Genomic DNA, 40,415 nt, shown 5'->3' with positions numbered 1-40,415 from the left:
TGTTCAACCTAGGGGCGATTAAATCGCGGCGCGAGGTTTGTAACCTAGTGGGCTCGATAACTGCTCCTGCGTTATTCTAATGACTTACACCCATGTAAGAATAAGTAAAAACCGAGCAAAGCTTCCGCGTCCTGCTCACGCCCCTTACCAACATCCATGTAGGCAACAAAGAGTTGATCGCCCTAGGCTGAACCCGAAGGGCAGCGCATGTTTGGTATTTATGCTGCGTTATCGCCTATTTATGGGGAATAACAACACTTCATAGGCCCTGCCTTGCCTAAAAACCAAACATACTGCTGCAAATTCAACCATCAAAGAACAACACGCCCTAGCTCCCAGTAAATCAGATACTAAACTTTAACAGTTTTGCGATTAATACCATAATCACGCAGTTTATTTGCCACTGCAGTGTGACTCAGCCCTAAACGTTTAGCCAATTGCCTTGAACTTGGGTAAGCTGGATACAACTTACGTAATAAAGTTGCTTCAAAACGTTTTACAGCTTGATCTAACGTCCCCTCAAAATCTGACTCTAAATAACCTAGATCGTGCGTAAATGTGGGCAATTGTAAATGCTCCACACGCAGCTCACTGTCATCGAGTAGCGACACAGCTCGGTAAATCGCATTTTCTAACTGGCGTACATTACCTGGCCACGGGTATTCTTGTAAAAAGCGTAAGCATTCTTGTGATAATAACGGAATAGCATGGCCGTTTTGCTGTGCGTATTTTTGGATAAAGTGCTCGGCTAATGGACCCACATCAGCTTTACGGTCTCTTAGTGGTGCAATCTCTAACGTGAGCACATTAATTCGGTAATATAAATCCTCTCTAAATACGCCCTCTTGTACCATGGCTGGTAAATCTTTTTGTGTGGCTGCAATAATACGTACATTTACTTTTACTTCGTTTTCATCGCCCACTTTTCTAAATGTACCGTCTTGCAAAAAGCGCAGTAGCTTTGTTTGTAACTGTGTAGACATTTCGCCTACTTCATCTAAAAATACAGTACCGCCATCTGCTTGTTCTAATACCCCACGCTTAGGCGCGGTATTTTCTTCATAGCCGGCGTAGCCAAATAATTCAGATTCGGCTACATCATCAGGCAACGATGCACACGATAGAGCGATAAATGGTTTAACCGAACGGTTAGAGGCATAGTGGCAAGCACGCGCAAGAAGTTCTTTACCCGTGCCAGTTTCACCAGTTATTAAAATGGGCGCTTCTAACTGCGACATTTTTCGTGCTTCACGTACAACACGGCGCATAGCAGTACTAAAATTGTGAATAGTTGCAAAGCTTTCTTGCCCATAACGCCTAAAGGCACTGACTTGCTGACCTAATCGGCTTTGCGATTTAATATTTATAACCGCACCAGCTAACACATCACCTTCACCACCTTGCGGGACGGCAATCGGTAAAATATCGGCAATAAAGTCTTCACCGGCCACATCTACACGAGTTGTTTGACCAAGTACTTCTTTGCCTTCTAACCAGCGTGTAAAATTAAAACCTTTTAGTAGGTTATTAATATTGGCTCCTACCACTTCTTTTTCACTTAGTTGCAAGTCTTTACAGGCAGCATCGTTACACAAACGAACCCACCCTTTTGCGTCAATCGAGATAACTCCATCTGGTAATGCGCGCAGCAGTGTATTGAGCTCGTTATGCTCTCGTTCAGAGGGTAAAAAGGCAGTGGTGCGAACATCATGTACGCCATCAATCAAACGAATAGAAGGCATAATTTTTTGAAATTGCTCAAATTCAATTTCAGGAAAGCTTACATACATACGGCAATTTACCGAATCAACCTCAATCCCTTTTAAGTCAACATCGTAGTTAACTAAAATATTTAGGATTTCTTGAGCAATACCCACACGGTCGGCACAATGAATATCTAGACGCATACATCCTCGAATAAGGAAAAACTATATTAGCCGAATAATACGCTAACTGCGTTATTCAATACAGTAAATTGTAAACAAATTTGGACAAGCCCAGATCTTTTTTACTGTAACCTCACGCCTGTAAACATCAAACTGTAATAACGTCCAGCTTAAAAGTAAAAAACGCAGCGTGTAAGCTGCGTTTTAAAAAGGGGTAATACCTATATACTATTAGTTTTGCGGGTATGGGGTCCAGTCTCCGCCATCTAATTGGATATAAGGGCGCTTATTAACATACATCATTATTGTATCGGCGTTTTCAGCGACTTTAGGTGCACGAGGCAGCGTATCAACTAAGTCAGCAATATTGCCATTACCTGCAAAAAAGTTTGTGCTAAGCACGCCACTGATTAGCTCCGATAAACCAAAGTAACTTGTTGATTCGCTTACAAGCGTTTGTGAATAGCTTTGTACATTTTTACCAATAAACTTAATCGCCACCGGAACAGATACAATACTTGGGCTTGGTATTTCGCGAAGACCTGCAAATTGTACTTTATCGCCTTTTAAAGCTGCACCGTGTTCAGGTACTATCATTAGCATCACATTACGGCCACGCTTTTCTAAGTTTTTAATAAACCCGTTAATATCGTTAAATAAGTTTTTATGCCTGGTCGGGTAGCTTTCAAGGCTACTCATGCGAGGCTGATTAGCTAATTGGTTGCCATCGTGCAAACTGGTTGTATTATAATACATAGCGCATGGCGCACAGTCTTCACCTTTTTCATTTAGCCATGAATTAAGTACCGCACCGTCTGAATAAATAGGCTTGTTATCAAACCCATATTGAGCAACGGGTAAGTTAGTAATATCGTAAGGCTGCTCATCTATTTTTCCGAACCTTTTAACTAAGCCCTTAAACTCATCAAAGTGGCCGTCATGGTTCATTACCACACTACTCTTATACCCTAAGCTTTCTAAATTTTTAAATAAGTGGCACTGTTCAGGCGCATTTTCAAATAAAGCCGTTTGACTTGTTTGACCACAGCTTGCTCTTAGCAGACGAATTGCAGCCGGTCCAGAGTAAGAAGTAGCCGAGTTAAAATCAGAAAACACCACATCAAAGTCGCTGTATAAATCGTCAAGACTTACACCAATAGTTTCTAAGTCAGCCACTGCCATAGAGCAGATATTTAACACAATAACATCAAATAACTCACCGTTATATTGCTGTGGGAATTGGCTAATTAGTCTACTTTGTTGTTCATAAAACGCTTTTAACTGCTCATCTGGTGATTTTGCTTCTTGTGTTACTACTTGTGCTTGTGCACGAGGCGCAGCTGTTGTTACGTTATTAGCTGCTACTGGCTGGGTCATTAAATCATCTTCACTGTGATTGCTTTGCCAAGCTACAAACATTAACCCAACAACGGTTACTGTGGTGAAGCGAATCCACTGCGAGCAATACCAAAAACACACCGTAATAACAAATAAAGCCAATAACATGTCAACATTGATAACACGCGCCATGAGCTCCAAAAAATAGCCAAAACTGAAGTCCTGTACATTGCCGGCCTGACGGGTTAAACGCTCTATTGGTGGCAACCACGAGTCTTTATACAATAAAACGATGGCCATTACCGCGCCTAACCAATGCTTAACTTTATTGAGTAAAGGGTGTGCGTAAGAAATAGCAAAAAAAGCAGCTAACGCCGCATTTGCCAATAAGCTAAAGTCGATCGCACCATAATAAAAAAGTGCAAACTTAACTAAAAAATAAAGGTTCCATACCCCTAAGCCTGATAATTTCACTATTTACCCTTCTTTATTCTATTTGGTTTGTAAGGTTCAAGTACTTCATGCTTAAACGTAAGCCGAGCATAGTATTTTTTTAATTTATTCAGTAATAGCGACCCCGACATACACAAAAATACGCCAACTAGCATCGCTAAAATTGCTGTAATCAATAATTGATTAATACTCATAAGTTACTCTTTAAAGCCATTTTAAACGGCACGGCATCTGCGCGCTCATTTTTAGTAAACTCAGGGGTTTCTATATCTGCTGCAACACTTGCATCAATTGCTTGAGTAAATTTATAGCTTTCATTTTCCGTTAATTGGGCAGAGTAATCCGTTATATCCTGCCCTGCATAGTAACGCCTGAGTTGTTTACATTCTTGCTGAATATAAAAATGATCAGAGATTATATTTTGCTGTGCAAAAAAGTCGTTTGTTTCTAATTTAAATAAGTGTTTTATCGCGTTATTAACATCATTTTCGCGACACGCATGCAAGTACAAGTACACGGTATTTTCTACCAAACTGAAAACGTCACCTTCACGTTTAATATGAAACAAATGCAATGGATGGATGGGGTCAATTCGGGGTAAAAGCTCAAGTTTAACCAACACCCCGCTAACCCCTAGATTTACAGCTGAATCGCTGTGCACTTCAACCTGTTTGGTAAACTCTATAAAAGGTAAGTAGCCTTTCGAAAAGGTATTTTCGGTAAATTGAAGTACATGTTCAATAGAGGGCGGTAAGGGCCTTGAAAACTGAAACCCTTGAATTGACTGAACCTGTGAAAGCAATCTTGAAGGCTCTGAAAAACTATACAAAATAAGGTTAACACCTAAAGTCAAAAATAAGCATTCATCTTGATGGCGGATCACACCATCAACGTTTTGAATCACTAATTTAAGCCAACGGCCGCAGTTTTTTCTAAGCTCAAAACATTGCTTAGCAAGCAGAGCTAAATCGGTATAACGCGACACTGCAAACACCAATGTCGCCGCTTCAAGTTTAGGACCTTTTGAAAAAAGCGCGTTGTTGTCTTTTATTATTTTATATTTTGCAGGAAGCTTGGTACCTTCAGGAATCGCCCCTTGCACAATCCACACTTCATCTTCATCTGCAAACACACCCGCAGTTAAGGGTTGTTTTTCAATAATAGTATCTTGTTGGACTTTAAAGTGACCATCTTCAATCATTAAAGGGTACTGCACCGAGGCCAAAATACCCGTACTGTGGTGCCAATAATCGTATTCAAGCACACGCACCGTTGAATCATTCTCAACATAAACTAACCCATCTAAAACATCATTTAACCGCCTAAATAGAAAACGATAGTTAGTTACTTCAGGGCCAGAAACTAAAAATAAAGTAGTCGCCCCCGAATCTCTACTAAAACCCTTAAAGGCATGAATACTATTTGTCAGTTGCCGCTGATCCAACGAGGCTAAATCCGTCGTGCTAAAGTGCACAATAACGAGCGCTTCGTTTAAATGTTTATAAGCATTTAGCTCTTTTAAAGTATTGTTAATTATTTGTTGTTTGGGCCAGTCGCGGGTGTCAGCAGAAAACCTGAATGGGTGCACTTTGTGCTGGTCAAATGCGTGATTTAAAGCATCGCTGTAAGCACCCTCAAAAAATGTCTCTATTTGCGAAGAAACAATATAAATATCAGAGGTTGAGGGCTTATTAATTGCATGTAGGGCCAGTTCAGTAGAAAAATGATCTAAAGGGGCTAAAATTGCATATAACGATGCAGGTTTTAGCTCTGTAGCAGCGGGCTGTAAGCCTGAAATGTTAAAGTTTTGCACTGAATTTAGCCTATAAAAAATACTTTTTTACTAGTTTTACCCGCTATTCTATATATAATAGACAAATATTGTCCACTTTAAATAAAAATAATAAACTTTAGCACAAAGGCATCAATGCACAAATTAACAACAAAAAGCTCTGAAACCTTAACATCCAACGACATTGAGAACCTCGCACGACGCTTTGGTGGCAAAAGCGAAGATTACGTTGAAATTGTTAATAAACAGAAAAATAAACAAACAATAAAAAAATACGCATTACTAAACGAAATACACCGTGCGGTAAATGCGTAATGTGTAATTAAAACGACAGGTAAACAACCCTTTGCAAAGAGTTTTTCTAAAAGGCATTAAAGGCGGTACTGGCGCTACTTCGATGGTTGCCAACTTAGCCTGCGTATTAAAAAAATCAGGCTCAGATGTGATTGCTATAGATTTAGATTCTAAAAGCGATTTGGGACTGCACTTTGGCCTGCCTTGGCAATACAACCAGGGTTGGAGCAATGAGGAACGTTTTGAGGACGCTTTAGCGCACTTTCATCAAGATAGTGATGGCATTGTATTTTTGCCATTCGGCAACAATTGCGTAAGTCGTGAAGCGTTATTTGAGCTTGTTAACAATTGCAATAAACTGGATTATAACAAAGATACCTGGCTTCTATTCGATTGCCCTGCACATGTCGATATTACCCATTACCCCCTAGATAAAAACGACATAGTAATTGAAATAGTTAATTGTGATGCTATTTGTCACAGCTTAATTTACAAAAATCTACAAACGTTAAAACAGACTGACAACCAGTGGAAACACTTTTTTTTAGTCAATCGTTATAACTCTGCATCAACACTTGAATTTGATCTGTTTTCATTGTGGCAATCCACTTTACCATTTATGGCGCCTTTTTTTATAAACAGTGATGAAGTCATTAAAGAGTCTACAGCCTATCGAAATGTAGCGCTTAACTGTGCGCCATACAGTGTTGCTAACGATGACTTTGAAACGCTTGCCGGTTGGCTTGTAAGTAAGTCGGCTTTGTAATTATGAGCTTTTCTCTATTTTATAAGCGCCCAATACACAGTACTTTATATATACTGTTAAGCATTATATTTACTGAAAAACTTGTCCGTTATATTTTATTTAAGTTTCATAGCTATTTTAATCAGCACAAAGTAAACGTAATAGAAGCCTTTTTAATGCCTTTTATTACGCTAATCAGTTCATTGTTTATCAATATAAAAGACCACAAAATTAACTTTGAACTTATTTTATATGATTACTACCCGCATCTGCGCTTACCGTACCGTACGTTTATTTATTCAAATATTTTACGCTTTATCATCCAAAGTGTTTATTTATTATTTTTTAAAAACAGACCCAAAAAAAATTCAGTAAGGGAGCGGCTCTCTAACCAGTTTTATAATGGGGTAAGCTACTCACTTAAACAGTTGCGTTGGTTTGATTTAAAGCTAGGGCGAATGCTAAAACGCTTATTGTCAAAAAATGCTAAGGGACCTAAAAAAAGCGCTTTTAAAACCATGGCTGACGCTAAGATTTGGCAAAACAAACTAATCAAATATGTGGTTGTAGCCTTTATATTATTTTTACTGGCTATTTTTATCACCATTCCGTTTAGCTTAGAAGCACAAGCTGTGTTTATTAGTTTTATATTAATAGTGGCTTATGGGCTTAAGCGCGTAAAAGGGCAAATGGCCACGATTGTAATGATCACCCTATCGGTAACCACTTCATCGCGTTATTTATGGTGGCGCTACACAGAAACCCTTAATTGGGATGACCCTGTAGCACTTACCTTGGGCGCAGGCTTGCTGCTGGCAGAAACCTATGCGTGGCTAGTGCTTATTTTAGGCTTTTTCCAAACTATAAACCCGCTTGAGCGCAAACCTGTTCCGTTGCCTGAAAACACCGACTTATGGCCAACAGTTGATGTATACATACCTACTTATAATGAGCCACTGAGTGTTGTGCAGCCAACCACACTTGCAGCCATGAGTATTGATTGGCCCGCAGATAAACTAAACGTGTATATTCTTGATGATGGAAAACGCCCTGAATTTAAAGAGTTTGCTCAGAAAGTGGGAGTCGGTTATTTAACTCGCCCTGATAATAACCACGCTAAAGCCGGTAACATGAACAGCGCCATGCGCTATACCAACGGTGATTACATCGCTATTTTTGATTGCGACCACGTCCCTGCCCGCTCATTTTTACAAATGACCATGGGACAATTTTTAAAAGATAGTAAAGTATGTTTAGTGCAAACACCGCATCACTTTTTTTCTGCGGACCCGTTTGAGCGTAACTTGAATAACCACAGCCAAATACCTAATGAAAACATGCTTTTTTACGGGTTAATTCAAGACGGTAATGACATGTGGGATGCGACCTTTTTTTGTGGCTCATGTGCTGTACTAAAAAGACAAGCTCTGGATGATATTGGTGGCTTTGCTTTTGAAACAGTAACCGAAGATGCCCACACTGCTCTGCGTATGCAACGTGCCGGTTATAAAACCGCATATATTAATATCCCTCAAGCTGCAGGGCTTGCTACAGATAGCCTTTCAGCTCATATTGGTCAGCGTATTCGGTGGGCGCGAGGTATGGCGCAAATATTTAGACTCGATAATCCAATTTTAGGTAAAGGGCTCGATATACCTCAGCGCTTATGCTACCTAAACGCCATGTTGCATTTCTTATCAGGCATTCCGCGGATTGTATTTTTAACCGCCCCCTTAGCGCTTATATACTTTAATGCGTACATTATTTATGCACCATTTTTAGCCATTTTTATTTACGTAGTGCCTACGTTAATACAAATAAAAGCGACCAACTCGCGCATACAGGGTAAATATCGCTACTCTTTTTGGGGTGAAGTGTATGAGTCTGTGCTTGCGTGGTACATATTAAAGCCAACAACCGTTGCGTTAATAAACCCTAATAAGGGTAAATTTAATGTGACCGAGAAAGGTGGCTTAAACGATAAAGAACATTACGATTGGGGAATATCTAAACCTTACTTGGTGCTTTTGCTGATAAACCTAGTGGGCATGCTGGTAGGTATTTTACGCTTAGGCTTTGGCGACCCAAGCCAAGTGGGCGTTTTACTGATAAGCATGGGGTGGGCAATCTACAATATTATTATTCTAGGCGCTGCGGTAGCCGTTGCAGCCGAAGCAAGACAAGTAAGGCAATCACATCGTATTAAGGCGCACTTTCCAGCGGGTGTGCGTTTAGCAAATGGCCATACGTTAAAAGTTAAAATAACTGATTACTCTGATAACGGGGTGGGCATTGAAACAGAACATGCTCACTTATGCCGTGTAAACGATAAAATAGAGCTATTAATGAGCCGCGGTAATAAGCAATTTTCGTTTACAACGTATGTTTGTAACACTCGAAACAAACAAATAGGCTTAACCTTAAAAGATCTTTCGCTCGAAAAGCAAAAAGCATTTATACAATGCACCTTTTCAAGAGCGGATGCATGGCTTGATTGGCAAAACAACTTTCGCCATGACCGCCCTTCTTATAGTTTTAAAGAAGTACAAAAAACAAGTTTAAGAGGATTTAGCAATTTATTGTTTCATGCTCCTAAGCCGTTACAACCGTTTGTAAAATTAATGACAAAAATTGTTGTATATATAAACTCTTTCACCCCTAAAAAACCAATAGTGCATAATAATTATGATTAAAAATTTGCTTAATACATTTCTAATACTGTTTATAACATGCAGCGCCCATAAGGCATGTGCTATTGAGCCAATGCACGATAAATCTGTGTTTATAAATGGCTACCCTGAGAGCGCCAACGTATCTAGTTTACGATTAGACTTTGCTGCTTTAGGTTTTAATGGTTACAAGCTAGATGGCATAAACAATAACTCAAGAGTGGATTTTACAAACCGCATTGATAAATTAAGCACCGATTTACAGCTTAATTTTTCTTACACAAACTCGCCATCATTAATTGCTAACGTATCGCATTTAAAAGTGTATTTTAATGAAAACTTAGTCACTGTACTGCCCATCAATGAGCAACTAAGTGTAGTTAAAAATACGGTTAATCATAGCCTTAAACTCAATGCTAAATATGTACAAGACTACAACCAAGTACGCTTTGAGCTTGTGGGCTATTATGATTTACGTTGCCAAGACTACTTTAGCCGCTCTATTTGGACCGAAATTAATAAATCGAGCAATATCACACTTAATCAAAAGCAATTAGCAATAGATAGTCGTTTGGAATATTTACCAGCGCCTTTTTTTGATGCCAAAGATTATAATAAGTTAAGCTTACCGTTTGTGTTTGCAAAAACACCTAACACCAAAACGATTGAAGCGGCAGCCACTTTATCTAGTTGGTTTGGCGCACAAGCTGACTGGCGCGGTGCTGATTTCCCGGTAGTCATTAATAAATCATTAGATACGCACAGCGTAGTTTTTATTACCAACGATTCAAAGCCTGACTTTTTAAAAGATTACCCAGATGTTGAAAAGCCAACCGTTGAGATTATTTCAAACCCACTGCATAGATACAGCAAAATGTTGCTTATTTTGGGTCGTGATGAAGATGATTTAAAAACAGCCGTTACTGGGTTAGCTTTCGGGCACAAAGTAATGACAGGTAGGACTGCAAGCATAGAAGCAATTAATCAACTCCCGCTTCGTAAGCCTTACGACGCCCCACGTTGGTTACGCGGTGATAGAGCGGTACATTTTGACGAACTAATCGATTTTGATACCCAACTACAAGCACAGGGGTTAAATAACGGGCCCGTGAAATTAAACGTGCGCTTTGCACCCGATTTATTTACCTGGCGCGAAAAAGGCATCCCCATCACATTACAGTATCGCAGCACGCCCGAGAGCGAGTCTTTAGACTCTCGATTGAATATGTTGATTAATCAAAAGTTTATTAGTGGATACTTGCTAGATAATGACGACTCTACACTTAATACTACAAAAACCTTATTGCCACTTATAGCCAATACTGATACCACACAAAACGCAGAAAACTTTTCACTGAATGGCATCAACTTAGCCACTCGGAACGAGCTAAACTTTGATTTTAGATTTGCGGTATTGAAAAAAGGTGAATGTGCGATAGCGCCGCCAGGTGGTGAGTTTGGTGTTATTGATGGTAATTCACACATTGATGTAAGTGGTTTTGATCATTACATTGCCCTACCGGATTTAAACGTATTTGCTAATAGTGGTTTCCCTTACACTAAATATGCCGACTTACAACAAACACTTGTACTTGTTGATCAGCAACCTTCTGCAAAAGCATTAACGTTACTGTTTAATCTTACTGGACATTTTGGTGCTATAACAGGTTACCCAACCCATAGAATGGCCGTTGCCCATTTAAATGAGAACGTTGACTTAGACGATAAAGATATTCTAGTTATTGCAAAGCCTAATAACACAGCACAACAACTAGATGAAGATGTGCAAACAAATGTACTTTTAAATAATAATCAGCGCGAAATAAAGCAGGCAATCTATAACGGTGCATACGATGAGCAAACGCCCGACAAAATCCAAGTAAGTGTAAAAAGCAGTGGTGATATGGCGGTCATTACAGCGTATCAATCTCCTTTTGATTCTGAGCGCTCTGTCGTGTCACTCAATGCAACTACCGAAAAAGCTTTTGGCTTAATTGATAAAACCCTTATGGACTCACAAACATTAAGTCAATTAAAAGGCAGTGCCGCAGTTATAAACTCACAAGGTGTTAAAACCATAAAAACTGATGAGCAATACTTTGTAGGCCATATTCCTGTACATACACTGGTGTGGTTCCATTTGTCTGACCACCCGTTTATTTTAGCTCTACTTTCGATATTAACGCTGTTATTGATCTCATTTATTTTATGGCGATTACTGCAAGCACTTACCCATAAACGTTTAGCTGAAGGAGATGAATAATGACATTACTTAACCGTGCATTATTAATAGTCACATTTTTTAGTTTTTCTGTATCAGCGCAAACACAGCAGTGCGAGCCCTGGCAAGGATGGCAAGTATTTAAAAACCACTTTGTTAGTGATGAAGGGCGCGTTATCGACTTAGGCTCAAAGCAAAATATTACCACCTCAGAAGGTCAATCATACGCGCTATTTTTTGCGCTAGTGGCAAATGATAAAGCTGCGTTTGATACTATTTTAGACTGGACGCAAGAGCACCTCTCTGAAGGTGATTTAAGTACACGTTTACCTGCTTGGCAATGGGGCAAAACAGGTAATGACACCACTGGAATTTTAGACTCAAACCCAGCATCAGATTCTGATTTATGGATAGCATATAGTTTATCGCAAGCAGCCATCTTATGGGATGAACGCCGTTATAGTATTTTAGCTGCCGTATTAGCGCAGCGTATTATGCGAGAGGAAACCGCTTATATCTCTGGTTTAGGGCTGACTTTATTACCCGCACCGGCTGGGTTTGAGTTTGAAAATAACACCTACAAACTTAACCCTAGCTATTCTCCGTTGTTTATTTATCAGCAGTTTAGCAAACTATACCCCAATTCCCCGTGGCAGCAACTCCATGAAGCGTCTGCCAAGCTTATTTTAGACACCGCTAAAAACGGCGTTAGTCCTGATTGGGTAATGTATAGCCCTGCAAAAGGCTTTTATCATAATAATAAAGCAACTGACTTAGGCAGCTACAATGCCATTCGGGTTTACTTATGGGCCAGTATGATGGCAGAGGATGCCCCTTACAAAACGCAGCTAAGCGAACAATTTAGTCCTTTTTTAGAGGCTATAAACAGCCGCGGCTATGTGCCTTTAAACACTTATGCAAGCTCTGGCAAAACCCAAAAGCGTGGCCCAGTTGGTTTTAATGCTGCCCTATTGCCAATGCTAAAAGAAAAAGGGGATGATTCGCAGGTTATGGCTATTCAACAAAAGTTGATGGTCGATAAATCATTTACACGAACTCGCTACTACGACAGTGTATTAAATCTATTTGGTAGTAGCGCACTTAATAAACGCTTTTCAATATCAGCAGACGGGACGCTCAAGCCAATGTGGAGCACTGAATGTCGCTAAAATGGGCTGTTGTTTGTACGTTAGCAGTCAGCGCAAGTGTACATGCTAAAACAAATAATGACATTGATACACGCTCTGTTGAGTGGCTTTTAAGCCAAATCAACATTGGTGAAGTACAAGAAAATAAAGACTTAGTTGCCGATAGCTTACAAAAGCTATTGGCAATAGCGCCTAATCGCATAGAAAGTCAGTGTGCGCTTGCTCGCTATGAATTTGCCAATGGCAAAGCGGGGGAAGCAAATCAAATATTAAGAAGAATAGATAATAGCAATACACAAGTTCACCCTTGTATAGAGCAATTACGATTAGTTGCTAGATTAGAAAATGAAGATAAAGCGGACATACAGCAAGCTAAATTACTTGCCCGTGCGGGTCGCTTTGAACAAGCACGCTTAATTTACAATTCTCTTTTTAAAAATGCCTATCCAAGCCTAGCGTTTGAGTTAGAGCATTTAAGTTGGTATGCACAAGATCAAAGCCAATGGCAAAATGTAAAAAAAGGTTACGAAAGGCTGCTACGCACCTATGAAAGCATTGGTGCTATAGATATCCCATACGCTCGCCACTTACTCAGAAGTAACCCGACTGATGACACTGCGTTATCTCTTTTAAGCAAATATGGCGCTACCTCTCGTTATAGTAATGAAGTAGAAGCGATTTGGTTAGGTGCTCTATCTAACATGCAATTAAACAGCGCTACTGATAAGCAATTTCAGCGCTACTTCACTGTGTACCCTTTCAGTAGTAAAGGTGAGCTACAGTATCAAGATTTCAAAAAAGATCTTAAAGCGCGACAAAAGCTATTAGCTAATCCGCACTATCAGTTATGGGTGAAAGGAGAAGCATTACTTGAAAAAAACAAGTTAGCTGCCGCAGAGCCCATTTTATTGGAAGCACTCAAAGGGCGCCCAAAAGATGGCGCGATTATGCGCAGCCTTGGCATCTTATACCTGCGAATGGGTGAAAACCAAAAATCATATAATTATTTTACGCGGGCGCAAAGTAACACTGCCGATTTTGCTGAGCGCGAAACATTAAAAGCGTTAGCTACTACAGCTAAATTTTGGCTTTATATCCGTCAAGCAAAAGAAGCTATAAACGAGCGTGAATTTAAAACAGCCAAGCTAAAGCTAGATTTAGCCAAGACCTTAGAACAAGACCCTGCTACTGTTTTGTATAACCGAGGGCTATTACAATTCGCACAAGGTAACTACTCTCAGGCGGCAACCATATACCAAACGGTGCTCAAAGGTGATCCTTTAAATAATGGTGCCTTGACCGGGTTATTAGAAATCGCTGAACTGGATAACTCTGAGCAGTCGTTAATCAACTTTTACAATGCTTTATCCGATACGCAAAAAGCACAGCTAAAGCCCGTTTATGTAGCTTCATTGAGTAGCCTGCTTCGCGAAAAAGCACGTCAGTACACCGATTCGGGTGAGGTAGAACTTGCAGAGCAGACTTTAAGAGAGGCCATAGAATTAGCCCCTGAGCAGCCTTGGCTTTATTATGACTTAGCGTTTATTTATCAACAAAATGGGTTAACGCAAAAGGCAAAAACGTTATTTAACAATGTGCTTTGGCAGTTTCCTCTTAATCCACAGTTACGCTACAGCCATGCCCTATTTTTGCGCTCAATAGATGATTACCAAGGTGCTTTAAACACCTTAGAGTATGTACCAGTTAATGAGCGAAATGACGACATAATTACGCTTGAGCAACAGCTTAGGCTGAACGAATCTCTCAGACAAAGTGAGCGCCACTTAAATAGCAAAAATAGAACCACGGCTATTTTTCATTTAAGTAATTTAGAAGCGCAAAATTTAACACCCGTAATGAAAGCCGAGCTATCGCGTAGCTGGTATCAAATAGATGAGAAAAAACACGCTATAAAGTTAATTAATGATGCATTAAATACTGAGCCTTCTTTATCACCTTATTGGCATATGCTGTATGGAGAATGGCTACTCGAGCAAAATGAGCGCCCATCTGTAGAGCAATGGTTTACCAATTACAGTTTACCTAGTAATGCCAGTACTGGCGAAATAGAGCAGTACGTCAATTTATACACTACATATATTAATGAGTATTACGAAGGTGGCGAACTATTAGCTAAGCTAAACCAGCTTGATCAAAAGTACCCAAGTACCCCCGCAACGACCACGGCATTAATAAATGCTAATTTAGCCCTTGAGCAGCGTGAGTCGGCAATTATTGTTTATCAACAAAAACTAAAAAACAATCAGCCAATTGACCCTCAAGCTATGTTAGCAATAGCAAAAGCTCATAGAGAATTAGGTAACGACTTTCAAGCAAAAGAAGTGACTGAGCGTGCAATAGTGCAAACAGATGATCAGCAGGCCTATTTACAGCGCCAAATTATGGCATCGTTAAATGACTTTAATTACGCAGGTGATGCGTTAGCTTTAGCCAATCAATTAATAGCTAAATCACCCAATGATAAAGAGCTTAGTTATTTGGGCGCTGAAGTTGCCCGAAACTTTAATGAGCAAGACCAAGCTAAGCAATGGTATTTAAAAACACTATCGAGCGAGCAAGGCCTAAACGATGAATCGTTTTACAAACAAATTGCGCGTATAGATGAAAATGATGCGTGGTATATCAATGGTGCTAAACGCGAGCTTATAAATGAGCAAAGCAAAAACCAAGCATACATTGCCATTGGGGTTAACTTTAGTGGCCAAACAAGTACAGAAAGCGAAGCGACGCTTGGCGCTGGCTTAGTCCCTATTGAGGCCTACTTTCCACTTTGGCAAGGTCAAGGGTTTATTAAAATAGATCCAACTAGCATCAGTGCACAAACAACGCGCTTTGATGAGCAATTTGCTGGAAGCCGCTACGGCCAAGGTGCACTGTGTATATTTACCTGCGGCATTGATGAGGTTAGCCCTGAGCAAGATGGGGTCGATATAGGTATTGGCTGGCAAAATGAAAATTGGCGTGTTGATGTGGGTACTACCCCACTTGGCTTTTTGATTGAAGACATAGTATGGGGTGTAAACTACGCAAACAGCATTGGCGATTTTGGCTATAGCCTAGAGCTCGAAAAACGCCCTGTAACTAGCTCTGTGCTCTCTTATGCTGGCCTTGAGGATGTAAATACCGGTGAAATTTGGGGCGGCGTGCGCTCAACTGGCCTAACGGCCAATCTATCTCATGATTTAGGTGGCGATTGGGGCTTTTGGTCAAGCGCCGACTTTACACTTTATAAAGGTCAAAATGTTAAAGATAATCAACGCTATAGAGTTATGGGTGGGTCGTATTATCGCGTTATTAGCAATCAAGAACGCGAATTCACTGTCGGCGCAAGCCTATTACATTGGGCGTATCAGTATAATTTAAGTGAAGAAACATGGGGTCACGGCGGTTACTATAGCCCACAAAACTACGTTGGGTTGTCACTGCCTTTAAGCTACGATGCGCGCTGGGGTGATGATTTTGTTTATCGCTTAAAAACGGGCATATCGTATTCGCAAACAAAAACCCAAGCGATTGACTTTTATCCCAACGATACAGACTTGCAACTACAAGCCTACGATAGAGAGTCGATAACCGGAGTAGACCCTGTATTTGAGAGTGATGACAGCGTAGGCGTGTCATACAATCTTGAAGGGAGCTTTGAGTACCGTATAACGCCGCATTGGTTTTTTGGTGGTTACTTAGCAATTGACCGCTCTGATTTTTATGAGCCGAACTTTGGCCAGCTGTATATTCGTTACTATTTCAATCCTGTGTACGGGACGTTAGAGTTTCCTGGCACCCCAATTATTCCTTATGCAGACTTTTAACGCAGTGCAAGGTGATACATCGCGAATGCTTCCCCTCGCACTAAGGTATATGTATACTTGAGCGCAATTGTAACTAGGATAAGGGTGTGTCTCTTACCTTGTGGTGTTACTACCATTTAGCAAATCATTATCTTAGCTACAAATAATATACAGATGGTCGAGCGTTTTATACCAATCCGCATAATTAAGTGATCTATTTTGAGGATGGATAAACGTGTTGATAGCAAGGCAAAAAATTCGCTAATTAGTTGTTCTAAATAAGAATTTTTTAACGCAGATAACGACACGTTTAACCCCTGAAAATGATTAAGTATTAATACGGATTGGTATTAGTGCCCCAGGGCACAAAACAGCTAAAGCAAAAAATTATAAGGCCATTACAACAATTCTTAAAGTTAGGAAGTAAATATGAGTTCAGCTCCAGATAGTGGTTGGTTTGGCCACCCTAAAGGACTTTCAACATTGTTCTTCACTGAGATGTGGGAACGTATGAGTTACTACGGCATGCGAGCAATGCTCGTATTGTTTATGACAGCAAGCTTACAACAAGAAGGCTTAGGCTTTACTGTTGCATCAGCAGCTGCAATATACGGTTTATACACAGGTGCAGTATACTTTTTAGGCCTGCCAGGAGGTTGGCTTGCCGATAGATTATTCGGTGGCCAAAAAGCCGTGTGGTATGGCGGTATCATCATCATGTGTGGCCATATTATTTTGGCCGTGCCTCATGAGTATTCATTTTTTATTGGTTTAATATTTGTAGCTACTGGTACTGGTTTACTTAAACCAAATATCAGCGCAATGGTAGGTCAGCTATACAGCGATGCTGATGAGCGCCGTGATGGCGGTTACGCTATATACTACATGGGTATTAACTTGGGCTCGCTAATAGGTTACTACGTATGTGGTTACTTTATGGAAAATGTAGGCTGGCACTGGGCATTTGGTGCAGCTGCTGTGGGTATGGCTATTGGTTTAATCCAATATAAGCGCACACTTAGCAACCTTCCTGAGCATAGCGCATTACCGGCCAACCCATTAAGCGCTAAAGGCGCATCTCGTACATGGGGCGCTATAGCATTGTTTGTTGCTGTTGTTACTGGCGTTACAGTAGCCGCTATGACGGGTGTTATTACCATAAACCCGTCGGTTGTAGCTGGTTACACAGCCGTTATATTTACTGTTATATTTTTTGTATATTTTGGCCTTATTTACTTTAAAGGCAATTTAACTGGTGAAGAAAAACAAAGAATGTGGGCACTATTTTTAGTGTGTGTTGCCTCTGCGTGTTTTTGGTCTGGTTTTGAGCAAGCGGGTTCATCACTTAACCTATTTGCTCGTGATTACACAGACCGCCTTATCGGTACGTTTGAAATTCCAACTACATGGTTTCAATCTTTAAACTCACTGTTTATTATTGTACTGTCACCATTTTTTGCAGCGCTTTGGATTAATTTATCTAAAAAAATGATATCACCTACTTACAGCGTTAAATGTGCACTTGGCTTGATTATTATGGCTTCTGGCTTTTTAGTCATGTTTATGGCTGCTCAGTACGCTGCTGAAGGCTTAAAAGTGGCGCCTTATTGGCTTGTTACTACTTACTTTTTACATACAGTGGGTGAGCTTTGTTTAAGCCCTGTAGCATTAAGTGCAGTAAGCAAATTATCACCTCGCCGTTATACAGGTCAGTTAATGGGTGTATTTGTATTAACCTACTCTATTGGTAATGTTATCTCGGGTATACTTGCGGGTAACTTTGATCCGAATAACGTTCAAGAAATCCCTAACTTATATTTACAAATTGCCTTATTTAGCATTGGTGTTGGTATTGTTCTAGTACTAATGAGCTTTAAAGCGAAAGTATGGGAAAAACAAGGTCTGGAAGAAAAAACCGCATAATATTGCACGTTTAATTACGCGTAATACTACTTATAATTTCCCCCATAGCCGCTATGGGGGAAATTTTCTCAAACTTCTATATCACCTCGCTGTAAACTGCTATTATCTGCTGATTAATTTTTAACTTGTCTCAGGGACGCAGTACATGCGCTTGTTAACTTTATATCGCACCCCATTTTTAATTTTTTGTATTTTTTTATTATCTGCCTGTGGTGGTTCAGACGATCAAGTGACAACTAACCCTAACGATCTAGTCGAGCCAGAGCCAAGCGAGTTAACCGTATCTACAACTACCGGTTTAGATGTCAGCCTTGATGAAGGAAGCTTTTTGCTGACTGTACCCGCCAATGCTGTTTCTCAAAGTACTGAGCTTACCTACGAAAAAACAGTATTAGATGATGCCAATGCACTGTTAAATATTATCTCAGATATACACCTACTGACCCCAAGTACGCTTTCCTTTAGCAACCCAATTACGATCGCCATAAAAATACCTGATGATTACCAATTAGGTGGCCAGCTCTTTATTGCTAGACAATCTGGCGATGGCTGGGCGGTTATTGATAACTCTTTTGTTGAAGATGGCTTTGTCAGTGCACAAGTAACAGCTCTGGGTACCTTCGCTATAATGATGCAGCGTAAAGAGGCCTTTGCTGCTATTGGCCCAACGTGTGACAGCACGGCAGCAGAGCAATCAGTAAGGTTTATTCACGTTGCCGACTTACATGCTCGATTCGGTTATGAAGAGCAATACTTTAGCCGCATAAAAGCCTACTACAACCAAGTACTTGCACAAACGCCGCATACCCTGTTTACCAACGGGGGTGATGACTACGAAAAAGGCACGGTTGCTGAGCAACTATCACAAGGTAGCGCTACAGAAGAGGCCATTAAAGCCATGCAGTTTGATTTACGTGTGGTAGGTAATCACGACTATGCATGGGGACCTGAAAAATTATTAAGCTATTCACAAGATGACAATGCCATTGTGCTTGCCAGCAATACGCGCTACGAAGGTGAACAATTACAAGATTTTGCCGCTGTAGGCTTCGCTAAAGTACAAGTGGGCTGTGTGACCTTGGGCGTATTCGGCATGACCTCTGTACCATGGAACGAACTAGATGAGCCGATAGATGATGAGCCTATTCCAGATTTTATCCAACAATTTAAAATGAGCTGGCAGTGGCAACAAATAGCGCAAAGTATAGTAAGCCAGTATCAAGACGACGTTGATTATATGGTAATGCTAAGCCATTTAGGTGAAGGCTTAGATATTGATATGGCAACCGATGTAAGCGGTATAGACTTAGTATTAGGCGGCCATACTCATGGCGGAGAAAGCTATAATACGCTCGAGAACGGCGCTGTGGTTATTCAGCCAGATTTTTATGCCAAAGGCATTACCGATGTTACCCTGACATTTAATCTGCAAGATAAAACATCGCCAACGATAGATTACAGCACCATTGAAACTGACAGCGTTAGCGAACGTGATGAAGCAACAAAACGTGCCATCGACGAAATTATGGGGCGTTATGCGCCCGATGCAAACACAGAAATTGCTATTTCTGAAAATTACCCAAGTAGTATCGAGCTTGCAGAAATAACGGCATTAGCTGCAGCCCATGCTAGTGATATAACGGCCGCCCTGCTCAACCCTAAGTTAGTACAAACAAGGTGGACACCAGGGGCTGTAACACAAGAAGACTTTCATAAAGTCTACTATGTTGAGCGCCAGCCCTCTAACACACCCGGCTTTAATTCGTTATATAGCGTAACGGTTACTGGGAGCGATTTAAACACCATGTTTGCCAGTCAACCCGATTGGTTTTTACTCAAACCAGACGATATACAAGCGTCGAGCACCTATCAAGTTGCTTTATTTAAAGGCGCAGCGCTTAATCCTGAATTATTTTTTAATGGCGTCAACTTTTTAAACGTAGAAGCCATTGACGAAGCATGGTGGTTACTTGATCAATATGCGCGCTTTAGAACCAGCCAATGCCTATACCTAGATACCGATAATCGACTCTTTTCATGTGATGAACAAAACAACATCACAGTGTGGAATTTTGACGATGCTAACAACCCTTTAACACCAGATTATGGTCCTTCGGTATTAAGCTACTTTGACCCTGAGCAAACAAACTGGGGCCCTGAGGAAACTCAATATAGTACCACGCAAGCGCTTGGTATTTCTGATTTTGCTGATGGCAGCTCCGGGGTAATGGCGTTTTCACGCCACGCGCCTACTGAGGGGCTATTAATAACCCTCAATACACCTGCCAATGGTGATTATGCAAGCGAAGGCATGGTCTCTGACTACACCTTAGTAATGGATTTATACTGGCCTGAAGAAGGTAAAGATATTTATCGCGCTATTATGCAAGCAAACACACAAGATTACCTCACTGATGATGCCGATATGTTTATCGACCCAACGGGCGGTTACGGTAAATCAACCAGTGATAGTGGTTATTTTGGGCAAACAGAGCCTGAAAACTGGCACCGTGTAGCATTTGTATTTTATACCGCCCCCAGCAATGGGGTATTTGAAGTGTACATTGACGGCGAGCTTGCTGGTGTTAAAGAAGACGGTGAAATAAATAACACCTGGGCATTAACATCAGCTGTTTTACTCTTTACAGATAACAACTTTGAAACAGTACCTGGTTATTTAAACGCCCTTTTATATGCTGGGCGCGCCCTGAGTCGAGACGAAATTAAAAGCATGGGCAGCGCTCAATCAAAGCTTACGTTTACCCCTACAACACGGGTATTAAACCAAGCTATTGAGCGCCATTACCAAGCAGCACCCACGGTAAAACCTAACCTTTGGCTCGAGCAGCGCAACACGTTTTTTAACAATCGCACACAAAGTGTAAACAATTAAGTACAAAAAACAATACGTAACCACATTTTTAAAAGAGGTTTTATTTTTATAAAACCTCTTTTTTATTTATTTAAATCAGCACCTTAAACTTTAATAAACTAAAATTATCAAGCTAATTTATACTTGTTTACGCTAAAGCGTAAGGTATAAACCTACTGACCCATTAAACGTCTTATTAAATTTACAGTTTACTCAAATGCTAAATCTGCCCCCCCTCTTCCCCAAATCCAAAATCTAGTTGATTATCTAGCTCAACACGACAACAACACATAATCGCAGTAGCAATATTTATTGCAGGAGTAATAAAAATGAGTGAAGCAAATAATCCACTAGGTTTAGTTGGTATTGAGTTTACTGAATACGCAACACCTGATGCAGACTACATGGATAAAGTGTTTACTGATTTTGGTTTTTCAAAATTAAAAAAATTTAAAGGCAAAGATATTGTCTACTACAACCAAAACGACATTCACTTTTTACTAAATAACGAACGTGATGGCTTTTCTGCTGAATTTGCAAAAAGTCATGGACCAGCAATTTGCTCTATGGGTTGGCGCGTAAACGATGCACAGTATGCATTTGAAACAGCTGTGGCAAGGGGTGCAAAACCCGCAACCGATTCTACCCATAAAGACTTACCTTATCCCGCAATTTACGGTATTGGCGACAGCCTAATTTACTTTATTGAGCAATTTGGTGATAAAGGGTCTATTTATGAGTCTGACTTTGAAGATTTATCATCTCCAAATGTAGTTCAAGATAAAGGCTTTATTCGTATAGATCACTTAACTAATAACGTTTATAAAGGCACTATGGAAACATGGGCAAACTTTTACAAAGACGTGTTTGGTTTTACAGAAGTACGCTACTTCGATATTAAAGGGCAAAAAACAGCGTTGCTATCGTATGCACTTAAATCGCCCTGTGGCACCTTCTCAATTCCTATTAATGAAGGTAAAGGCAATAACAACAACCAAATTGATGAGTACTTAGGCGAATATAATGGTCCTGGTGTACAACATCTCGCGTTTTTAACTGACGATTTAGTAAGCTCGCTTGATAAGCTTGATAAATCGACCATTGCTACTTTAGACATTATTCCTGAGTACTACGACACTATTTTTGACCGTGTGCCTTGGGTTGCAGAAGACAAAGAAAAAATTCGCGAGCATCAAATATTAGTCGATAGCCAAAGTGAAAATTGCTACCTATTACAAATTTTCTCTAAAAACTTATTTGGACCTATTTTCATAGAAATGATCCAGCGTGTAGATGACGGTGGTTTTGGTGAAGGTAATTTCCAAGCATTGTTTGAGTCAATTGAGCGAGACCAAGAGCGTCGCGGCGTTTTATAACTTTTTTTGAGTAAATTAAAAGCAGCGATCTTCGCTGCTTTTTGTCGTTTTAATATTTAAAAAGTAGGGTGCAAGTTACAAGTATGCTTAAATAAATACATGCACCTCACATCAAACCTAAAGGATAAGTAATGAGCCAAATTAACGAAACCCACGACATTAATATAACCAGCTGGGTAGAGTCGGCCAATATTAAAGGCTGTGACTTCCCGATTCAAAATTTACCTTTTGCAGAATTTCGTACTAAAAACACAAATGAGGAATTCAGAGGCGGGGTTGCTATTGGCGATCAGGTTATTGATTTAGCAAAATTGAGCCGCTTAAACATTTTTACAGGTGATGCTAAAACAGCCCTTGATGCAGCAAGCGAATCAACACTAAATACATTTATGGGTTTAGGTAGTCAGTATTGGTCAGCACTTCGTTTAGCGCTTTCAAAGGCATTACGCGAAGGCGCACAGCAACAAAAAGACATGCAAAGTACCCTTATTGCGCAAGCTGATATAGAGTTTTCACTGCCATGTCGTATTGGTGATTACACTGACTTTTATACCTCAATTTACCATGCAACGGCCGTTGGCAGCTTATTCCGCCCTGATAACCCGCTTTTACCAAACTATAAATGGGTGCCGATTGGCTATCATGGTCGCTCATCATCTATTGATGTATCGGGGCAAACGTTTCACCGCCCTAAAGGGCAAACTAAAGCACCCGATGCAGATACCCCCGCATTTGGCCCATGTAAACGCCTAGATTATGAGTTAGAGCTTGGCATTTACTTAGGCAAAGGTAATGCACTGGGTGATGCTATCGCCATTGAAAACGCTGAAAACCATGTATTTGGTTTTTGTGTATTTAACGATTGGTCGGCACGAGATTTACAAGCATGGGAATACCAACCATTAGGTCCGTTTTTAGCTAAAAACTTTGCCTCAACCGTATCGCCTTGGATTGTTACCACTGAAGCACTGGCGCCTTTTAGAACGGCGTGGACACGTGATGAAAACGACCCGCAACCAATGCCGTACCTAGAATCTGCAGCTAACCGCGAGCAAGGTGCGTTTGATATTCAAATGGATGTTAAAATTCAAACTCAAAAAATGCGTGATGAAAACCACCAACCCACGCAGGTCTCTGCCTCAAGCTTTAAACATTCATACTGGACAGTGGCGCAAATGGTGGCTCATCACACAGTAAATGGCTGTAACTTTATGCCCGGTGACATGCTCGGCTCAGGTACGCAGTCAGGCCCTACACATGAAGAAGCGGGTTCTTTATTAGAGCTTTCTCGTGGTGGAAAAGAAAAAATAACCCTGAGTAATGGTGAGCAACGCAGCTTTTTAGAAGATGGCGATAACGTAATTATGCGCGGCTGGTGTGAAAGAGAAGGCTTTGCACGTATTGGCTTTGGCAGCGTAGAAAGTACTGTATTACCCGCTAAATAACTATTGATTATGGTGTCTCAATAAAACACGAGCAATAAAAAAGCCACCTAATTAAATTTGGTGGCTTTTTTTATACTTATAGTACGCTATTTAATTAAAGTTCCTTTTCAACTTCATCAAATAGCGAAGTAATGTTTTGCGCTGGTTCTTTCGTCGCTAAACTTACCACTACAATTGCAATACTTGCCAAAATAAAGCCAGGTACAATTTCGTACATGTAACTGCTTAAGCTTTGCCCATCAATCATAAATGGTGAGTAAATCCAAAACAGAACCGTACCAGCACCTACAATCATACCTGCTAGAGCGCCTTCAAAGTTCATGCGTTTCCAGTACAAGCTAAATAGAACCAGTGGGCCAAATGCCGCACCAAAACCTGCCCATGCATTACTTACTAAGCTTAATATTGAGCTGTCTCTATCATACGCTAAGTAAATCGCACACAGTGCAACCGCAGCAACACTAACGCGCCCTACAGTAACAAGCTCAGTGTCGCTTGCTTCTTTGCGTAAAAACGTTTTATAAAAATCTTCTGTTAATGAGCTTGAGCTAACAAGTAACTGAGAAGAAATAGTACTCATGATTGCAGCTAAAATAGCCGCCAATAAAAAACCAGCAATTAATGGGTGGAATAATAATTCAGAAAGAATTAAGAAAATGGTTTCAGGGTCGTCAACAACAATGTTGTTTTCGTATGTATACGCGGCACCAAATAAACCAGTACCCACAGCACCAATCGCTGCAACTATCATCCATGTCATACCGATACGGCGAGCCGTTGGCATGTCTTTTACGCTGCGCACAGACATAAAACGCACAATAATATGAGGTTGACCAAAGTAGCCTAAGCCCCATGCCATTGCCGAAATAATACCTAGTGCAGAGCCTGCGCCTATCCAATTAAGCATACCTGGATTAACACTATGAAGCGTCGACTCTAGCGGTTGCTCTAATAAAGAGTAAGCAACAGTTGGTACAAGTATCAAGGCGATAAACATAATACAGCCTTGCACAAAGTCCGTTAAGCTAACAGCTAAAAAGCCACCAAATAAGGTATATAAAACAACAACACCAGTGGTGATGTATAAACCCATTTCGTAACTTAAGCCAAATGAGCTTTCAAACAATTTACCGCCTGCTACAACGCCCGATGATGTATAAAGCGTAAAGAAAACAATAATTACTACCGCAGAAACTACACGTAAAAGGTTTGATTTATCATTAAAACGATTAGAGAAGTAGTCGGGAATGGTGATTGAATCGCTTGCTTTTTCAGTGTAAACACGCAAACGAGGCGCAACTAAAAAGTAGTTTAACCACGCACCAATAACCAAACCAATTGCTATCCATGTGCTACTAAAGCCAGTAACGAACATTGCGCCGGGTAACCCCATTAGAATCCAACCGCTCATATCCGATGCGCCAGCAGATAATGCTGCAACACTTGGAGATAAGCTACGCCCACCCAGCATATAACCCGATACATCACTTGTAGACTGTTTGTATGCATAAAGTCCAATGCCAAGCATGACTACAAAATACAATGCCAGTGAAATAATCATTCCTGTTTCCAAATTCGCCTCCACAAAGTTGTATAAAACAGGCTTTTAATCCTAATAATGACTCTTAAAATATTATAATAAAGACACTATTGGGGTAAAAACCATCCGTCTTGACTATATCATGCTTAAAGGTGATAACTCCAACTTGTTACACTGAAGTGAACAAAAAACAGCCTCATTGACTATTTAACCCTCAAACACCCAATATACGGTAAATTTATTTACATATATAGCTAATTTTTAATAACAATTCATTAAATCAATAATAATTACCTAATGCTATTTAGAGTGTTTTCCCATATATTATAGCCATTGCTATTTATTATTAATTTGTACGGAACTATTTATGTATTTTTATGCTGCACGCCAACCTATTTTAGACCGCGAAAAGGAGCTTGTTGGTTACGAGTTATTATTTCGTGATGGCGTGGATAATGTATTTCCAGACATAGACGGTGACGAAGCAACAACGAAGCTAATCGAAGGGAGTCAATTTAATTTTGGTTTAGAAGATTTGACTGGCAATAAGCCCGCCTATATTAACTTTACTCTGGAAACATTATTAAAAGGTTACCCTACGATGTTAGGGAAAGAGGCGGTTGTTGTAGAAATCCTTGAAACAGTGCAACCAGGTAAACGTTTACTCGCTATAGTCAAAGACCTAAACGAAAAAGGCTATACACTGGCACTAGATGACTATGTTCATCAGCCTGTATGGCGCCATTTTTACCCGTTTATCAATATTATAAAAATAGACTTTTTAACCACTGACGAAAGTGCAATAAAAACCATAATTAACGATATTAAAGCCTATCCACACATCAAGCTTTTAGCTGAAAAAGTAGAAACCTATGAGGCTTATAACTTAGCCCTTGAGCTTGGGTTTGAGTATTTTCAGGGGTTCTTTTTTTCAAAGCCTGAAATGGTACAAAGTAAAGCACTGCCACCATCAGAAATGGCATTAGCAGAGCTACTTTACGAAACCTCATCTGTTGAAATGGATCTTAAAAAGATCACCGATGTGTTTGAACGTGATGTAAATCTATCATACAAGTTATTGCGTTATTCAAACTCAGCTGCGTTTGCACGCAGAGCAGAAATAAACACAATTAAACAAGCACTCATCGTACTTGGCGCTAACGAAATTAAAAAGCTGTTATCTTTGCTATTTGCAGCGCAAGTATCGGCGGATAAGCCCGTAGAGCTAATCAGGCTTTCGCTAACGCGTGCACGGTTTGGCGAACTACTAGCTATTTCACATGGCCAGTTTAAAGACACCGGTATGGCCTTTTTAACCGGCATGATGTCGCTTATGGATGCCATTTTAGATGAAACCATGGAAAGCGTTATGCAAAAGCTTCCGCTTTCTGCAGAGATTAAAGCTGCGCTCTTAAATGACGAAGGCCTGCTTGCTCAGTATCTAAACTTGGTTAAGTTTTATGAGCACGCAGACTGGGAAGCTGCCAATGAAATTGCTAAACAGTTAAATTTAGGCGAAGAAGTGGCCAACGCATACCATGACGCCCTAACCTGGGTAAATGAGCAAATGCAGCTGATGGTTAAAGAATAATAAACACGTGCTCGTTTATTTAAGCTCAAATTACACATAAAAAAAAATGCCAACAATTGCTGGCATTTTTTATGGCTATTATTTATAAGCTTTCTAAGAAGTCTTCATCAAAGTCTTCAGGCTCTTCTTTAATTGGCGGGTTGCCATCGTATAGCTCATAAAGCTGACGCTGAAAGTATATGTCTTTAACAAACAAGTACGGGTCAAGTGAGTCATTAAGTAGGCCTTCTTGCGGGATAAGTGCCGCACGAGCTTCAACCGCTTTTAGCGCAAACACCAAAATAGTTTGCGGCGTAGTCAGCGCTATTTCTGGTAACACAAAGTTATCGACTACATCGCCTGTTAAGTTGCGTGCCGTTGTCGGTCCCATTGCTGGCAACATAATATATGCGCCGTCGCCAACACCCCACACGCCCAATGTTTGGCCAAAATCTTCATCTACAAGCTCAAGTCCTAATGAGCTTGCAACATCAAAAATACCAAATACGCCTACCGTAGAGTTAACTAAAAAACGCGCTAAACTCACGCCTGCGTTACCCACCTTACCTTGCAGCCCCGCGTTTATCATATCAACAGGCGCACTAATATTATCGGTAAAGTTAACAATACCATTGCGTACAGGTACAGGGGTTACTTCTACATACCCTACAGCGACAGGGCGTAAAATATAAGCATCTAAAATGTCCATATTAAAGTCGTACAATGGACGGTTAATGCTTTGCAGCGGGTCTCGCTCATCAACTTTGTTTTCTGGCACTTGTGCACATCCGGCTAGCACCAATAAACATAAAAAAGTAAAACTATGCTTTAACATCTACTGTCCTTAAGGTATTAATGTATTAATTTGAAGTTGGTAGTCACTTACGTTTTCACGTTGCAGTGCCTCAGAGTGACCCTCTAACTCACCACTACTTGGCATAACTGACTCATCTATTGAGATCCGCGCTGTAATCACAATATCTTTTGCACTTGATAAGTTTAACCCATCAACCATTGCATTAGCATCAGTGAGTTGCACTGTGAGCGGAAAACTGTATTCATTAAGTTTAACAACCGCTAGCGGCATAGGAGAGCCTTGAGCAGCCTTTGCAAAAATAAATAAAGTCCCCTGCTGTGGCTGCTTATCTAAAAGCTCATCTGCTAAGCTTACAGTAACATTAATAGCACTGTTAGCAGAGACAGGCATTACAGAACCCTCATTTTGCATTTGTTGTTCAATATCAGAAATACGCTGCGCTATCATTGAGTAACGCGTATCGCTTTCATCCATGCTAGCAAGTAGTACCTCGAACGCCGCTTTAGCTTGCGGCCAGTCCTTGCGCTCATAAGCAATAAGCGCTAATAGGGAAATAGCATCAAGATTTGTCGGCTCAACCTTTAGCACTTTAGATAGCATACCCGCTGCACGCGTCATATTCTCTTCACTACCTTCAAGCAGTAAAACTTGGCTGTAGCTAATGAGTACTTGCATGTTGTCTGGGTTCATTCGCAGTGCTTTATCAAACGATTGCTGTGCCATATCAAATTCGTTTAACGACATAGCTACACGCCCAAGCAACATCCACGCAACTTCGTCATCACCAGATTCGCTAAGTTTAGTACGCAAAGCTAAAGCAAACGCTTGTAACTCGTTTTGGGTTAGAGGCTCACCTTTTTGCATTACAGCACGCTCGCCATAATCAGCAAGGTTATCCATTGCATCATACCACGCGGCTATTTGTTGTTGGCTCCCTGTAAAGGTGTAAAAAACACCGGTGAGGGCTAATAAAAATGCTGCGCCAGTTAAAGCAAAAATACGATTATTACCTTTGCTATTAAGCGACTTTTCTGGTGATAGTTCGTTCAATAAACGACGCTTTAATTCAATAACAGATTCGTTATGACTTTGTGCATCAATACGTTGATTATCTAAGTCATTTTGCAGCTCAACTAAACGCTGCTCGTAAATGCTGATCAACTCTGCATTAGCATTGTGAGTAATGGTTTGAACGCGCTCTTTTTTTAAAAAAGGCACCATAATAAACGCCAGTGCAATGAGTATGAGTAAGGCAAAACACGCCCACATTAAAATCATTAAATTTGCTCCTGGCGTTTATTTTCTGCAATTAATTTAGCAAGTCTTGCTTCATCGTCGCTGTTCCAGGTTTGCTTAACTGACGCCTTACGTTGGCGAATTACAATAAAACCAAACCCCAAAATTACAATAAGTACAGGTAAAACCCACAGTACTAATGTAGCTGGTGTCACAGGCGGGTCGTAATGAACAAAATAACCGTATCTGTCTATCATGTAATCGATAACTTCGTCTTTTGTTTTACCTTCTTTTACCAGCGCAAGTACCTTGTCGCGTAAATCTTTTGCAACAATGGCATCAGAGTCTGCAATATTTTGGTTTTGACATTTAGGGCACCTAAGCTCTTTAGTTAACTCTTCAAAGCGCATGGCTTGTTGGTTATTGTCAAACTGATAGCGATCTTGCTCGGCATACACTGCCATACTTATAAAAAAGCTAAGGGTTAATAAAAACACTCGCATTAATTTAGCTCCTGCATAACCGGGGCAAATTTAGCACGCCATACGCGCGGGTTTAAATCTCCCGTATGGTGTAATAAAATTTTACCCGTTTTATCCACTAAAAATGTTTCAGGGGCACCCGATACACCTAAATCTAATGACAAGGTGCGGTGCAAGTCTAAAATATTAAATTGGTATGGGTCGCCAGCACGGCTAAGCATATCGCTCACATCAGTACGCAGCGCTTGCATATCAAATGGGCCATCAAAATCGGCATCGTAACCTTGCACATAGTACAAACCAATTATTTTTACGCCTTGCTCGCGTAGCTTAGTTAAATAGCCAAGCTCTACCAAACAAGTAGGACACCAAGTCCCCCAAACATTAAGCAAATAAACTTCGCCTTTTAGGCTTTCATCGGTCCAGCGCTTATCATCTTGCATTAAATCCGGAAGGTTAAACGCAGGCATTGTTTGCCCAAGTCGACCGGTTTGAATTTCACGCGGGTTGGCAAACAAACCTTGATATAAGAATACACATAAAAATATGAATATTAATAACGGCGCTAAAGCTAAAATTTTACGGTTCATTACGCATTCTCCAACGCTTTTTTACGTGTACTTGCTGAGGTACGGTAGCGTTTATCAAATAAAATCATAAACCCTGCAAGCGATATAAGTACACCGCCTATCCACATCCAACGCACAAACGGTTTGTGATAAATGCGCAGTGACCATGCCCCTTTGCTTAATTGCTCACCCAGCGCTAAATATAGGTCACGAGTAAAACCAGCATCAATTGCCGCTTCGGTCATAAATTGCATACCAATATCGTATTTACGCTTTTCTGCATGCAGCTCAGTCACTAGCTCATTGTCATTAAATACCGACACGACACCAGCATGACCACTGTAGTTAGGGCCGCGTATTGATTTAACACCATCAAATCGGTATTCGTATTGGTTTAGCGTAACAATATCGCCTTGCTTCATAGACACATCACGCTCTACCGAGTACGCCGAAGTCAGCGTAACGCCCGCAATAACAAATGCTAAACCAACATGACCTAGCACCATCGCCCAGTAGCTGACACCTAAACGCTTAACGCCTTCTTTTAGTGTTCCGTGAACCGACGCCTTAGCATATAAATCTATGGCAGTAGAGACAGCAACCCACACACCTAAAGTAGTGGCTAGTAATGTAAGCGGTTTTACTACATCGTAGCTTGAGAACAACCACGCACAGGTAATAACAACACTTACTAGCACGCCTACGAATACTTTATTTTGTAGTACAGCCCACTTATTTTGTTTCCAGCGAAGAAAAGGCCCTATTCCCATTAATATGGCAAAAGGTACTAATAAAATGGCGAACATTTTATTAAAGAACGGTTCGCCGATAGAAATACTGCCTAGGCCCATTTCTTTGTGTACCATAGGTAATAAAGTACCTAAAAGAACAATTAATGTAGCCACGACTAAGAATATATTGTTTAACCACAACGCTACTTCGCGAGATACAAACTTGTAACGACCTTCACTCTTAACTTGTGATACGCGCAGCGCATACAACGATAAACCGCCGCCAACCACAATGCCTAAAAAGGCTAAAATAAATAAACCTCTATCGGGGTCTGTGGCAAATGCATGCACCGATACAATAATGCCCGAGCGAACAATAAAGGTACCTAATAAGCTCAGCGAGAATGCAGCGATGGCAAGCAGCACAGTCCACGATTTAAATACACCGCGTTTTTCTGTCACGCTCAGAGAGTGCAATAAAGCCGTCGCAACAAGCCAAGGCATGAGCGATGCGTTTTCTACCGGATCCCAAAACCACCAGCCACCCCAGCCAAGCTCAGAGTAAGCCCACCAGCTACCTATCGTTATTCCTAAACTTAAAAAGCCCCAAGCGGTCATCGTCCATGGGCGTGACCATTTAGCCCAAGTATTATCAAGTTTACCGGTTAAAAGTGCTGCAATAGCAAAGGAAAACGCAACCGATAATCCTACATATCCCATATAAAGTAACGGTGGATGAATGATCATACCAGGGTCTTGTAATAGTGGATTTAAATCACGTCCTTCAACAGGAAAATACGGCAGTAAACGCTCAAATGGGCTCGAAAGCAGTAGTGTGTACATCATAAAGCCCACACCTAAAAAGCCAAGCACGCCTAAAACACGTGCACGTAATACCCAAGGCAGTGCTTTAGAGCGCATAGCAACCACGGCGGTCCACCCTGCTTGCATTACAAGCCACAGTAAAATAGCGCCTTCGTGCCCACCCCATGTAGAGGTGATTTTATAATACCAAGGCAAGGTACTACTTGAATGATACGCCACATAAGATACCGTAAAGTCATCTGTTAAGCTGGCATAGATAAGCGCAGCAAACGAGAGAAGGACAAATACAAATTGCCCTACGGCTAAAGACGGGGCCGCACGCATTAAACGAAGATTACCGGTATGTGCGCCCCACAGCGGGAAAATACACAGTAAAACGCTTAACACCATGGCAAGCGTTAAAGAAAAATAACCAAGCTCTGGGATCATATTAGCTACCGCTATCTAGGTTGTATTTTGGTTTTTCGTGTTTAATTCCCTTTACGGCTTCTGCTACTTCTGCTGGCATGTATTCTTCATCATGCTTAGCCAGTACTTCAAAAGCTTCAATCACGTTTGGCTCTACAAGCACACCTTGCGCTACAATACCTTGGCCTTCGCGAAATAAGTCAGGCAAAATGCCCTGGTATTTAATTGTAACCAATGGCCCTGTATCTATTAGTTTAAAGCTGACTTGCAAACTTTGTTCATTACGAATAACAGAACCTGGCACAACCATACCGCCTATACGCAACTTTTGCCCTATTTGCGGTTTTTCTTTATCTGGGCCTTTGCCTTCTATTAGCTCGCTCGGTGTGTAAAACAAGTTAATGTTTTCTTGCAGTGCATAAAGTACTAAGCCTATAGAAGCACCAATGCCAAACAACACAGCAATAATTACCAATAGGCGTTTTTTACGTCTTGGATTCATGATATTTGTTCCTGCTTCGCTTTTTTAATTCGCGCTTCGCGCGCAACTTGCTGCTCTACTGAGGCCATAATACGTTTTGTATCACGTAAAGAGCTAAATAAAATGCCCAACAAAATTAAGGCGCACGTACCAAAAGAAAGCCACACGTAAAACCCGTAGCCCCCCATTGCAATAAAATCAGAAAAAGAGTCAAACTGCATAATTTACCCCTTACTTAACAAGGCTCGAACCCACGGTCGATGCTTTTCACGTTGTAATATTTCATTTTTTAAACGAATTAACGTTACAGTGCCAACAAAAGCACCAAACGCTAAAATATTCACCATTAGTGGCCAAAACATACTAGGGTCAATAGCTTTAGTATCAAATTTTGTGATTGTTGCGCCTTGGTGTAGGGTATTCCACCACTCAACAGAATAATGAATAATAGGTAGGTTAATAACCCCAACAATGGCCAAAATAGACGCCGCTCGCCCTGCTGCTTTTTTATCTTCAAATGCATGATAAAGCGAAAGTACACCTAAATATAAAAATAATAAAATAAGCTCAGAGGTTAAACGTGCATCCCACACCCACCAAGCGCCCCACATAGGTTTACCCCATGCTGCGCCAGTAATTAACGCAATAGCGGTTACACATGCTCCCACCGGGGCAATAGCAATGACTGCAAGTTCGGCGTTACGTAATTGCCACACTAAAGCAACCACGGCTGCAATAGCCATAGAAGAATATGCACCCATAGACAAAATAGCCGACGGTACATGAATGAAAATAATACGGTAACTGTCTTTTTGTTGGTAATCAGCTGGCGCAAAACCTAAGCCCCAAATCCAACCAACAAGCATACTTATAACCGTAGCAACGGCAAAATAAGGCAGTAACGTATTACATAATTGATATGCGCGCTCTGCTTTTGCGTAGGGATGTAACCACTTCCACATATTAACTTACACTCACTTTTAATGCTGACGATATGGCGATGGGTGCACACATAATAGCAACTACTAACATGGCCCCAAGAATGGCAAGCTGCCCGCTATAATCCAGCGACATAGTACTGGTATCAATGGCTGACGTTGCAAAAATTAAAACAGGAATATACAAAGGCAACACTAACAGGCTCATTAAAATACCACCTTTTTGTAATCCCACAGTAAGGCCAGCCCCAATAGCACCAATAAAGCTTAATAATGGCGTGCCTAATAATAATGTTAATACGGTGGCTAACAGCGCTGAGCTCTCTAAATTAAGCAATAAAGCAAATAACGGTGTCATTAATACTAATGGTAAACCGGTAACAACCCAATGCGCCGCGACTTTGGCCAACACGGTGAGTGATAGCGGATACGATGAAGCTATTAACTGCTCCAACGAGCCATCGTTATAGTCGTCTCTAAATAATTTATCGAGTCCAAGCATGGTAGAGAGCAAAGCGGCTACCCAAATAATACCTGGAGCCATTCTGTTTAATAGACCGGGCTCTGGTCCAATTGCTAACGGAAATAACGAAATAACAATGAGAAAAAACAAGATAGGATTGATAATTTCAGCACGCTGGCGAAACGCAAGCTTTACATCTTTACTAAATACCGCACTAAACAGCAGCCAATATGAATGTTGACGAGTCATCAGTAACGATACTCCAAGGTCACCGTTTGTAGGTTTTCAAACTGTGTTGTTAAATCTTGATGGGTTGTGAGTAAAATAGCGCCACCGCTTTTTAAATGCTCAGAAAAACGTTGTTGTAAAAATGCAACGCCATTTTTATCAAGTGCAGTAAAGGGTTCATCAAGCACCCATAGTTTTGCATCGCTTAACCATAAACGCACTAAAGCGACACGACGCTGCTGCCCTGCAGAGAGCATTCTTACTGGCACATCTTCAAGGCCCACTAAGCCAAGCTTAGCTAACATTGGATATAGGTCGGGCTCATTTGTATAGCCATTAATGTGTAACCAATGGCGTACGTTTTCCAGTGCGCTGAGCTGTGCATTAACACCGGTTTTGTGGCCTATAAATAGTAAGTCTCTGGCGTACTCTTCATAATGTTTGGTAATAGCTTGCTGTTTATAAAAAATAGCGCCTTCATCAGGCACACTAAAGCCTGCGACAATACGCAACAATGATGTTTTGCCAGCCCCGTTAGGACCCGCTAATTGCATGATTTGACCGCTATTTAGGCTAAAATTAAGATCCGCAAACAAACAACGTTCTTGCTTGATGCAGGTGACGGACTTAATGTGTAACAAGATGACGTTTCTCTATGCCAAAAATTAGGCGTTAGTCTACCATAATGATAGTGTAATACGAATATTGCTTTAAAATCGATTCACGAAAATTAGCGAAAACTTGATTTAAAATAATGAATAATCCAACGCAAATCACATTATCTAATTCATTGGTTAGTAACCAAAGCGCCCCGAGCACTTCAGACGAATTAGTACAATTACCCGAGCAGGTACTTGCGGCTAAAAATATTCAGTTTTCAAAAGGCTCAATTACACTCGATGTATTAATTGATAAACACTGGCAAACACTACGTTTAGGCATTACCCATGCCCCTCAAAACACAGACAAAATAGCAAGTGCTAACATACAGCTCAGCGCTGATGGAAAGCAGCTAAATATAACTCCCAACAATACCAATATTATACTTAGCAACGCATCTCAACTGCAGCGTTTTTTAAATTATGTAAGTACCGGTAGTGAAATACAAAGCAAACCCTTGCCTGTTAATATTCAGCTTTCGCCGTCACCACAGCTTATAATACCTAGTCTTAATGCCAGTATTGCAATTAACAAAGAAACCGCACAACTATTAAATACCGAGCAGCCATTACAGGTACTTATTAATACCACTAATAAAGGCGCACAAATAAATGTTATTAACCGCTTTGCTGATTCCGTTCATACTCAAACTCTCAGCCAACATAAAATTACGCAGCTATTAACTAACTTACTACCCAGCGCGAAACTACAAGCAACGCCTAAATTAGCTATTATTTCTCACCCTCAGCATAGCGGCTCGTTCACCACTCCAATCACTAATAAACAACTTAGTGAATTGCCCAGCAAGCCCGTGGCAGTAAATATTACTCATCAAGTAGATAAGCTGTTCATTAAAACTAATTTACCCAATATGCAGGTCGCACTTAATAACTCATTTAGTAAACCCTTTACCGACTTGGTTTTATCACAGCAGCAAAATGCAGCCAGCCCCCCCGCTGATAAAACAAGCCCGCAGTTAAGTGCACAGAGCCCTATAAAATCATGGTTACAAAGCAGCTTTAGTGATTTAAAAACGCGAATTAACGATGCCGTTAAATACTTTGAAAGCAAACCCTTTGCGAGTAAAATGTCACCTTTGCAAGCTCAACGAGCTAATCTTGATGTAAACAAAACGCCTACACAAATAAACACGTTAGCAAACCCTAATTTAAGTAAGCTAAATATAACCGCTGAAGTTGCTAATCATTCTTTTACTCCTAACAGCCCTTTAGCTAAACACTTTGCGCAGCTTCCTCCTTTAGTGCAAATAACCCAGCAACTAAAGGCGAGTGTGTCGTTATGGCAATCAGCAAACAACATGGCTCAGCCACAAGCAGTGAGCGCTCAACCAACAAATATAAGTACGCAAGGCATTCCTTCTGGGCCCCTGAGTTTAAAAACATTAAATACCACAACTTCACAGGTAAATACTTCGAATCAACCCGGTTTACCTCACTCGCTTTTTAAAACCGCACCAAGTCAGCAATTACAACCGATTGAAGCCAAGCTTTTAACTTCGCTTTTAAATTTACCAACAGAGAGTGAGCGCCCAAATAGCGCTTCTAACCCTACAGCATTGTTGAGTAGCCGAATTACTGACATAGCAAGTAAAGCGACTCAAAATACACCTGATCTAACACGTCTGGTAAATCAAGCTTTTAATAGAATGGTCTCTAGTAATAATGTTCACCCAGCAACCATACAGCGAGAGCTTTTAAGTACCTTACAACCGCTTACCACGCCAAATGACACACTACAAAGTAGCTTTACAAAAGGACTTGAACAGCTTGCAGTGACTATTTTAGCGGCGCCAATAATAAGCCAGTCGAGTACTTCGCTAACGTTTAATAACCACACTGGAGTGGATGCCCTACTTAACGTACTTTTACCCACATTTAAAGTAGGTAATGGCGCGGATAAACTATTAGAACAACTTCAACAAACACACATACAAGAACTTGCTCCAGAGCTACTACAGGTTAAAAATACCCTTAGCCAAGTGCAAGTAACTACACCAAACCAGCAAAACGACACAAATCCGCTAGCACAGTTTTTATTTCCAATGAAACTTCCGCCTGAAGCGGGGCAAACAGAAATAACCTTAGGGCAGTATAAAAAAGCGAGTGTAAATAAAACTGAAAAAAATGTGTGGTTTGTTAGGTTAAATTTTGATTATGCACAGCAAGGGCAATTACAAATAGTGGCAGAGCTTATGGACAAAGCGCTCGATTGCCAGCTGCTTGCCTCTAGCCAAGAAGTAAGTGCAATTGCACATCCTCACTTAGATAGCCTCAGGGCTAAATTAGCTCAACATGGCTTGCAAGTAGGCGAGCTAAACTTAAAACGTGGAGATGCGCGTCATCAAGCGTTTTATCAATCGCATGCCATTATAAATATTAAGGTTTAACATGACTGACACCTCTAATTTTGCAGCAAATAATAAATCAGCGATTGGCCTGTTATATGAAGCGGGAAGTACCCCAGCAGTGAGTGTAAAAGGGTTTGGGGAGTTGGCTGATGAAATAATCAAAGCTGCAAAACAAAAAGGCATTATGATCCACCAAGATGAAGCACTTGCTAAAACACTCTCACACTTAGAATTGGGAGAGGAAATACCCAAAGAGCTTTATTATGTTATTGCTGAATTGATTGCTTTTTCGTACGTGCTTCGTGGGCAGTTCCCACCTGGCTGGCAAGACTTTCAAGGTAAGCTAAATGTAAAGGCATAAACAGATGGGTGAATTTTATCTCCCTCTTATTAAGTATTACTGCACATTGGTATTGTGTAGTTTAAAGCAAAAAAGACGCTAGGCGTCTTTTTGTTTATGTAACGAAAATAATAGTTCAGCCTCAGCCCTAGGAAGCTCGCACTCGCGTATCACTTCATCTAAATCAGCACCAAGCTCAACCATTTTAACAGCTCGAGAATATATTTTTGCGTCTGGGTCGTCATATTTTTGAGCAGCTTGTTGTTGCATCAACTCTTGATTTTGTTGCTCAACTTCAAGTACACGCTTACCAATACTTAAAAGCCCTGTTCTGAGCTCAGACACTTCACTACGTAATATATGCGTTTGCTCTGAGGTATCTTTTAATTGCTGTGATACTGCATTAAGCTCTGCCGACTGTTTATTTTTTAATGCAACAATTAGCGCCAGCGATATTAAACCAGCCCCTAGCGCTATTATTGCGATACTAAGTAACAACATAATTTTAGTGGTAAAGCTTAAATATCGCTTAACTCATCCCATTCGTCATCGCTAAGTAATTTATTTAAATCGACTAAAATAAGTAATTCGTTATCGCGGTTACACACGCCTTGAATAAATTTAGCGCTTTCCTCAGTACCAACATTTGGCGCGCTGTCTATTTCAGAGCTGCGTAAGTACACAACCTCAGATACACTATCAGCTAAAATACCAATTACTTGCTCTTCTGCTTCAATAATTAAAATGCGAGAGTTATCAGTCGCATCTGCAGCTGGTAAGCCAAAGCGAGCTCGAGTATCAATAACAGTAACTACGTTACCACGTAAGTTTATAATACCAATAACGTAAGAAGGCGCACCAGGTACTGGGGCAATTTCGGTATAACGTAAAATTTCTTGTACCTGCATTACGTTTACGCCGTAGGTTTCTTCTTCAAGCTTAAACGTTACCCACTGTAAAATTTCATCGTTGTTATCTGCGTTTTTATTCGCTGATAATAGTTTATCTTCGCTCATGCTGTTACCCCGTAATGGTCATTACTACTGACGGCTATCTAAGCCTTTTTCTAATAGTGCATTTAGATTATCTACATCTATTAAAGCACACATTTTTTCTTTAATAACACCAGCAAGCCAAGGACGTTTGCCGCTGTTTTTTCGCCATTTTACATCTTCTTTACTCAATGTAATGTTATTTATTAACTTTTCGGCCAATAACCCCCAGTTACTATCCCCAAGGGTGATTAAATACTGATAATTAAGAGAAGCCTCTAACTTTTCATCGTACTTTTCTGGCATTACCCAACGGGCGGTATCAACTACGTTTAGCTTTTCATCTCTATTAAGCATAACGCCTTTAAACCACTTTGGCTTACCAAATAAATGATTTACCTCACCTAATTGATGAATACCCCCAAGCGCTTTTAAAGGAACAGCCAATGTTAAGCCAGCCACTTCAAAAAATAGAGCCTGAAATTCTCCTTCAAAGTAATCTTCTTGGCTATGTAGTAAAGGCGCAGGCTCTGTACTTTGCAAGGTTTGCACATCAGGTGCATTTACTGGCTCAGGTTCAATAGGCGCTGTTTGAGAGGGAACGGGCTCAACCTCACTAATAGCCTCTTTTACTTGCTCAGAATAAAGCTGCTCGGTTACGCTTAATTGCGCTTTGGGTTTTAAAAGTACCTCGTCGTTTTGTATGGCACTAGGTACTTGTTCAAGGAGTTTAGCTACAGGCTCAAGGTTTTCCTCAGGTTCGTCTTCGCATAAGAGCGCCCCTAAGTATTGAGTCATTACTTTTTCATTAGCAAATAATTGCTTACTCATTCATTAACCTTGTCCAATTAAATAATCTAATAACGCTTTATAAGCGTATACCCCACGCGAACGTGGGCAAAACTCTATGGGTACCTTTTGTGCAAGGCTTGCATCTCTAAACTTTGTATCAACGGGGATCACCCCTGGCCATACTTTATCTTTATATGTATTTTGCAACGTTTTGTAGGCTTCAAGCGACGCTTTTGTGCGCTTATCATACATAGTAGGGATTATAGTATATTGGTACTGTTTCGCTTGAGAGCTTTGCATTAATTCCATAGTGCGCATCATTCTATCAAGCCCTTTGAGCGCCAAAAACTCAGTTTGCACAGGCACTAAAATACGTTCACTGGCAGCTAATGCGTTTACCATTAGAACACCTAAAACAGGGGGGCAATCAAGCAACGCATAATCGTAATGTTCACTAATTTTTGCAAGTGTTTTTTTTAAAATTAAGCCCATCCCCGTTTTATTGCCCATACTTCTATCGAGAGTTGCTATAGCCATCGTTGCGGGCAATATATCTAGGTTTTCCATTGTAGAGGGGCACAAAGCTTGCAATATTTCTTCACTTTGCATTGAGGTGCCGCGAGCAAAAATATCGTACACACTGACTTCTAAATCTTCAGAATCAATACCAAAATAATACGTAAGTGAAGCGTGAGGGTCGGTATCAATAAGTAATACGCGTTTACCTTGCAATGCTAAAATACCCGCAAGACTAACAGCCGTTGTGGTTTTACCTACACCGCCCTTTTGATTTGCTACTGTCCAAATCTTCACATTAAGTCCTAATTACTATTCATTGCGCGTGGTGATCCTGATGCCACCATGAGGTAAACGAATTATTTTAATTGCGTTATCATCAGAGGGAAGTTCGACCTCTGGCTCAGGCGCTGCTTTTTGCGCTTGCTCATCAGGCTCGGCTTCATTTTCGGTGGTTTGCTGTACTAAGCCATACTTAGAAAGGGCAA

At 40.6% G+C, this 40,415-nt stretch carries 32 protein-coding genes (1 of these 32 only partly in view); 13 read left to right on the top strand and 19 right to left on the bottom strand.

The features are described from left to right. Positions 1-350: 350 nt before the first annotated feature. From tyrR to bcsE, 3 genes are all read right to left on the bottom strand, one after another. Positions 351-1,907, bottom strand: a complete 1,557-nt coding sequence (tyrR, locus tag AN389_RS10860) for a transcriptional regulator TyrR (RefSeq protein ID WP_055015963.1) — start codon at positions 1,905-1,907, stop codon at positions 351-353. A 210-nt stretch (positions 1,908-2,117) separates the two neighbouring features. Further along, complete coding sequence (gene bcsG, locus AN389_RS10855) at positions 2,118-3,698, bottom strand: cellulose biosynthesis protein BcsG (RefSeq protein ID WP_055015962.1); 1,581 nt, start codon at positions 3,696-3,698, stop codon at positions 2,118-2,120. A 169-nt stretch (positions 3,699-3,867) separates the two neighbouring features. Continuing rightward, complete coding sequence (gene bcsE, locus AN389_RS10850; protein ID WP_055019783.1) at positions 3,868-5,490, bottom strand: cellulose biosynthesis protein BcsE; 1,623 nt, start codon at positions 5,488-5,490, stop codon at positions 3,868-3,870. 114 nt (positions 5,491-5,604) lie between these two features. Here bcsE and bcsR point away from each other — a divergent pair, with 114 nt between their 5' ends. The 10 genes from bcsR to fahA all read left to right on the top strand — a co-directional run bounded on the left by bcsR (position 5,605) and on the right by fahA (position 23,971). Then, a complete protein-coding gene (gene bcsR, locus AN389_RS10845) occupies positions 5,605-5,784 on the top strand; it encodes a BcsR/BcsP family cellulose biosynthesis protein (RefSeq protein ID WP_055015960.1) in 180 nt (59 codons plus the stop codon). Positions 5,785-5,815: 31 nt separating this feature from the next. Further along, complete coding sequence (bcsQ, locus tag AN389_RS10840; RefSeq protein WP_055019782.1) at positions 5,816-6,529, top strand: cellulose biosynthesis protein BcsQ; 714 nt, start codon at positions 5,816-5,818, stop codon at positions 6,527-6,529. Between the two features lie 2 nt (positions 6,530-6,531). Beyond that, a complete protein-coding gene (bcsA, locus tag AN389_RS10835) occupies positions 6,532-9,201 on the top strand; it encodes a UDP-forming cellulose synthase catalytic subunit (RefSeq protein ID WP_055015958.1) in 2,670 nt (889 codons plus the stop codon). Next, a complete protein-coding gene (gene bcsB / locus AN389_RS10830; protein ID WP_055015957.1) occupies positions 9,194-11,440 on the top strand; it encodes a cellulose biosynthesis cyclic di-GMP-binding regulatory protein BcsB in 2,247 nt (748 codons plus the stop codon). The genes bcsA and bcsB overlap by 8 nt, the downstream gene beginning before the upstream one ends. Then, entirely contained in the window at positions 11,440-12,567 is a 1,128-nt protein-coding gene (gene bcsZ, locus AN389_RS10825; RefSeq protein ID WP_146258075.1) for a cellulose synthase complex periplasmic endoglucanase BcsZ, read from the top strand. Before bcsB ends, bcsZ begins: the two co-directional genes overlap by 1 nt. Then, complete coding sequence (locus tag AN389_RS10820; RefSeq protein WP_055019781.1) at positions 12,558-16,376, top strand: cellulose synthase subunit BcsC-related outer membrane protein; 3,819 nt, start codon at positions 12,558-12,560, stop codon at positions 16,374-16,376. The genes bcsZ and AN389_RS10820 overlap by 10 nt, the downstream gene beginning before the upstream one ends. A gap of 408 nt (positions 16,377-16,784) precedes the next feature. After that, positions 16,785-18,278 (top strand): peptide MFS transporter, encoded by a 1,494-nt coding sequence (locus tag AN389_RS10815; protein WP_055015954.1) that lies wholly within the window; start codon positions 16,785-16,787, stop codon positions 18,276-18,278. A gap of 145 nt (positions 18,279-18,423) precedes the next feature. Then, complete coding sequence (locus tag AN389_RS10810) at positions 18,424-21,171, top strand: metallophosphoesterase (protein ID WP_055019780.1); 2,748 nt, start codon at positions 18,424-18,426, stop codon at positions 21,169-21,171. Positions 21,172-21,479: 308 nt separating this feature from the next. Continuing rightward, a complete protein-coding gene (gene hppD, locus AN389_RS10805) occupies positions 21,480-22,526 on the top strand; it encodes a 4-hydroxyphenylpyruvate dioxygenase (RefSeq protein WP_055019779.1) in 1,047 nt (348 codons plus the stop codon). A gap of 131 nt (positions 22,527-22,657) precedes the next feature. Beyond that, complete coding sequence (gene fahA, locus AN389_RS10800; protein ID WP_055018081.1) at positions 22,658-23,971, top strand: fumarylacetoacetase; 1,314 nt, start codon at positions 22,658-22,660, stop codon at positions 23,969-23,971. 94 nt (positions 23,972-24,065) lie between these two features. Here fahA and putP read toward each other — a convergent pair whose 3' ends face one another. Then, positions 24,066-25,544 carry a sodium/proline symporter PutP gene (gene putP / locus AN389_RS10795; RefSeq protein WP_055018080.1) on the bottom strand — a complete coding sequence of 493 codons (1,479 nt, stop codon included), beginning with the start codon at positions 25,542-25,544 and terminating at the stop codon, positions 24,066-24,068. Positions 25,545-25,878: 334 nt separating this feature from the next. Here putP and AN389_RS10790 point away from each other — a divergent pair, with 334 nt between their 5' ends. Then, positions 25,879-27,102 (top strand): EAL and HDOD domain-containing protein, encoded by a 1,224-nt coding sequence (locus tag AN389_RS10790; protein WP_055018079.1) that lies wholly within the window; start codon positions 25,879-25,881, stop codon positions 27,100-27,102. An 82-nt stretch (positions 27,103-27,184) separates the two neighbouring features. On the opposite strand, the gene AN389_RS10785 is transcribed toward AN389_RS10790, so the two are convergent. From AN389_RS10785 to ccmA, 10 genes are read right to left on the bottom strand one after another with little or no spacing between them, the layout of a single operon-like run. Next, entirely contained in the window at positions 27,185-27,916 is a 732-nt protein-coding gene (locus tag AN389_RS10785; protein ID WP_055015948.1) for a VacJ family lipoprotein, read from the bottom strand. A 9-nt stretch (positions 27,917-27,925) separates the two neighbouring features. After that, the gene (gene ccmI / locus AN389_RS10780) at positions 27,926-29,176 is read right to left on the bottom strand and encodes a c-type cytochrome biogenesis protein CcmI (protein ID WP_055018077.1); all 1,251 of its coding nucleotides are present in this window, start codon (positions 29,174-29,176) and stop codon (positions 27,926-27,928) included. Beyond that, positions 29,176-29,637, bottom strand: coding sequence for a cytochrome c-type biogenesis protein (locus tag AN389_RS10775; protein WP_055019778.1), 462 nt, complete (start codon positions 29,635-29,637; stop codon positions 29,176-29,178). Before AN389_RS10775 ends, ccmI begins: the two co-directional genes overlap by 1 nt. Continuing rightward, complete coding sequence (locus tag AN389_RS10770) at positions 29,637-30,206, bottom strand: redoxin family protein (RefSeq protein WP_029773820.1); 570 nt, start codon at positions 30,204-30,206, stop codon at positions 29,637-29,639. Before AN389_RS10770 ends, AN389_RS10775 begins: the two co-directional genes overlap by 1 nt. Beyond that, the gene (locus AN389_RS10765) at positions 30,206-32,170 is read right to left on the bottom strand and encodes a heme lyase CcmF/NrfE family subunit (protein ID WP_055019777.1); all 1,965 of its coding nucleotides are present in this window, start codon (positions 32,168-32,170) and stop codon (positions 30,206-30,208) included. The genes AN389_RS10770 and AN389_RS10765 overlap by 1 nt, the downstream gene beginning before the upstream one ends. A 1-nt stretch (position 32,171) precedes the next feature. Then, positions 32,172-32,651 carry a cytochrome c maturation protein CcmE gene (gene ccmE / locus AN389_RS10760; RefSeq protein WP_055015944.1) on the bottom strand — a complete coding sequence of 160 codons (480 nt, stop codon included), beginning with the start codon at positions 32,649-32,651 and terminating at the stop codon, positions 32,172-32,174. Continuing rightward, on the bottom strand, positions 32,648-32,851 hold the full coding sequence (gene ccmD, locus AN389_RS10755; protein ID WP_004588323.1) for a heme exporter protein CcmD: 204 nt from the start codon (positions 32,849-32,851) through the stop codon (positions 32,648-32,650). Before ccmD ends, ccmE begins: the two co-directional genes overlap by 4 nt. Before the next feature lie 3 nt (positions 32,852-32,854). Then, positions 32,855-33,592 (bottom strand): heme ABC transporter permease, encoded by a 738-nt coding sequence (locus tag AN389_RS10750; RefSeq protein WP_055015943.1) that lies wholly within the window; start codon positions 33,590-33,592, stop codon positions 32,855-32,857. Between the two features lies 1 nt (position 33,593). Continuing rightward, positions 33,594-34,280, bottom strand: a complete 687-nt coding sequence (gene ccmB, locus AN389_RS10745; protein ID WP_004588321.1) for a heme exporter protein CcmB — start codon at positions 34,278-34,280, stop codon at positions 33,594-33,596. Then, on the bottom strand, positions 34,280-34,900 hold the full coding sequence (ccmA, locus tag AN389_RS10740; RefSeq protein WP_146258074.1) for a cytochrome c biogenesis heme-transporting ATPase CcmA: 621 nt from the start codon (positions 34,898-34,900) through the stop codon (positions 34,280-34,282). The genes ccmB and ccmA overlap by 1 nt, the downstream gene beginning before the upstream one ends. Positions 34,901-35,013: 113 nt before the next feature. Here ccmA and AN389_RS10735 point away from each other — a divergent pair, with 113 nt between their 5' ends. Both AN389_RS10735 and AN389_RS10730 read left to right on the top strand, forming a co-directional pair. After that, the gene (locus tag AN389_RS10735; protein WP_055019776.1) at positions 35,014-37,326 is read left to right on the top strand and encodes a flagellar hook-length control protein FliK; all 2,313 of its coding nucleotides are present in this window, start codon (positions 35,014-35,016) and stop codon (positions 37,324-37,326) included. A gap of 1 nt (position 37,327) precedes the next feature. Further along, positions 37,328-37,648 (top strand): EscU/YscU/HrcU family type III secretion system export apparatus switch protein, encoded by a 321-nt coding sequence (locus AN389_RS10730; protein ID WP_055018074.1) that lies wholly within the window; start codon positions 37,328-37,330, stop codon positions 37,646-37,648. A 78-nt stretch (positions 37,649-37,726) separates the two neighbouring features. On the opposite strand, the gene AN389_RS10725 is transcribed toward AN389_RS10730, so the two are convergent. The 5 genes in view from AN389_RS10725 to AN389_RS10705 are tightly spaced (at most 24 nt apart) and all read right to left on the bottom strand, a layout consistent with a single transcriptional unit that may run on beyond the window. Then, positions 37,727-38,128 (bottom strand): DUF2802 domain-containing protein, encoded by a 402-nt coding sequence (locus tag AN389_RS10725; RefSeq protein ID WP_055018073.1) that lies wholly within the window; start codon positions 38,126-38,128, stop codon positions 37,727-37,729. A gap of 17 nt (positions 38,129-38,145) precedes the next feature. Continuing rightward, on the bottom strand, positions 38,146-38,643 hold the full coding sequence (locus AN389_RS10720) for a chemotaxis protein CheW (RefSeq protein ID WP_055018072.1): 498 nt from the start codon (positions 38,641-38,643) through the stop codon (positions 38,146-38,148). 24 nt (positions 38,644-38,667) lie between these two features. After that, positions 38,668-39,450: a chemotaxis protein CheW gene (locus tag AN389_RS10715; RefSeq protein WP_055019775.1), complete on the bottom strand. Its 783-nt coding sequence runs from the start codon at positions 39,448-39,450 to the stop codon at positions 38,668-38,670. 3 nt (positions 39,451-39,453) lie between these two features. After that, complete coding sequence (locus AN389_RS10710) at positions 39,454-40,224, bottom strand: ParA family protein (RefSeq protein WP_004588314.1); 771 nt, start codon at positions 40,222-40,224, stop codon at positions 39,454-39,456. 15 nt (positions 40,225-40,239) lie between these two features. Continuing rightward, positions 40,240-40,415, bottom strand: partial view of a flagellar motor protein MotB gene (locus AN389_RS10705; RefSeq protein WP_055018070.1) — the 3' end only. 787 nt of this gene lie beyond the right edge of the window; only the last 176 of its 963 coding nucleotides appear in the window; the start codon falls outside the window, past its right edge; the stop codon is at positions 40,240-40,242.

It is taken from the genome of Pseudoalteromonas sp. P1-7a (assembly GCF_001401855.1).
In the GTDB taxonomy this organism is placed as follows: Bacteria; Pseudomonadota; Gammaproteobacteria; order Enterobacterales; family Alteromonadaceae; genus Pseudoalteromonas.
This window is presented reverse-complemented; position numbering and strand designations above follow the sequence as displayed.

Excerpts from the sequence above, each read along its gene's own strand:
- tyrR (WP_055015963.1), bottom strand. The coding sequence starts at position 1,907 with ATGCGTCTAGATATTCATTGTGCCGACCGTGTGGGTATTGCTCAAGAA.
- bcsR (WP_055015960.1), top strand. The coding sequence starts at position 5,605 with ATGCACAAATTAACAACAAAAAGCTCTGAAACCTTAACATCCAACGAC.
- bcsA (WP_055015958.1), top strand. The coding sequence starts at position 6,532 with ATGAGCTTTTCTCTATTTTATAAGCGCCCAATACACAGTACTTTATAT.
- bcsB (WP_055015957.1), top strand. The coding sequence starts at position 9,194 with ATGATTAAAAATTTGCTTAATACATTTCTAATACTGTTTATAACATGC.
- bcsZ (WP_146258075.1), top strand. The coding sequence starts at position 11,440 with ATGACATTACTTAACCGTGCATTATTAATAGTCACATTTTTTAGTTTT.
- AN389_RS10820 (WP_055019781.1), top strand. The coding sequence starts at position 12,558 with ATGTCGCTAAAATGGGCTGTTGTTTGTACGTTAGCAGTCAGCGCAAGT.
- AN389_RS10815 (WP_055015954.1), top strand. The coding sequence starts at position 16,785 with ATGAGTTCAGCTCCAGATAGTGGTTGGTTTGGCCACCCTAAAGGACTT.
- AN389_RS10810 (WP_055019780.1), top strand. The coding sequence starts at position 18,424 with ATGCGCTTGTTAACTTTATATCGCACCCCATTTTTAATTTTTTGTATT.
- hppD (WP_055019779.1), top strand. The coding sequence starts at position 21,480 with ATGAGTGAAGCAAATAATCCACTAGGTTTAGTTGGTATTGAGTTTACT.
- fahA (WP_055018081.1), top strand. The coding sequence starts at position 22,658 with ATGAGCCAAATTAACGAAACCCACGACATTAATATAACCAGCTGGGTA.
- AN389_RS10790 (WP_055018079.1), top strand. The coding sequence starts at position 25,879 with ATGTATTTTTATGCTGCACGCCAACCTATTTTAGACCGCGAAAAGGAG.
- AN389_RS10785 (WP_055015948.1), bottom strand. The coding sequence starts at position 27,916 with ATGTTAAAGCATAGTTTTACTTTTTTATGTTTATTGGTGCTAGCCGGA.
- ccmI (WP_055018077.1), bottom strand. The coding sequence starts at position 29,176 with ATGATTTTAATGTGGGCGTGTTTTGCCTTACTCATACTCATTGCACTG.
- AN389_RS10775 (WP_055019778.1), bottom strand. The coding sequence starts at position 29,637 with ATGCGAGTGTTTTTATTAACCCTTAGCTTTTTTATAAGTATGGCAGTG.
- AN389_RS10770 (WP_029773820.1), bottom strand. The coding sequence starts at position 30,206 with ATGAACCGTAAAATTTTAGCTTTAGCGCCGTTATTAATATTCATATTT.
- AN389_RS10765 (WP_055019777.1), bottom strand. The coding sequence starts at position 32,170 with ATGATCCCAGAGCTTGGTTATTTTTCTTTAACGCTTGCCATGGTGTTA.
- ccmE (WP_055015944.1), bottom strand. The coding sequence starts at position 32,651 with ATGAATCCAAGACGTAAAAAACGCCTATTGGTAATTATTGCTGTGTTG.
- ccmD (WP_004588323.1), bottom strand. The coding sequence starts at position 32,851 with ATGCAGTTTGACTCTTTTTCTGATTTTATTGCAATGGGGGGCTACGGG.
- AN389_RS10750 (WP_055015943.1), bottom strand. The coding sequence starts at position 33,592 with ATGTGGAAGTGGTTACATCCCTACGCAAAAGCAGAGCGCGCATATCAA.
- ccmB (WP_004588321.1), bottom strand. The coding sequence starts at position 34,280 with ATGACTCGTCAACATTCATATTGGCTGCTGTTTAGTGCGGTATTTAGT.
- AN389_RS10735 (WP_055019776.1), top strand. The coding sequence starts at position 35,014 with ATGAATAATCCAACGCAAATCACATTATCTAATTCATTGGTTAGTAAC.
- AN389_RS10730 (WP_055018074.1), top strand. The coding sequence starts at position 37,328 with ATGACTGACACCTCTAATTTTGCAGCAAATAATAAATCAGCGATTGGC.
- AN389_RS10725 (WP_055018073.1), bottom strand. The coding sequence starts at position 38,128 with ATGTTGTTACTTAGTATCGCAATAATAGCGCTAGGGGCTGGTTTAATA.
- AN389_RS10720 (WP_055018072.1), bottom strand. The coding sequence starts at position 38,643 with ATGAGCGAAGATAAACTATTATCAGCGAATAAAAACGCAGATAACAAC.
- AN389_RS10715 (WP_055019775.1), bottom strand. The coding sequence starts at position 39,450 with ATGAGTAAGCAATTATTTGCTAATGAAAAAGTAATGACTCAATACTTA.